This is a genomic window from Chelatococcus sp. GCM10030263, from assembly GCF_042666455.1.
Classification (GTDB): Bacteria; Pseudomonadota; Alphaproteobacteria; order Rhizobiales; family Beijerinckiaceae; genus Chelatococcus.
In genome coordinates this window covers 167,866-224,985 of the sequence record NZ_JBHTDB010000004.1, presented here as the reverse complement: position 1 = coordinate 224,985, position 57,120 = coordinate 167,866, and the positions used below count along the sequence as shown (strand labels likewise).

Genomic DNA, 57,120 nt, shown 5'->3' with positions numbered 1-57,120 from the left:
GAGTCCCCGATCATGTTGAAGAAGATGATCGTGAAGAAGATGGCGGCACTGGGCGCCAGCGCCATCCAGGGGGCGATCGGCAGGTAATCGAGACCCGCCTTGATCATGTTGCCCCAGGTCGCCGTCGGGGGCGGCACCCCGATGCCGATGAAGGACAAGCTCGCCTCGATCTGGATGATCGTACCGATCCATAGGATCGCCACGACCAAGATCTCGCTGAAGATGTTCGGGACGATGTGGACGAGCAATATTCGGCGGAACGGCGCGCTGACGGCTTCGGCTGCTTCGATATATTCCTTGACGCGCACGGCCATGGTCGAGCCATAGGCGATACGCGTGAAACGCGGCGCCATCACCACGCTCATGCAGAAAATGACCTTGTCCATGCCCGAGCCGAGGATCGCCATGATAGCGACGCCGAGAATGAGGGCAGGGAAGGCCATCAGGGAATCGGCCACGCGCATGATCACCATCTCGGTGATGCCGCGGTAGTAGCCGGCGAGCACACCGAAGAAGGTCCCGACGACGAGCGCCATGCCGATCGAGACGACCGCCACGGCAAGCGACGTGCGCGCACCGAAGATGACACGCGACAGCACGTCCCGGCCCTGGTTGTCCGTGCCGAGCCAGTGGGCGAGCGAGGGCGCCGCCAAGGTGTCATAGGGCTGATGCGCCAGGGGATCGGCGAGCGGAAGAAGGGGTGCCAGCACCGCGAGCCCGGTGATCACGGCAAGCCCGATCAGGCCGATGCTGCCGACCGGATTGCCGCGCAGCCGCGAGGGCAGAAGAAGACTGGTCACGGGCTTCTGATCCTCACTTGCCTCTGATCCGCGGATTGACGACGCCGTAGAGGATGTCGGCCGTCATGTTCACCACGATGACGAGGCCGGCATAGACGACGAGAACCGATTGCAGGCTCACATAGTCACGCTGGCGCATGGCCGAGACGAGGAGCCGCCCCAGCCCCGGCCGCGAGAAGATGATCTCCACCATCACCGAGGAGCTGATCAGCACGATGATGTTGATGGCGCAGAGCGAAACGAGCGGCACCAGGCAGTTGGGGAAGGCATGGGCCAGGATCACGCGCAGCTCGCTGATGCCCTTGGCGCGACCGGTGCGCACGTAATCTTCCTGGAGCACATTGAGCATGCTCGTGCGCGTCACGCGGGTCACATAGGCCATCATGATCAGGCCGAGCGTCAACGCCGGCAGGGCGAGATGGCTGAGAAGGCTCGCGATATCGCCGCGCCGGCCGCCGCCCACGGTGGGGAACAGGGGCATATAGACCGAGAACAGCAGCATCAGGAGAATACCGAGCACGAAGCTCGGAATCGACAAGCCCGAGAGCGAGAAGATGCGTCCGAAATGATCGAGCAAGCCGTCCCGGCGGACGGCGGCGAGAATGCCGAGCGGCACGCCGAGCACGAGGCCGATCAGTAGCGAGGCCGCCGCGAGCTCCAGCGTATAGGGCAGGGCGGAGGTGATCTGCGCGGCGACCGGGGCACCCGAAGAGAGCGAGCGGCCGAGATCGCCCCGCAGCAGCCCCGTGAGCGATTCCACATATTGCTGCCACAGCGATTTATCGAGACCCATCTGCGTCCTGAGCGCCTCCACCGCCTCCTTGCTCGCGTAATCGCCGAGCATGGCGACCGCCGGGTCCCCCGGCGCCACGCGCATCAAGAAGAAAACGATCGTGAAGACGATCAGACAGATTGGAACGACATTGGCCGCCCGTCTGAGGATGAGCTCGATCATCGATAGTCAGATCCGAATGAACGCGGGCGATGACTGCCACCCGCGTGTCGCAGGCCTTTACTCGGTGACATCGACCGTCTCGGTGATGGGAATGAAGAAGGCGAGATTGCCCTTGAGCTCATAGCCGAGGTGCACCGAGGACCGGCGCCCCATCGCGACCCGTCCCTGGAAGACGGATACCGACGGCAGATCCTTCAGGATGCGCTCCGAAGCCTCTTTCCACAACGCGTCTTGCTTTGCCGGGTCTGCGGTCTGGCGCGCCTCGGCAATCAAGCCGTCGATCGCTGCGTAATGCGAGAAGTTGGTGTCGGGCTTCGAACCAGTCGTGATGTCGGCCGAGGAATCATAGAAGCGGGACAGGAAGACATCGGCATTCGGGCGCCAGGCCATATAATGGACGATCGGGCTCGCGTCCTTGCGGATCATCGCGTGATAGGTCGGGTGATCGACGACCTTGAGATTGAGGTTGATACCGGCCTTGCGCAGCTGCGCCTGGATATTCTCCATGGGGCGCAGCATGACCGCAAGCTGGGTGTGGATCACATTCAGCGTGATTCCGTCCGGGTGGCCGGCTTCGGCGAGGAGCTGCTTGGCCTTCTCGATATTGGTCGGATAATCGAGCTGCTTGGCCCGCACCTCCTCCGTGGTCAGACCTCCCGGCAGATATTCGCCGGGAAAGGGCGCATAGAGCGGCGTCGCGGTCTCCGCGCCGATAGTGGCGACGACCTCGTCGCGCGACAGCGCATAGGCAATCGCCTGGCGCACGCGCAAATCGTCCAGCGGCTTCATCTTGGTGTTGAGGAAAAGGACGGAGGCCGAGCCCGGACCGAAGACGTCGACCTCGATGCCCGGGAAGCGGCGCATCAGCTGAACCCAGCTCGCCTCGCTGTTGCCTTCGACGATATCGAGCTCGCCGGTGCGCAGGCCGATGCCGCGCGCCGAAACGTCGGGCATGAAAAGAAGCTCGACGCCGGGCAGTTTCGGCCGGCCGCGAAAATACTTCTCGTTGGCACTAAAGGAAACTTTCTCCTTCGGCACATAGCCCGTGAAGATGAACGGGCCGGTGCCGACCGGATGAAGGCGGAAGCCGTCGGGGCCGAGGGCCTCGAAGGCCTTCTTCGAGACGATATAGCCGCCGGCGTAGTTCATGACCTTGGCGAGCATGAGCGTTTCCGACAACGGCTCCGGCGTGCGGATGCGGACGGTGTAATCGTCCACAGCGTCCACTTCAAAGCCGCTATATTCGCTGGCATAGGATGACAGCTTCGAATCCATGGCCTTCTTCAGCGAAAAGACCACGTCTTCGGCCGTCATTTCGTAGCCGGGCTTGTCCGCCCAGGGGTGAAACATGACGCCGCGCCGGAGCTTGAAGGTCCAGGTCCGGCCGTCCGGATCGACACTCCAGCTTTCGGCCAGGTCCGGCTCCACAGTGGCGATATTGGCCTCACCTGGCGGAACGCGGACGAGGGCGTTGAACACCATGGCGGAAATCGCCCGATCGACGTGCGAGGACGCCCGATGGGGATCGAGCGTGCTGACGTCACCGACGTCGTAAGCCATACGCAGCGGACGATCCGCCGCCTGCACGACCGATGTGCTCAATGCCGCCAACAGCGCGGCGAAGACGACGAGTAGCCTTTTCATCTCGGTTCCCCATTATGTTCCGAATATCGGACTATTATTTCGCATTTACATCATCAGAGAATGTCGGTCAGGTTTTGTCAAGCCGGGCGTGGAACAGACTGAGTTTATGACCTAACAGCTGGAGCGAAGTGGCTTGACTTGAGACGCGCCTTCGCGGCAAATCGATATTGCGGAACTAAAATATCCGCATATCGGAATGAGGTATTGGCGATGGCGAGACTGGATTTCCTGTTTCTCGGGCAGGAGGAGGTGGTGGCCTGCGGAGGAGCGGATGTTGCCGCGACAGTCGCGGATGTCGACCGGGCGACCTCGCTGCTCTATCGGGAGCTCGCCATCGAGGCGACCACGGCGACCCTGTTCTGGGATCTGCCTCACGAGAATCTCAAGAAGAAGGTCGGCTATGCCGGCACGAAGCGCGTCAATATTCACGCCGCCTTCCTGGACGACGACGGCGTCAAGAAGGTCGGCGTCAAGAATATCCCGAGCAATCCGGACAACCCGAAAAACGGCCATGGTCCGCGCGCTTCGGGCCTCCTCACAATGCTCGATCCGGAGAGCGGCTATCCTATCGCACTGATGGATGCGGCGGTGATCAGCTGCACGCGCACCGGTGCGCTCGGTGCGCTCGGTGCCAAATATCTCCGCCGTTCCGGACAAAATCGCATCGGGCTGATCGGCGTGGGGCCGATCAATCAGGCGGCGCTCGCGGCCACCATCCACGTCTGCCGGGATGGCGCGGATGTGAGCGAGGTCGTTATCTTCGACCTCAACGGCGCGAGGGCGCGCGACTATGCGGGCGAGATCACGAGGACTTACCGCCTGCCGGCCCGCGCCGTGGAGAGCGCCGAGGCCGCCGTGCGCGACTGCGACATCGTGATGCCCGCGACGACCCTGACCGATCCGGCCCAGGCCTATATTCCCCATGAATGGCTGAAGCGCGGGGCTCTCTTCATCGACCTTTCGATCTGGGATGCCCGCTATGATGTCTTCCAGAAAGCCGACAAGCTTTTCGCCAATTCCGCCGATGCGCTCGACCGCAAGAATCTGACACCGGGTTGCCTGGTGGAGGAGGGCGTGATCACCGCCGATCGACTGCTCGATCTCGGCGCAGTCATCGAGGGAGAGGCACGGGGACGCGAATCGGACGACGAGACCATCGTCTATTTTGCGCGCGGCATGGCCATCTACGATGCGATCAGCGGCTATCGCGTCTACCAGAACGCGCTGGCAAAGCGCGAAGGCCAGTCGCTCACCCTTTGGAAAGAGCCGGCTCTGGCGTAAGCCTCGTGGGCCGACGGTATCTGAGGATTGCGGCGGAGCGAAAGCAGTGCTGAAGATGCCGGTGAAGCTGGCGACGGCGGAAAACGGAACGCCCATGAACGAGGAAGGCAAGCGGCAGACGACCATCGGCAAGGGGGTGGAGATCCTCCACATCCTCGCCGAGGGAGAGAGTCGCTTCTCCAAGATCCAGAAGGCCCTCGGCTACGGCAACGGCACGACGCACCGGCTTCTCAAGAACCTGCTCGATGCGGGTCTCATCGTGCAGGATCCACTGTCGAAGGATTACCTCCTGAGCAACGAGATCCTCAGGCTCGCCGCCAAGATCGAGGACGGTTTCGCCCATCTCAGCTTGATTGCGACGCGCGAGATGAAGCGCCTGCGCGACAGCTCGGAAGAAACCGTGTGCCTGTGCAAGCGGGTCGGGTTGAAAAAGATCATCGTCGAGGAGGTCACGAGCCACCACGGCATCAAGTTCGAATATGGCAAGGGCTATTCCTCCTCCTTCCACTCGGGCGCGACCGGCATCGCGCTGCTCTCGCATCTCACAGAGGCCGATCTCGAAAGGCTCGTCGAGAAGGTCGATCTGGTGCAGGAGACCCCCGATACGGTGGTCAACAAGAACCAGCTTCGCGCCCGGGTCGGCGAGGCCCGGCAGAACGGCTTTGCCATCAGTTTCGGCGAGGTGACGCCGGGGACCGCCTCGCTGTCGGTGCCGCTGCAGGATGGCACCAGCTCCTTCGCGCTCACCGTCGTCGGCCCGGCAAGCCGCTTCTTCCCCAAGACCATGCTCGCGGAGACGCAGGCGGCTGCCCGGCGAATCGAGGCCGCAGTCGGCGTCCGGCGTTGACCGCGCAGCACTCGCCCGGCTTGAGCTATGGCAAAGGATCGCCCCATGCCTTCTTCCCGTGCGGTCATCACCATCGCCGATGACGATCCCGTCCTGCGGCTCGTCCGCTTCGCCCTCACCGGCGACCGCGCGACAGACGAAGCCTGGCTGCACGACTATTTTTCGCCCGAGCCCTTCGATCCCGAGACGCTCATTGCCGTCGCCGCCAAGCGCGGGCTGCATGGCACGACCGAGGTGCGCTACCTGCACCGCGCCGACGAGAGCCGGCTTCTGGACATCAGCGCGGGCTCCAATGCCATCGTCTGCCGGCGCGCCGCCATCGACCGGCAGGCGATCGCCGCCTCACCGGCTCTTCGCGTGATCAACAGGCTCGGCGAGCTCCCGACCGGCATCGATCTCGAGGCGGCCGCGCAGGCCGGCGTGACCGTCAATTGCATCGAGCGGCCGAGCCTCGCCGTCACGGCCGAACATGCGATCCTCCTGATGCTCGCCGCCGGCAAGCAGCTGTTGCAAGCCGATGCCGCCACGCGGAAAGGCAACTTCGACGCCGCGAAAGTAAAGCCCATCAACGACGTTGCCTATAATTGGCCGGGCTTGGCCAATCTCAGCGGGCTCTACGGCAAGACGCTCGGCATCGTCGGCCTCGGGCAGGTCGGGGCTCTCGTCGCCAAACGGGCGGCCGCCTTCGGCATGGCGGTCATCTACACCAAGCCGACCCGCCTGCCGGCGGCGGAGGAAGCCCGGCTTGGGCTCACCTACGTCAGCTTCGAGGATCTGCTGGAGCGCGCCGACTTCGTCTCGGTGCACGCCCGCGAGATCCCGCAAACGCGCCATCTCTTCGACGCGGCCGCCTTCCGCCGCATGAAACCCACGGCCATCTTCGTCAATACGAGCCGGGGATCCCTCGTCGACGAGGCGGCACTGGCGGAGGCGCTCGAAAGCGGCCGCATTGCAGGAGCCGCGATCGACACGCACGAAGTCGAACCACGCGCCGCCGGCGATCGCCTGTCGAAGCTCGACACCATCATCATGACGCCGCATATCGCCGGAGGCTCCCGTCTGTCGCTGCTCGACGAGGTCGACCGCCTGCTCACGGGCATCGATGGGTGATCGGCCGTCGGCAGGCGCTCTTCCATGGGCGATCTCAGCGTCGCAATCTCGATGCCTCCGTAAGCCCCGGCGGCCGGCAGGGCCGTCCGCTTCATAGTGATTTCCGGTGTCTATAGCTTCGACTTCTCAGCGAGCATGCCGGAGAGCACCGCCACCGCACCCTCGATGTCGTTGCGGACCGCCCGGCGCATCGCTTCGTCGTCACCCTTGCGGATTGCATCCAGCATGGCGAGGTGCTCCGCATTGGCGGCGGTGTAGTTGCCGGAGCCGTGCAGCAGGTGGAAGAAGGGGCTGATCTGCAGCCAAAGGCTTTCGATGATGCCGAGGAGAACGTCCGAGCCACAGGCACGGTAGATGGTGAAGTGAAACTCCCGGTTGGCGCGGAGATAGAGCTTCACCTCGCCATTGCTTGTCGCCTGCGTCATTGCCTCCACGAGCGCCTCCAGCCGCTCGATGTTCGTCCCGCCGATCCGGCCGATCGCCCACACGGCCGCCAAGCTCTCGATTTCCAGACGAACGCGGCGCAGGTCGTGAAGACGTTCGAGGGTCAGCGGCGGCACGCCGATGGAGCGGCCCGACACCACCGTGAGGGCCTTGGCCGCCGTGAGCCGCTGCAAAGCCTCGCGCACTGGCATGGCGCTCACGCCGAAGGCATTCGACAAGCCCTGGATGGTGACGAACTCGCCGGGCGCAATCTCGCCATTGAGAATGAGGTCTGAGAGCTGGCGGTAGACCTGGTCCTGCAGCGTGTCTCTAGGCACGCGCAGCACGGGCAAGGCCGCAGCTCTCGCAGTCGATTCAGCCATGTCGCCCTCCCGAGCCCACTGTCGGATAAGCCCGGCCGTCGCCGAGATCAATCCGTCAAAGATCGCTCGAACCATCTTGCCACCATTTCGATCTTTGATCTATGATCACAAGAAATCGGCACCCGTTGCCGGAGAGATGAGCGAGACACCTCGACGTGCTCGCGAAGGGAGGAAGCGATGACGGTTCTGAAATGGGCTTTGGGCTGTGCCATTGCTGGCGCCTTGGGCTTGGCGACAGCGGCGCCCAGCCAGGCGGAAGCCGCCGAGAAGAAGTTCAAGATCTTCTTGAGCATGAGCTACATCGGCAACGACTGGCAGGCCGAGGCGGCGAACATGATCAAGGCCATGGCCGCTCATAAGGACATGGCTGACAAGATCGACCTGCAGGTGCAGGTGGCGGGGCCTAACGCTCAGCGGCAGATCCAGCAGATCAATGCGATGGTTCAGGCCGGAGCGCAGGCCATCGTGGTCTATCCGATCTCGCCGACGGCGCTCAATGCCGCGGTCAAGAACGCCTGCAGCAAGGGCGTCATGGTGATCGCCTATGACGCGGAGATCACCGAGCCCTGCGCCTACAATGTCCATATCGACCAGGAAGAGGCCGGCCGCACGACGGCCGAATGGCTCGCCAAGCAGCTCGGCGGCAAGGGCAATGTCGTGCTCGTCACGGGCGTTCCCGGCACCTCCGTCGATACCCTGCGCACCCAGGGGGCGAAGGACGTCTTCGCCAAATATCCGGACATCAAGATCGTAGCCGAAGCAGTCGGCATGTGGAGCCAGGCTGTCGCCCGCACCGAGCTGTCCAAGATTCTCGCGACTCGCAACTGGGACCAGATCGACGGGCTGTGGATGCAGGTGGGTTGCTACACGGCCAATGCCATGCAGCTCGAAGCGGGAAAGAAAGCTGGCGACGTCAAGCCATGCGCAGGCGAAGGATCGAACGGCGGCCGCATTCAAATGCTGCCCGCAGATGCGGAAGCAGAGGGCGCCGCTTCGCCCTATGCGCCGCTGGGCGCGCCACGCATCTCCTATGCTTCGCCCCCCTATTCCGGAGCGCTGGCCCTTAAGCTCGCCGTGGCGAAGCTCGAGGGCAAGGAGGTTGCGAAACGGACAACTTTGCCGCTGCCGCTCGTCACCAATGAGACGGTGAAGCTCTGCGAAGAGGGCAGCTGGGTGGAGATGAAAGCCGGCTGCAACGCCTTCAAACCCTCGATCGTTCCGAACCCCGGCTGGTTCGCGTCGATCTTCTCGGCCGATACGCCGGAGGTCGGCCTCCAGGCCGCTCTGGTCGGCCAACCCGAGCCGTAGTCAGCGTTCCCCAGACCTGAAGGAGCGGGCAATGTCCCGGAGCGACGGACCAGCGGCGCTTGCGGTCGAAGCCATGCGCAAGGCCTATGGCGCGACGGTTGCGGTGGACGATGTGTCCTTCTCCGTCGCCGCCGGCACCGTTCACGCGCTGCTCGGCGAGAACGGCGCGGGCAAGTCGACCATCGTCAAGCTCCTGTCCGGCCTCGTTACCCCGGATAGCGGTCGCTTCCGCATCTTCGGGCGGGAGACGCGGCTCACGAGCCCCCGCGTTGCCCACCGGCACGGCATTCAAACGGCCTTCCAGGAGATGACGCTCGTCCGGGATCTCACGGTCCTCGACAATATGCTCATTCCCTATGGTCCGGTGAATCCGCTCGGGATCCTGCGACGACGCGAGGCCGAGCGACGGGTCGAAGCCCATTTCGTGGCACTCGACCTCAGCGGCATCGTGCTCGGCGCGGAGGTCCGCGAACTCGATCTGGCCGATCAGCAGAAGATTGAGATTGCCCGGGCGCTCTTTCGCGAACCGCGTATTCTCCTTCTGGACGAGCCCACCTCGACCCTGACGGGGCGCGACATCGACTGGCTCGGCGGCATCATCGCTCGGCTGAAAGCCGAAGGCACCACCGTTGTCTTCATCTCGCATCGCCTGCGCGAGGTGCGCGACTTCTGCGATACGCTGACCGTCCTGCGCAACGGCCGGCATGTCGCGACCGGCCCGGTCGGTGATCACGACGATGCGGCTGTTATCCAGATGATCGCCGGTCGGGCGCTCGCCCATTCCTTTCCGCCCCGACGCGCCTCGGTCCAGGGCGGTGCCGAGGTGCTGCGGGTGGAGGGTATCGGCACCGCAGGCAAACTGAGGGAAGCTTCCTTCACACTGCACCAGGGCGAGATCCTGGGCGTCGCCGGCCTGCAGGGGATGGGCCAGCTCGATCTTTTCCTCGCCTCATTCGGCATGGCCGAGGTGACTCGCGGCCGCTTTATCGTCGACGGACAGCCCGTCGCGATCACCTCCCCGGCGGATGCCTTGCATGCGCGCCTCGGCATCAGCCTTGTGCCCGAGGACCGCAAGACCGAGGCGCTCTTCCTGAAGCTCGACGGCCGGCACAATGCATCGCTACCCATAATCGAGCGGTTCACACGTCACGGCCTGATCGACGAGCAGGCGGAGCGTGAGGCGGTGGCAGGCGTCTTCGATCGGCTCAACATCGACCGGCGGGCGCTCTGGACCCGCGTCGGTGCGTTTTCCGGCGGCAACCAGCAGAAGATCGCCATCGCCAAATGGCTCCTTGCCGAAAGCCGCGTTCTGCTCCTCTACGATCCGACCCGCGGCATCGACGTCGGCACCAAGAACGAGCTCTATCAGCTCATCCGCGCCTATGCGGAGGCTGGCGGCGCCGTGCTGTTCTATTCCACGGAGATACCCGAACTCGTCCATCTCGCCGACCGCGTTATGGTGTTCTACGGCGGCCGGGTCGCCGCTGAACTGAACGGCGACGCCATTAGCGAAGAGGCCATCCTGCGCGGCGCGCTGGGGGCCGACGGGATGCGGGAGAGGGCGGCATGATGTCGGACATCGCCGACAGGGCCGTGCCACCGCATCGCCGAACGCGCGGCCGCAGCCTGCGCCTCGACCGTCATCGCGGGCTTATCCTGGCGGCGATCGTTTTCGTCGTGCTGTTCTCGACCATCGCCGTGATCAGCAACGGCCCGCTCACCTATTTCGATGTCGCTTCGCTCTCCGCCGGCGGCGCGACGCTCGCCATCGCGGCGATCGGACAGACCGTCGTCATCCTGGCCGGAGGCTTCGATCTCTCGGCGGGTGCGGTGGTGTCTCTCGTCAATGTGTCGCTGGCAGCGCTTGGCCAGTCGCCCGATGCTTCCGTCCTGCTTTCCGTCGCCCTCGGTCTCGGCATCGGAATGGCCTCGGGCGCGGTCAACGGCTTCTTCATCGCGGTTCTGCGGCTCCAGCCCATCGTTGTGACGCTTTCCACAATGTTCATCCTGCAGGGGGTGACCCTCCTCGTAATGGACAAGCCCGGCGGCATGGTCGTCGCGGATCTCGGCACATTTCTCACCGGCGACATGGTACCCGGCATTCTGCCCATGCCGCTCGCGCTCGTTCTCGGCCTGCTCGTCCTCTGGTCATGGCTGAAGCGAACGCCCCTCGGCACGGCGATCTACGCGCTCGGCAGCGACTTTGACGCGGCGCGCGCCGCCGGCGTGCGCACAACGCTGGTCGAGTTCCTGGTCTATGTCATCGCCGGTGGCTGCTACGGGCTCGCCGGCATCTTCATCAGCGCGCAGACCGGCTCGGGGGATCCACTCGTCGGCAATCCCATGCTGCTGCAGATCTTCGCCGCGGTGGTGGTCGGCGGTACGGCGCTCGGTGGCGGGCGCGGCGGGGCGGTCGGCTCGGCCGTCGGCGCCTATATCCTCACGATGGTCGTCAACATCCTCTTAGTGTTGAACGTCTCGGCCTATTACTCGACCATCGCCGAGGGCATGATCCTGATTCTCGCCGTCCTCGGTGCCTCCTTCAGCCGCAACTCCACGCTCGCTCGGCGCCTTCGCTATTGGCTTAATCGGCTTGCCGCCCGGCGTGCCGGTCTGCTCCCGGCTCAAAGTCGGGGGGAGGGGCGACGCGTCGTGCTTCCCGCCGACACGATCCTCCGCAAGGGACTTGCGGTGCCTGCGTTTCACCTGCGGCACCGCGAGACGCTGCGCTTTGCCTTGCCGGCCTATGCCTGCTTCGTCGTCGTCCTGATGGCGACGCAATTCGTGCTCGGCGGTGCCATCGGCAATTGGGGCTACTACAATTCGCTGTTGGTGCTTTCGTCCTTCCTGGCCGTTCTCGCGCTCGGGCAGGGCACTGTCATCCTGACGGGCGGGCTCGACCTCTCGCTGCCCTGGACCATCGGCCTCTGCGGCATTCTGCTCGCCGGCATGGTGAAGGGGTCGGACGCCGCGCTCGTCTATGCGCTGCCGCTCGTCCTCGCAGTCGGCTGCCTGATCGGCCTCCTCAACGGCCTCGGCATCGTCGTTCTCGGCCTGTCGCCCATCGTCATGACGCTCGCTATGAACGGCATCCTTCAGGGCGTCGCGCTCATCTATTCCGGCGGCACGCCGTCCGGCTTCTCCTCACCGCTGTTACGCGCCTTCATGACGAGCCATGACTGGCCGGTGACGCCCGTCGTCCTGTTCGTCGCCCTCTTCGTAATTGGCGCAGTGCTGCTGCTCGGCCGTACGCCGTTCGGCCGGCGGGTTTACGGCATTGGCAACGGCGAGCGCGTGGCGGCCCTATCCGGGGTCGCCGTGGGGCCCACGCTCGTCAGGGCCTATGTCCTGTCGGGGCTCTGCTCGGCCATCGTCGGGGCCATGCTCACGGGCTTTTCAGGCCAGGCGAGTCTCGGCATGGGCGACGACTATCTTCTGCCCTCGATTGCCGTCGTGGTGGTCGGCGGGACGCTCATCACCGGTGGACGCGGGCATTATCTGGGCATGCTCGGCGGTGTCCTCCTGCTCACCGCGCTGCAGACGCTGCTCGCCGGCACCATGCTTCCCTATGCGACGCGGATCATCATCTTCGGCGTGGTCGTTCTCGCCGCCGTGATGACCTTGCGCGAACACAAAGCCTGACAAGGAGACGAAGAGCCCATGGCGGCACCCCTCATCAATGGTCTTCCGGCCGGCACCCGCGCACTGGTCACAGCCGGCGCTTCAGGTATCGGACGCGCCGTCGCCGACCTGCTCATCGCCCATGGTGCGCGTGTGCATATCTGCGACGTGTCGGAGGCGTTCCTGGACGACTTCCGCAAAGCGCATCCGGACGCGGGGGCAACCCGCGCGGACGTCTCGAGCGAAGAGGATGTGGCGCGTCTGTTCGAGGAGGTGCGGCGCCATCTGGGCGGTCTCGACATTCTCATCAATAACGCCGGTATCGCAGGTCCGACCGGGGGCGTCGAGGAGATTGCGCCGGCCGACTGGCGTCGCACCCTCGACATCTGCCTCACCGGGCAGTTTCTGTGTACCCATCACGCGGTGCCGATGCTGAAGGCGGCGGGCGGCGGCGCCATCGTCAATATGTCCTCGGCGGCCGGGCGCTTCGGTTACGCCTTTCGCACCCCTTATTCCGCCGCCAAATGGGGCGTCATCGGCTTCACCCAGAGTCTCGCCAAGGAGCTCGGCCCGGCCAATATCCGCGTCAATGCGATCCTGCCGGGCATCGTGAAGGGGCCGCGCATGGAAGGCGTCATCCGTGACCGCGCCACGCAGGTCGGGGTGAGCTACGAAGAGATGGAGGCCACCTACCTCGAGCGCATCTCACTGCGCCGCATGGTCACGGCCGAGGACGTCGCCGCGACCGTGCTGTTCCTCGTGACGCTGGCCGGGGCCAACATCTCCGGCCAGTCGCTCGGGGTGTGCGGCAACGTCGAAAGCCTGTGAGGAGAGAAGGATGCCGAGCGCAGCCATCATCGGAGCGGGCCTCATCGGCCGATCGTGGGCCATCGTCTTCGCGCGGGCCGGCTGGCAGGTCCGCCTGACGGATCCGAGCGCCGAGGCGCGGGCGGCGGCGCCCGGGCTGATCCGCCGGGGGCTGGACGAGCTCGCGCTCCATGGTCTCGCCGCCGATCCCGCAGCGGCCGCGGGCCGTGTCAGCGTCGTAGAAACCGTCGCCGAGGCGGTGGCCGGCGTCGAGCTCGTTCAGGAGAACTCGCCGGAAGTGGTCGAGCTCAAGCGCGAGGTCTTCGCAGAGCTCGATCGGCACGCGCCCGCCGAGGCGATCCTCGCCTCCTCGACCTCTGCCATCGTCGCCTCGCGCTTCACGGAGGGCCTTGCAGGCCGCGACCGCTGCCTGGTCGCGCATCCCGTCAATCCGCCGCATCTCGTGCCGGTGGTCGAGCTCTGCGGCGCGCCGTGGACCTCGCCCGAGGTGATCGCCCGGGCGCGGTCCATCTACGAGGCCGTCGGACAGGTGCCGATCACCGTCAACTTTGAGCTCGAAGGCTTCATCCTCAACCGCCTGCAGGGCGCCCTGCTGGCGGAGGCTTTCCGCCTAGCCGGGGAGGGGGCCGTGAGCCCCGAGGACCTCGACAAGACGGTCCGCGACGGCCTCGGCCTGCGCTGGTCCTTCCTCGGCCCCTTTGGGACGATTGAGCTCAACGCGCCGGGCGGTATTGCCGATTACTGCGCCCGCTACGCCGGCTTCTACCGCCGGCTCACGGCCGAGCCGGCCAAGCCCGAGGTCTGGGACGCCGAGAACGTCGCCCGCGTGGTCGCGGCTTGGCCGCAGGAGCCTTCTCCCGAACGACAGGCCGCGCTGAGCGCCCGTCGCGACCGGCGGCTCGCGGCGCTCAGGGCTCACAAGGCCAGCCAGGCCGACGACTGATCGGCCGCAGATAAAGGATCCCTCCATGGCTTCATCCCGCAAAGTCATCATCACCTGCGCCGTCACCGGCGCCATTCACACGCCGTCCATGTCGCCGCACCTGCCGGTCCGCGCGCAGGACATCGCGGAGGCCGCGCTCGGCGCGGCCGAGGCGGGCGCCGCCATCGTCCATCTCCATGCGCGCGATCCCGAGACCGGCAAGCCCGACCAGCGGCCCGAGGCCTTTGCCCCGTTCCTCAAGGTCATCAAGCAGCGCTCGAACGTCGTCATCAACCTGACCACGGGCGGCGCGCCCTGGATGCGGGTGGAAGAGCGGGTCAAACCGGCGGAGGTCTTCAAGCCGGAGGTGGCCTCGCTCAACATGGGCTCGATGAACTTCGGCCTGTTCCCGATGCTGGGCCGTTTCCAGGATTTCGCCCATGATTGGGAGCGGGAGCATCTCGAAGGATCGCGCGATCTCATCTTCCGCAATACCTTCAAAGACATCGAATTTGTCCTCAAGACGCTCGGCGAGGCCGGCACGCGCTTCGAGTTCGAGTGCTACGACGTAGGCCATCTCTACAATCTCGCTCATTTCCTGGAGCGCGGCCTGGTGAAGCCGCCGCTCTTCGTGCAGACGGTGTTCGGCATCCTGGGCGGCATCAGCGCCCATCCCGAAGACGTCATGCACATGAAGCGCACGGCGGACAGGCTTTTCGGCGACCAGTACCGCTGGTCCGTGCTCGGCGCCGGGCGTGCCCAGCTCCCGACCGCCGCCATGGCGGCGGCTATGGGCGCGAATGTCCGCGTCGGGCTGGAGGACTCGTTGTGGGCGGGGCCCGGACGTCTCGCCCGATCGAGCGCCGAACAAGTCCAGCTTGCGCGCCAGATCATCGAAGGGTTGGGCCTCGAGATCGCAAGCCCCGATGAAGCGCGGGAGATCCTGGCGCTGAAAGGTGGCGACAAGGTCGCGTTCTGACCATGCAAGCGAACGTGCATCCCGGCCGGCCGGGATGCCACGTGCCGGCTGAGACGAGGGAGAAGAACATGCGCATCGAAGTGCTGGTCGACGTGAAAACCGTGCTCGGCGAGGGGCCGCTGTGGGATGTCGAGGAGGAGCGCCTCTATTGGGTGGACAGCCTGGGCTGCAACGTCTTCCGGGCCGCCGCCGACGGGCGGGAGGTGCGCGCCTGGGACGTGCCGGCGCCGATCGGCTCCATGGCGCTGCGCCGCAAGGGCGGGGCGGTGGTCTCGCTGCAGAGCGGCTTCCACCTCCTCGACTTCAAGACCGGCGATTGCGAATTGATCGTCGACCCTGAGCCGGACACCCCCAAGACACGGCTGAACGACGGCAAGGTGGACAAGCGCGGCCGCTTCGCCTGCGGCTCCATGGACACCATGGAGGAGGGGCCGAACGGTGCCCTCTACCGGCTCGACCCGGACCTCAAGCTCACCAAGCTCGACGACGGCATCATCGTCTCGAACGGGCCGTGCTGGAGCCCGGACGGACGCATCTTCTACTTCGCCGACACCTGGACCGGCGAGATATGGGCCTATGACTACGATCTCGACACGGGCAGCGTGTCCAACAGGCGCACCTTCACCAAGGTGGATACCTCGCGCGGCGGCGCGGCGGACGGCGCGACGGTGGACGCCGAGGGCTTTCTATGGAACGCGCTCGTTTATGACGGCAGGCTCGTGCGCTACGCGCCGGACGGGTCGGTCGACCGTATCATCGAGATGCCGGTGAAGAAGGTGACGAGCGTCATGTTCGGCGGACCGAACCTCGACATTCTCTATGTCACGTCCATGGCGAAGCCGCCCCTGCCGCGTTTTCCCGGCGACGGCGTCCAGCGCGGCAGCCTATTCGCCATCTATGACCTCGGCATCCGCGGCGTGCCGGAGCCGCGTTTCGCGGGCTGATCTGCCCAGTGGCAGCTGGCGACGAGCTCGTCCATGGTGATCTCGGCACGGCCGCGCCGTCGCTCGCGGCCGGGCGCGACATGGCGGGATCGACAGCTTCGCGCCGATATTTGGCCAACTGCGCATTCACGCGCGCAACCGGCCGGACTGCGTGGCGCGCTGCACACGCTCCGTCTTGATTGCCACTTCTTCCGACGCTATATAGCGTCAGTCAGACCGTCGTCAGAAACAGGAGGTTGCGATGGGCTTGGTCCAATATGCGGACAGCGGCTTCTTTGCACCCCGCAAGATTGCCGAGGTGCTGCGCACCACGAGCGAGGAAGTGGCCCGCACAGCGGGGCTGGGGCGGGATGCCGTGCAGCGCAAAGAACGCGTCCGTTCCGATAAGACCCAGCGGAAGCTTCGCGAGATGGTCGAGATCATCAACAAGGTGGAGCCCCGCTTCGGCTCTGCACTGATGGCCTATGCCTGGTATCGTTCCGAACCCTTGCCCGGCTTTTCAGGCCAGACCGCAATGCAATTGGTGCGCGGCGGCCGTGCCGACGAGGTGCTGGACTATATCGATGCGGTCGATGCGGGCGTCCACGCCTGACATCGCCCATGCTCTATCGTGGCCCGCTCTATCGCGCCCTCAACCCCATCTATGCGCGTGAGCCCTTGTCCGGCCGCGGTGCGGCGCTCTACGGAGGCCGTTTCAATCCGAAGGGCATGATGGCGCTCTATGCGTCGCTTTCGGTGATGACCGCCCTGCGGGAGGCCAACCAGGTCGGCAGCTTCCAGCCGACGACGCTCGTGTCCTACGATGCGGAGATCGACGGCGTCTTCGACAGCCGCGACGAAGCTATGCTTCAGGCCGAGGGATTGGACTCGGACGTGCTCGCCGATGCCACCTGGCGCGACCAGATGAAGGCCGAGGGTGAGGCGAGGACGCAGGCCCTTGCCCGCCGTCTGATCGCCAAAGGCTATCGTGCGATGCTGGTGCGGAGCTTCGCGCCGGGCTCGGCCAACACCGACTTCAACTTGGTGCTGTGGCAGTGGGGTGACGCGGCCCCCGCGAGGCTCACACTCATCGACGATGAAAACCGGCTGTCGCGATAGATCCTGCTGCGGGTCGTTACCGATCGTCGCTACCGGATGGCCTCTGTCGTGGCGAGCACGAGAGTTGCCATCCCGCGCAATCGGGCAGATGGATGCCCCCAAAAGACGGTTGTTAACCATTCGGCTGGTGAAGGCGTCGGATCGCGTAAGACATCTTATGGAACTAAGATAGGCGGCAATCTGACCTCGAGAGGATAGCACGCTCAATCCATAAGGTCGTTCTAATTTCATCGGCTTTTGAAGCTGCATCGCGGCTCACTGCCTTTACAGGAGCATGGAGCTTGGCGTGTTCGGCCAGCGCCCGCTCGGGGCATCAAGCACTTGCGCGGCTTCGTCGCGCCAATCAGCGCGAACACTCACCGTGTCTGTCCAAAAGAAGGCGGCGCTTCGCCCATTGAGGGAGGCAAGGGCGTATTTGCAAGGACGTGCGGGCCAGCGATCCTCAATGCGTGTAATCCGTGCCGGAGAGCGGCCCCATGAACGCCATCCACTTCCCCGATCAGCGCCTGCCCGTCACCGTGCTGTCGGGCTTTCTGGGCTCGGGCAAGACGACGCTTCTCAATCATGTCCTCCTCAATCGTCAGGGGCTCAGGGTCGCCGTCATCGTGAACGACATGAGCGAGATCAATATCGATGCCGCCCTCGTTCGCGACGGCGGCGTCGATCTCTCGCGCACCAACGAGACGCTGGTCGAGATGACGAACGGGTGCATCTGCTGCACGCTACGCGACGATCTGCTCAATGAGGTGCGGAAGCTCGCCCGCGAGCGGCGTTTCGACTACCTCCTCATCGAGGCCACCGGCATCGCCGAGCCCCTGCCGATCGCCGCGACATTCTCGTTCCGTGACGCGACCGGAGCCGCGCTGGCGGACGTTGCGCGCCTGGATACCATGGTGACCATCGTCGATGCCATGAACATTGCGCGCGACTTCGGCAGTCGCGACACCCTGCGCGACCGTGGGCAGGATGCGGGCGACCAGGACGAGCGCACGCTCACCGATCTTCTCACCGAGCAGATCGAATTCGCCGATGTCATTGTCGTGAATAAGACTTCTGAAGTATCGGCAGAAGAACAGGAAGACGTCCGTCACATCATTCGCGCGCTCAATGTGGACGCACGCCTCATCGAAACGGATTTCAGCCGTGTGCCGCTGAGGGCGGTTCTCGGCACCCGGCTTTTCGACGAGGCCAAAGCCTCGAGCCACCGGCTCTGGTTCAAGGAGCTCTATGGGGGCGGCCATGTGCCGGAGACGGAGGAATACGGCATCAAGAGCTTCGTCTACCGGGCACGCCCGCCGTTCGATCCGGAGGCTTTCAACGCTTTCCTGGCCCGGGATTGGCCCGGCCTGATCCGCGCCAAGGGGCATTTCTGGCTCGCCACTCGCCCGCAATGGGCCGGGCAGTTGTCGATCGCCGGCCGCCAGTGCCGCGCGGACGGCCGCGGTCTCTGGTGGGCGGCCGTGCCGCCAGCCCGTTGGCCCCGCCATCCAGAGTTCCGCAACCGGCTCGCACAGAGTTGGCGCCCGCCTTGGGGTGACAGGCGACAGGAGATCGTCTTCATCGGCGCAGGGCTCGATGAGCGGGCGATCCGGGAAAGCCTCGACGCATGCCTCGTTATCGGCCCGTCCGAGCCGGCCGTCCCTGGCGGGCTCCGCGACCCCTTCCCGGCCTGGGTCCTTCCGGGCTCCGCGTGAGCAGCCAGTGGTAATCCGTTCTTCCTTCGGGCATCGACCGTCCGGAGTAGTCACCTACCACCAAGGAGCCGCGCCCTCTCCGAAGAAGGTTGCCGTGGGTGAATAGCCGAAGCGGTGCAATCGCGCGATCCTGCTCATCGCGATTTCAAGACAGGCTGGACGGCCAGGGGCTGCGATGGACGCCAGGATCAACAAACGTCGCGACATCTTCGACGGGTTCGAGACAACGGGCACACTGACCGGCTTTGCCCTGGGGGTAGGCCTTTGGGCCCTCACCACCGCTAAGTCGGACGCGCGCGGTAGCGACGCTCACGAGCGGCTGGAAGGGCCTGCGGATCCACTCCCCGGCGGCGGCGCGTTGGCGGGCGTCAGCCTCGCCGGCCCGACCGCCCCTGCCCCGACCGTCGAGGACGTTGCGCCGGCGGCGCCCGCGACCGGAGACGGAACCGCCGACATCGGAGCGGAGCCGTTCCAGACTGCGGCAGCGGAGGTCAGCTCGGGAGCGACCACGACCTCGTCGCCGAGCGAAGCCGTTTATCTGCAGCGCGCCGTGCAAGCGAGGGGATCATCGTCCGCGCCGGGCTCTCCCACGGTCACCTCCTTCGTCATCGAGCAGATCCACCCCGTCTTGCCGGTGCCGAAGATCATCTCCTCCGCGACGCAGCACTTGCCGCTGCCTTCGATCGCGCCGATGGCGATGACATCCACCTCGACCGGCATCATGTCCACCGCCGGGGCCGGCACCGCCCAGATGGCGGCCCCCTCCTCCGCCGGGCCCGCCCCGGTCTCTACCCAGTCCACCTCGACCAGCGGGCTTGCGGCCGCCTCCGACCCGACGACCCAGGCCCTGGAGGCGAACGAGCTCAACCCGATCGTCCTCGAAAACATGAAGGCGGGGAACCCGAAGAGCGAATGGGGCCTCCCCAATGGTGTCGGCGATGCCAATATTCAGGGCTTCGCGACCGAGACCAGCGTCAATCATGGACAGACGATCGACTTCAAGATCGCAACGGATTCCACGAATTACCGCATCGACATTTATCGCCTCGGCTATTACGGCGGCGACGGCGCGCGTAAGGTCGACACCATCGAAATGGACCTCACGTCGGCGCAGGTGCAGCCGCATCCGATTGTCGACTATTCACTGGGCCTCATCGATTGCGGCAACTGGTCGGTGTCGGCGAGCTGGGAGGTCCCGCCGGACGCGGTGTCGGGGGTCTATTTCGCCAAGCTCGTGCGGGAGGATGGCACTTCCGGGGAGAACATCATCCCCTTCGTCGTGCGCAACGACCAGGCGCCGAGCGACATCACCTTCCAGACCTCGGATACAACTTGGCAGGCCTATAACGCCTGGGGCGGCGCGAGCCTCTATTACGGCGAGGTGCCTACCAATCCCGAGGACATGATCGCCTATATGCCGCCGAACTGCAGCTGCGGCCTCACCGCGATCGGGCGCGCCTATGCGGTGAGCTACAATCGTCCGTATATCACGACTTCAAGCCCGATCGGCGGTCCGCAGGACTTCATCTTCGGCGTCGAATCGGCCGCGATCAGCTGGCTCGAGCAGAACGGCTACGACGTCAACTATATCTCCGGCATCGATGCCACCCGCGATGGGTCGCAGCTCCTCAACAGCAAGATCTTCCTTTCTGTCGGGCATGACGAATACTGGTCCGCGGAACAGCGCGCCAATGTCGAGGCGGCGCGTGACGCAGGCGTCAACCTCGCCTTCTGGAGCGGCAACGAGGTCTATTGGAAGGTGCGTTGGGAGACGAGCATCGACGGCAGCGGCACGCCCTACCGCACGATGGTCTGCTACAAGGAAACCTGGGCGGGCACGAGTATCGACCCGAGCTCGATCGGCACCGGCACGTGGCGCGACCCGCGCTTTGCCGACCCCGGACAGGAACCGGAGAATTCGCTGACCGGAACCATGTTCACGGTCGATTCCTACCGGCTCGATACGATCACTATTCCTTACGATTACTCGAACCTGCGCTTCTGGCGGAATACCGACATCGCCGAACTGGACCCCGGGCAAACAGGCTCGCTCGTCCAGAATCTCCTCGGCTATGAATGGGACTCGGATGTCGACAACGGCTTCCGCCCCGCCGGGCTGATCAATCTGTCGCTGTCGAACGTCTCGGTGAACACCTATCTGCGCGACTACGGCACGACGGTCGGTCCGGCCGATGTCAGCCACAGCCTCACCATGTACCGCGCCGAAAGCGGCGCCCTGGTCTTCGGGGCCGGCACGGTCTACTGGTCGTGGGGGCTGTCCGACAATCACGATTTGGAGCCGACCCCGACCGACCCGAATGTCCAGCAGGCGATGGTCAATCTCTTCGCCGACATGGGCGTTCAGCCGCAGTCGCTGATGGCGAGCCTCGTGCTCGCGACGCAATCGACGGATTTCACGGCGCCCGTCTCGACGATCACATCGCCCACCATCGGCGCCTCGCTCGTCGAAGGTCAGCGCGTGACGATCACCGGAACGGCGAGCGATGGTGGCGGCGGACTGGTCGCCGGCATCGAGGTGTCGACGGACGGCGGCGAGACCTGGCACAAGGCGAATGGCCGCGAGACCTGGAGCTACAGCTGGATCGCCCAGGCGAGCGCCAGCTACACGATCATGTCGCGGGCCGCCGACGACAGCCTCAACCTCGAAACGCCGGGTGCCGGCCGCACAATCACGGTGACACCCGACCCGACCGACAGCATCTGGAGCCTCGCCGACGCGCCGGCGAACGAGATCGCGGCGATCGACCGGAACCCGGTCGAGCTCGGCGTCAGCTTCACGGCCGCAACCGCCGGCACGATCACCGGCATTCGTTTCTATAAAGGCTTCTACAACCAGGGCGCGCATTCCGCCCATCTATGGACGGCTTCCGGCACGCTTCTCGCGACCGCCACCTTCACCAACGAGACGCTGAGCGGCTGGCAGATCGTGACCTTCGACACGCCCGTGGCGATCACGGCCGGCACGACCTATCTCGCGTCCTACCACTCCACCGGCTTCTATTCCTCGGACGTGGGCTATTTCACGACCCCACATACGAGCGGCCTTTTGACGGCGACCAGCGGCGTCTTCGGCTACGGGCCGTCGGGCACCTTCCCCGGCTCCAGCTACGAAGCGAATTACTGGGTCGACGTCATGTTCATGCCGGAGGCGAACGGGGTGCCGGTCGCGACGGACGACGACGGCTTCACGACGGCGCGCAACGCCCCGCTCGCCATCGAGGCCGCGACCCTGCTCGCCAACGACACCGACCCGAACGGCGAGCCGCTCGCCATCACCGGCGTCGGCAATGCCGTGAACGGCAGCGTCAGCTTCGATGCGCAGACGAAGCGGGTGATCTTCACGCCGACGAGCAACTACAGCGGCGCCGCCAGCTTCACCTATACGGTGTCCGACGGGCGCGGCGGCACCGCTTCCGCCACGGTCGACCTCACCGTCAACCCGGCGGGCGTGGGGCTGAGCCTGTTCTCATCGACCGATTTGCCCGCCGCGATCACCGTCGCCGATACCAACCCCGTCGAGCTCGGTGTCAAATTCGTCGCTGCGAACAACGGCACCATAACCGGCATCCGCTTCTACAAGGGGCCTGACAACACAGGCCCGCATACCGCCAATCTCTGGACGTCGACGGGGACCCTGCTCGCCACGGCGAGTTTCACTGACGAGACGCCGAGCGGCTGGCAGACGGTGACCTTCGCCAATCCCGTCGCCGTCACGGCGGGACTGACCTATGTGGCGTCCTACCACACGAACGGCTTCTATTCGGTCGATTCCGGCTACTTCAACACACCCCACAGCAACGGGCCTTTGACGGCGCCGGCGAGCGGGAGTTCCGGCGGCAACGGCGTCTTCGCCTATGGCAGCACGAGCCAGTTCCCGACGGAGAGCTACAACGGCTCGAACTACTGGGTGGACGTGCTCTACAACCAGGGGAGCGGCGCCAACCAGCAACCCGTCGCCAATAACGACAGCGGCTTTACGACGAACCAGAACACGCCGATCGTCATCTCGGCCGCGACGCTCGTCGCCAACGACAGCGATCCCGACGGCGATCTCCTGACGGTCACGGGCGTGAGCAATGCGACGAACGGCACCGTGAGCTTCGACGCCCAGGCGAACACCGTCACCTTTACGCCGACGAATGGTTATGCCGGGCCGGCGACATTCAACTATTCCGTCTCCGACGGGCGCCAGGGCAACGCGACAGCTCAGGTGGCGCTCAATGTCACTGCCCCACCCGCCGGCGAGAGCCTCTTCTCAGCCGGGACGCCGCCGGGCGTCATCGTGGCGAACGACCCCAATTCGGTCGAGCTCGGCATGAAGTTCCAGTCCGACGTCGCGGGCACGATCACCGGCATTCGATACTACAAGAGCGCGGACGACACCGGCCCGCATGTCGCCAATCTCTGGACAGCGACGGGCACGCTTATCACGAGCGCAACCTTCCAGAACGAAACCGCAAGCGGCTGGCAAACCGTCTCGCTCGCCGAGCCCGTCGCGATCGAGGCCAATACGACCTACATCGTCTCCTATCACAGCAACGGCTACTACGCGGCGACGGACAATTTCTTCACGAACGCAGTCACCAACGGCAGCCATCTGACGGCGCCCGCGAGTGGCGCTTCCGGCGGCAACGGCGTCTACGCCTATGGCTCCGGCAGCAGCTTCCCGACCGACACCTTCAACGCCAGCAACTACTGGGTCGACGTCATCTTCAACGGCCAGCTCGCGGCCTAAGGGGGCACCATGCAACAGGACATCTACGCCGATGGTATCGGCGAAATCACCGTCACCGGAACGATCGTGCGCATCGATTTCGTGAGCCTGTCGGCGACCGAACGCGACGCCAACAACAATCCGAAGAGCATCTTCCGCCAGCGGGTCGTGATGCCGGTCGACTCCTTCGCCAATGCGGCCGAGCTCATGCAGAAGGTGCTCGCCGGTCTCGTCGAGGCGGGCGCGGTGCGCCGCAACGGGCCGCTGCCGGCGGACCCGGCCCTTGAGCCTGCTCCGCCTGCCCGGGCCGAGCACCGCTCCAACGGCTCACCTAATTTCGGTTAGCGGCCTGCGATGATGCGGCCCCGCCTCGATCCGTTCCGCGCAGCAAGACGGCAGCCTGTGGTCCGAGCTACGAGATTGCGAACGGCACCATGAGCCCCCAACCGCAGACCGGTCTCGAATGCCTCGCCGTGGTGGCGCGCCATCACGGCTTCGATCTTTCGGCCGGCACCCTCGCCCAGACCCATGCCATCGGCAACGAAGCCGTGACGGTGGCGCTGATGGTGCGCATGGCGCGTGAGGCCGGCCTCAAGGCCCGCCCCACGCGCCTCGACTGGGCGGGCCTTGCCCATCTCGGCGAGGCCTTTCCGGCGCTCGCCCGTCTCGACAACGGCAATTGGGTGGTGGTGGTCGGCCTCGCCCAGGCCGGTGACGCCGAGGGGGTCCGGGTGATGGATCCGCTCGCCGCCCCCGGCGAGCCGATCGTCGTCACGCGGGAACGGTTCGAGGCCCGATGGCGCGGCGAACTCGTCCTCGCCAAGCGCAGCTACCGGGTCAGCGACCCCGACCAGCCTTTCGGGCTACGCTGGTTCGTCCCGGAGATCATGCGCCAGCGCCGGTTCTTCGTGGATGTGGCGATTGCGGCCGTGCTCCTCTATGCGCTCGGCCTGGCCACCCCGATCTTCTTCCAGCTCGTCATCGACAAGGTGCTGGTGCACCAGAGCTCGGCGACGCTCGCCGTTCTCACGGTCGGCATCGGGATCGCGCTCCTGTTCGATGCGATCTTCGTCTTCCTGCGGCGCTATCTCCTGCTTTACGCCACCAACAAGATCGACATCCGGATCTCGACCCGCACCTTCGGCCATCTTCTGAGCCTGCCGATCACCTTCTTCGAGCAGGCCTCGGCCGGAACGCTCGTCAAGCATATGCAGCAGGGCGGGCGTATCCGCGAGTTCCTGACGGGGCGCCTCTTCCTGACGCTCATCGACGGCCTGTCGCTCTTCGTCTTCCTGCCGATTCTCTTCCTCTACAGCGTTCCGCTGACGCTCGTGGTCGTCGGCTTCAGCGCCCTCGTGGCGCTCGTCGTCGCCTGTCTCATCCGCCCCTTCCGGAGCCGTCTCGCCGCGCTCTACGAGGCGGAGGCGGCGCGCCAGGCCCTCCTCGTCGAAACCGTGCATGGCATGCGCACGGTCAAGGCGCTCGCCATGGAACCGCTGCAGCGCCGCATCTGGGACGACCGCTCGGCGCAGAGCGTGACGACCCGCTTCGAAGTCGAGACGATCTCGACCAGCGCGCAATCGGTGATCGGCCTTCTGGAAAAGCTCATGAGCGTCGCCGTCATCGGTCTCGGGGCGATCAGCGTGTTCGACGGCCACATGACGGTCGGCGCCCTCGTCGCCTTCAACATGCTCGCCGGTCGCGTCAGTGGGCCGCTCGTGCAGATGGTCAACATGGTCCAGGACTACCAGGAGGTAGCGTTGTCGGTGCGCATGCTCGGCAATGTCATGGGCCGGCGTGCCGAGCGCGACGGACGGCTCTCCGGGTTGCGGCCGCCGATCAGGGGCGAGATCGCCTTCGAGAATGTCTCGTTTCGCTATGGGCCGGATGGCGCGCCGGCGCTCGACGATGTGTCCTTCGTCGTCCCGGCCGGCAGCATCTTCGGCATCGTCGGGCGCAGCGGCTCGGGCAAGACGACCGTCACGCGCCTTCTTCAAGGCCTCTATCCCATCCAGCAGGGTCTGGTGCGCATCGACGGCGTCGACGCCCGCGAACTCGACCTGCTGCACCTTCGCAAGAGCATCGGCGTCGTGCTGCAGGACAGCTTCCTGTTCCGCGGCACGATCCGCGACAATATCGCCGCAGCCAAGCCGGAGGCGAGCCTCGACGATATCGCGCGGGCGGCGCGCCAGGCAGGCGCCGACGAGTTCATCGAGCGCCTGCCGCGCGGCTTCGACACCATGCTCGAAGAGAATGCCGAGAACCTCTCCGGCGGCCAGCGGCAGCGGCTCGCCATCGCCCGCGCACTCGTCTCCGATCCGCGGCTTCTCATCCTCGATGAGGCGACCAGCGCGCTCGATCCGGAAAGCGAAGCCATCATTCGCCGAAGCCTGCATACCATCGCCGCCGGGCGCACCGTCATCATCGTCTCGCATCGCCTGTCCACGCTGGTGGACGCGAACGCGATTATGGTCATCGACCGCGGGCGGATCTGCGATCTCGACAGGCACGACCAGCTCCTGTCGCGCTGCACGACCTACCGGCAGCTCTGGAACCAGCAGATGAGGCTGACGGCATGAGGACAGGCCGCAAGCCCCAAGCGGAAAGCGCGCCGACCCGCCGGCCTTCGGCGGAGGTCGTCGCGCTGCCCACGGCACGGCGAGCCGTCGTCAGCGAGTTTCAGTCCGACGCCGTCGAGATCGAGGAGCGGCCGCCGCCGCGGCTCGCGCGGCTGATGCTCTATGCCATCGCCGGTCTGATTGCTGCGGCCGTTACCTGGGCGTCGCTGTCGCGGGTCGATGAAGTCGCCGTCGCGACCGGCAAGCTGGTCACCACCCAGCCTAACCTCGTGGTACAGCCGCTTGAAACGTCGGTGATCCGCACGATCGATGTGGCGATCGGGGATACGGTGCATGCCGGCGACGTGCTCGCCACGCTCGATACCACCTTCACGCAATCGGATGTCGAACAGCTCCGGAGCAAGGTCGCGACCATCGATGCCGAGATCGCGCGGCTCGAAGCCGAACTTGCCGGGAAGGACTTTGAACTTCTGGCGGATGCAGCCTCCCCCTCCGCCGCCACGCAGGCGCGGCTCTTTGCGCAGCGCAAGGCTTTTCGCGACGCCAAGCTCAAGGACTTCGCTACGCGCATTGCCCAGGCCGAGGCGACGCTCGCCACATCGCAGGCCGAGGAGGCGGTTCTCGTGAAGCGGCTCGCTACGGTGCGCGAGATCGAGGCGATGCGCAACACGCTGATGCAGAACCAGAACGGTTCGAAGTTGAACTATCTCCAGTCGCTCGACGTGCGCCTCGAGATCGACGCCGCCTTGAGCCGGCTGCGCGGCTCCCAGGTGGAGCTGCAGCACGCCATCGAGAAAGGCGCGACGGAGCGCCAGGCTTTCCTCGAGGAGCTCCGGCGGACCGCCATCGAGGATCTCGTCAAGGCGCGCGACCAGCACAACGGCGCGGCGGAAGAGCTGAAGAAGGCGGAGCTGCGGCGCAGTCTCGTGGTGCTCACCGCCCCCGCAGAAGCCGTCGTCCTCGACATCGCGCAGCGTTCGATCGGCTCTGTCGTGCGCGAGGCGGAACCCTTGTTCACGCTCGTGCCGCTCCACGTCCCGATCGAGGCCGAGATGTCCATCGAAGCCAAGGACATCGGCCATGTCACCGTGGGCGATTCCGTCAGGATCAAGCTCGACGCCTTCCCCTTCCAGAAACACGGCACCATAAGCGGGACGCTGCGCACGATCAGCCGGGATGCCTTCTCCACGCCCCACGGCGCCGACAAGCAAGAGGCCGGTCCGCTCATCTACAGGGCTCGCGTCGCCCTGACGAATACGCAGCTGCGGTCCGCCCCGTCCTCGTTCCGCATCATCCCCGGCATGAACCTGACCGGCGAGATCAAGGTCGGCCAGCGCAGCGTGATCTCCTATTTCCTTTATCCTCTGCTGCGCGGCCTGGACGAGAGCATCCGCGAGCCGTAGAGCGTCTCTGAAAGACCGTGCTACGAAGGCTGAGCGTGCTTGCGGCGCAGATCTCTTACGGCAAGCCACACCGCGGAAACCAGGAAGTAGAAGGCGCCCACGGCGGCATAGCCGGCCACGCTCGTGATCGATGGAGGCGTTAGCATCCGGGACTGCACGATGAAGAAGGCGCCCGCCAGCGCGGATTGAGCGCCGCTCAAGACCATCGCCCATTGCGCGCCGTAGCTTTTCCAGCGGCGCAGGGCGGTGCCGAGCTGAAGCAGCCCCGAGAGAATGGCCCAGGCGCCGAACACTGCGAGCACCCAGTTCATGCTCATCTGCAGCGCTACGATCACGGCAAGTGTCGTCGCGACACTGACCACGACATTGATGCTCTGCGTGCGGTTCTGCGCCAGCCCACCGCTGCGCGACCCATCAAGATAGTTCGCCGCAGCGTCCCACGCGGGATAGGCGACGAGCAAGATGGCCGCGAGCGTCGGGAAGTGCTGACCCACCGTGAAGGCAGCAGCCACCCAGACGACTGAAACAGCCGCACGGAGGAAGTAGTAGATCTTCAGCCATTGTTCTTGGCCGGAAAGCACAAAATCGATGTTGTTCTTCGTCATGATCGTGCCTTTCAAATTGTTGGCAGCACAGGAGGGCAGCCGCATCCGGTCGCGGGGCCGCTGGACTCACGCGGACCAGACAGGAGGAAAGTCATACCGCGGTATTCGGTGATTCTGTTCCTTACGCGTCGCTCTTCAAATTAATTCTCGGAAGAACAGCTCTGATGGAAGGGGCCGTGGTTACTCCGCAGACTGCTAGATCCCTGCGTACCATTCGTATCCACGGTCTTCCCAGAAGCCGCCTTTGCCGCCGGCGATCCGGGAAAAGCTGTCCACCAGCTCGATTCGCATGATGTACTTCGCTTGCTTGTACCCGAGCTGCCGTTCCACCCTCAGGCGCAGCGGCGCCCCGTGCCCGACCCTTAGGTCCGCGCCGTTCATCGCATAGGCGAGGATCGTCTGGGGATGGAATGCATCGACCAGGTCGACGCTTTCGTAATAGCGGCCGCTGCCGTCGAGCGTCACCTCGAGCTCATCGGCGCAATGGAACACCGCGAAGCGAGCCGCAGGCTTCAGGCCGACGGAACCAAGAAGAGATCCGAGCGGCACGCCGGTCCATTTGCCGATGGCGCTCCAGCCTTCTACGCAATCGTGGCGGGTGATCTGCGTCCGGGCCGGAAGCCCCTTGAGCTCGGCGAGCGAAAACTCCCGTGGCCGCTCCACTAGCCCGTCGATCTTCAGCGTCCAGGAGGCAAACTTGCCCTCCAGGAGAGCGGCATAGTCGTCGCTGCTCGGCCTGCTCGTGCCATTCACCCGGAAGGAGGGCGAGATATAGGCTTCCGTGAATTCACGTGCGAGCGCGCCGCGCCCGAGCAAGAGGCGCTGGGCCTTCATCGTCAGCGTCTCGGCAGATCGCAGCACGCCGGACACATCTGGGTTCTGCTCGATGGCGTCGCAACCACCGAGCGCGAGCGTGCCCGCACCGACCGTGCCACCGATGATGAAGCGGCGGCGTGTCAACAGTTCTCGGGTCATTCCGCGGACGTCCTTTCCCGGATGGCGTAGCGTCCGGTGATCATCGAGCGCATGTTGTTCCAGGGGCCCGACAGAACGACCATGGCCACGTGGACCAGCACGAAGGCCACCAGCAGAGACGCGGCGATGAAGTGGATCGTCCGCGCGGACTGACGCCCGCCGAACAGGTCGAGAAGCACGGGCACCGCCGCGTCCACACCCGGCGACATCGTCAGCCCGGTGAGAACCATCAGCGGCAGCAGGACACCGATGACGAGGAGATAAGTCAGCTTCTGCAGCGCATTGTAGGTGCGGGCCGCGTCGCCTTCCGGAAAGCGCAGGCGAGCGTGATCGACGATCTCGTGCCAGAGGTGCCGTGCCGACAGCTGGGCGCGTTTCGGCGCGAGGTCTCGGCGAAAGTGTCCGCTCAAAAAACCGTAGACGACATAGGCCAGGCCATTGATCACGAAGAGCCAGGCGAAGAAGAAGTGCCAGCGCCGGCCTTGAGCCAGGTCCTGGAAGGACGGCATCGTGGCCCAGGCCGGGAAGGCGCGCGGCGTCAGCGCGCCATCGACCTTGGAGGCGCCCAGCACGCCGGTCGTGGAGAATGTCGCTGAGCCGAGCCGCAGGAAGCCCCGCAGGCCGCCTTCTCCCTCGGCAGAACCGATGGTGAGAAAGGTGGGATCGCCATCGGCCCCGTACTGGCCCCAGTAGAGCGCGGGATGGGCGTTGAAGATTTGCAGCCCGCTCAAAAGGAGCAAGCTGAGGCACAGGACGTTCAGCCAGTGCATAAGGCGCGTGACGAGCGAATGTCGACGGATCACGACCGCTCGCGTTGCGCGTTGATTATCTCGGCTCGGCTGCTGCTCGGTCATCCTTGGTCCTGTGACGTTGTCTTGCTATTTGGCTGGACCGGCTGAACCATTCGCGAAATTTGCCGCCAGCCGGCACCTGCAGCCCCGCGCTGAAGGAACTTGCCGGTGCGGCTGGCGATGTCGCGGCTTACATCGGCGGAACGACACCGTTGGTGCCGACAACGACCTGATGCGATGCGAAACCTCCGCTCGCAGTCTTCGCCGCGACGATGAAGACGATCGCTCCCGGCTTCAGATCGGCCGTCGTCGCCGATGCGAGCGTGACGATCGGCGTGCCATCGGGGATGGCGATCTTCTTCTCCTGGCCGTGATAGGTGACCGTCACGGTGCGTCCGTCGACCCCCTTCACGGCATTCGCCACCGTCGCATTGGTCATGGTGCTGTTGGGCTTGAGGTCCCAACCGTAGCTGCCCTCCCCCGCGCCTTTGAGAGCCGGTGGGAAGATCAGAACTTCCAGAGCGCCATCGCCGCCGTCTGCCTTCGGCAGCGAGGCGATGCCGACATAGTCGCCCGGCTTGATGTCGTTCACCGAAGCCCGGGCCACGCCGGACACCCGGGCACCTTCCGCCAGCGTGACGTCGACAGTGCGGCCCTCACGGGTCTTCACCTTGAGCGCCGCATTGCTGGCCTGAATGATGCTGCCGCGCAGGCGGACCTGTTCGGCGCTCTGCGCGGACGCCGAAGAGGTGAGACCTGCCGTCAGCGACACACCGAGTGATGCGGCAATGATGAGGGAGTGAAAGCGGTTCAGACGCATGTGATCCTCATTTACCTACTAGTTGGTAGCCGTTAAGCGCAGCCTATGGGCCGATCGTGAACAGCGCGCCTATCCTGTTCGAAGACCGCTAGGGCAGCGCGGGACGTCGCCCTAGGAAAGTGATCAGCCTGTCCGGGATTTACTGCCGGATGGAAAGTCGATCGACCAACGGATCCGTGATCGCCCCGAAGATCTCCGGATCACCATATGCGCGCGCCGACAGCATCGCCCCATGGACCGTCGCCATGAAGGTTTCCGCTTCGATGCGAGGCGAATGTGTCAGCGCGAGCCTCCCGTCTTGCTGGCCACGCTCCAGCACCGAGGTCAGCCACTCCGAGAATGCACGGAAATAGGCTCTTACCTCGAGCGCGACTTCCGCCGGAAGGACAGGAAGCTCGCATGCCAGGAGAGCGCAGACGCAGAACGGTACGCTGTCGTCTTTGATGCAGGCTTTCCAGTAACCGGAATAAGCCCGAAGCTGCTCGAGCGGATCGGGAACCTGTCGTTCGATATGCGCGAGAGCTGTCTGCGTGTCCTCCCGATGGCGGGAGACCAGCGTGCGCACGAGGTCGGCCTTGGTTGGGAAGTGATGGTGAATGCTCGGCTTGCGGATGCCGACGACATCCGCGATGTCGGCATAGCTGAAGCCATTGTAGCCCCCGGCTATGACCAGGTTGCGTGCGCAAGCAAGGATGTCGTCTGCAGTGGCGGATAGATTACCCATGTCGACGACGCTACCTTCTAGTTGGTAGAGTGTCAAGCCGACCACCAAGGAAACGCGACAAGCTCCATTCGATTCCGCGATCGCGATCCCGGCCGGTTAGCTCCGGCCAGGATGTGTGATCAGCGAAACGCCCGCGGAACGGTGGTTTCGAACAACACGGGCCCTAGCGGTTCCTCGCCCGCGCAGCGGCCCGCCAGCGGTCGGCAAGGCTCTGCGGCGATGCGGCGGGCGTCCACGTCAGCGTCGCGACCCAGTTGGCCCAGACGATATTGAAGCTTCCCGACTCGAAATAAAAATTTTCCGGAGCCCAGTAAAAGTAGCCGGCATTGGCCGCGTAGGTGAATAGCGTCCAGCTATGGGAACTCTTCCAAAAGGCGTCGCCGCCGTCCGGATCCGCACCGAGCGCGTCGAAGTCGAGGAAGACCGAAAGATAGGCGTTGTCGCCGCCAACGCTGGTGTCAGGCGAATTGAATTGTAGCGCGTTCCAGTAGACACCAGGCTCGGATCCCGGATCGGAATCGTCGACCAGCTTCTGCAGACGCCAGTAAAAGCCCGAAGTGCCGGCGATGGTGGTCTTGCCTGTAAATGTGATCAGCCCCGCCTCAGGACCCGACTGGATGATGCCGCCGATGGAGGTCGCGCCGCTGATCGTTCCGCTTCCCTGCAGAATGCCGCCGGGAGCGGGCGAATCGGTGCTGGTCGCCGCAATCGTGACAGGGCCCGAGACCGTCCCTCCGTTCATGAACAACGTGCCCGACTGGCCGACGACGACCCCGCCGGTGACCGTGCCTGTGACCTCCAGGGTCGCTGCGCTGAACACCTGCACCTCGCCGGCCCCGATGGCCGATCCGCCGCTGCCGCCGGCAATCAGGGTGCCGGAATTGAGCCGGATTGGGCCCGACAATGTGGCGCTGCTGTCGCCGCTCAGGGTCAGCGTGCCCGGCCCGAAGAGGGTCAGGCCCGTCGATCCCGCGATGGCGGCCGCAATCTGCGAGCCCGCGTTGGCAGAATTGCTATAGATCAGGCCTTCGGCCGCCCCGAAAGAGAGGCTCGCGGTGGCGATGCTGCCGCCGTTCATGATGAGACCCGCGATGTCGCCGCTCGCCTGGCTTCCTACGAGAACGCTCGCATCGGCACCGGTAATGGCGCCGCCGTTCACTTCCAGCGCCGCCACCTGCGGCACCCCACCGCTCTCGACCGCCTGGCTGTTGACGACTTCATAGACCGCATCCGCCGAAACGCCGTTGATGCCGACATCGGCCGACGACACGGTCGCCGCGCATGCGAAGCCCTCGGAGGCCGAATAGGTCAGGAACTTGCCGGAGCTCGCCGTATCGTCGTCCTCACCGATGATATAGGGCGCTACGATCCCGTTCGTGACGACGGGAAGGTTCGCTCCCGTGCCGGCAACGAGCAGCTGCTGCGTCTGCCCGAGCTCGGCCGCCCCTGCGCCGGGAACGATGACGAGAGTTCCTCCGGAGTTCCGGACGACATTCGCGAGGGTGCCGTCGTCGTTCCCTCCGATCACAACCTGATAGCTGCCGTTTCCGGAAAGCTCGAGGGCGCCGCCACCGGCGCCGAGAACGAGCGTCCCGTGCGTGCCCGAAGCGATTTCCACATTCACGGACTGGCCTGTCGAGCCATCGGGAACAAGCGCGAGAGTCCCACCGCTGACGAGCGTGATGTGGTAATTGCCGAATGGCGTGCCGGAGGTGCGCGTGCTCGCCAGTGTTCCGCCGCCGACCGTGTTGAGGCCCATCAGCTGGTTGGTATTGGTGAGGAGAAGTGTGCCCTCGCCATATTTTTCCAGGCCGCCGAGCCCCATGATCGGGGCGACCACGGTCAGCGTGCCACCGTTCGTGTTGATCGTCTTCGGCTGGTCGATCGTCCAGGTGCTCGGTTCATATCCGGATGTCGAAGGCAGCGCCGATGCCGAGATGGCCCAGGCCTGCCCCTGCCAGAGAATGGGGTAGACGCCCCGCTCGGTGAGCGTGTCGGTGACCACATGGCTGTAGTCGTTGGACGGCAGGGTCAATCCTTCCAGCGTCCAACCGCTCGGCATCTGCGCGATCTGAACGGTCTGCGGATTGCTGGATGGCAGATTGGGAACCTGCTCGAAGGAGTCCGGGAAAGCGTTGTTGATGGTGATGGTGCCGCCGGTCAGCTCTACCGTGAGCGGCGCCAGCACATGGCCGCCTTCGTTCTCCATGTAATTTGTCTTCGTCTTGGAGATCGAGAACCAGCCGACCGCGAAATTGGCCAAGACGATCGTCTGTGAGGATTCGGAGACATTCGGGGCCAACTGCCCGCCGAGCCAGGCGAGATCCGGATTGGGAACGCCCGTGAAGGTGTAAAGGTCGGGCCCTATCCCGCAGGCCGACAAATAATCGGCCATTCCGTTGGTCATGCCGAGGGTGAAGCTGCCGCCCTCGCTCGACGTCTGCATCAGGCCGGCGACCACCCTTTCCAGATTGATCGCCGCAGGGTCGTCCTCGCCATTGTAGACGGCCGGGGCGACCTGGGTGAAGCCGTTGCTAGACAGCCAATAGAGGCCCATGACCATCGAGGTCGGACCGCAATAGGCTTCTCCGTCCCCCGGCAGACTTTCCCCGAAGGGTCCGAAATCGGTCTGGATGATCGAGGGCGTGCTTTTGACAGGGTCATTCCACATGGAGGCTGCTCCACTTTGTCGGGCGAGGCCACAGGTCCGCTTGAACGCCTGTTTACTATAAAGGACGCAGGCCGCAGAGAATTCCCTGCGTATTGAAGCCGATCAATACCTGCCGCGAGTGTAAAGCGAATTTTTGAGACAATGCAAGCAGTCTTGGGCTTTGCCGTTGCGAAAGAGCTGTTCCCGGACACACGCGCGGAGCGATCATCCGCCCGATGATGGCGCACGCCATCGGTGCCAGCGCTTTAAGCGCCCTCCCCAGCTAACACGAGACGAGATACGGACTATTTTTGGAGGTTGTAGACGATTGCGGCGGTATCGCCCATCAGCCGGCGCTTTTCTTCGAGGCTGCAGCCCTCGATGATCTCCAGATAAGCCGAATAGAGCTGCTCAAACGTGCAGGCGAGCTTGCAGATCGGCATGTGGCTCGCAAACATTGAGCGGCCGGGGCCGAAGACTTCGATGACGTCCAGGATCCACGGGCGAACCTGGGCAATCGTCCAGTGGATGCCGAAGATACATTCCAGTCCGAAAATCTTGACCGCAACATTCGGATGCTCGGCAAGTACGGCGAGGTCGCGCTTCCAGGTCGCCCGGCCGGCCGCCGTGAGGTCGAGCGGCCAGCCCATGACGGGCAGGACGAAGGGGATGTCGGGATAGGCAGCGACCACGGCGGCGAGCTCGGGCAGCTGAGGACCGAAGACTTCGATCTCGCAGACCAGGCCGCCGCCGCGGAGCAAGGCCAGCCCGCGCCGCCAGGCGGCATCGGCGAGGAGATCAGGCCGCGTTGCATAGCGAAGCAGCGGATTGGTCGGATGCCACGCCAAATGCTGCCGCACGCAACGAAGAGGTCCCGCCGACCTATAGTCCTCCAGGCGGCGCTCCAGATCCGGGCTTGCGAAGTCGACGAGCCCGATCATTCCGTTCGGCCGGCCGGTTGCTTGCGCCAAGGCCCCGGCCCATCGCATCTCGCCGACCGGATCGTCCGACATGAACTCGGCCCATACTGTCTTGACGACGTTGAAGCCGGCGGTGTCTCGCGCATAGTCTTCCGGAAGATAGACCCGTGGCAACGTGCTGTAGTCGCCGACGAGCACCTCGAAGCCCTCGCTGCGCTGCGCGAAGACCGGGTAATTCAGGCGCCGCGCGTCGAAGAAATGCTGGTGACAATCGATGATCGGGAGTTTTCCATCGTCCATGGACGAAACCCTCGCATGGCACGCGGTCGGGGCGCGCGGCGGCTAGCATGGGGCTTCCGGACGAGACGATCCACCGAAATCGACGGCAGCACTCATGGGTGCATGCACACCGATCGCCTAGAGGCTGTTAGGGACTTGGAATGGAGGCTGCGTTGAACGGCGAAGCGGCGGATGACAGGAGAAAAGCGAAGCCGATAGCAGGGACTATCGGCAAGCTTTTCGACGCATCAGGCGACCTTCGCCGCTCAACCCTCCGGGCCGGGCCGCTTTTGGCCGCCCGGTTCGTCGCCGATCTCGACCGTACATCCCGGTACGCCCATCGATCGGCTCCTGCCGGATCGGCCAAAATCGGCTCCGGCGCAGTCCCATCCCAAGTCCCTAACAGCCTCTAGGCCGCCTGCCTATCCATGCGGGACCGCAGCAGCCGCTTGGTATAGTCATGCCGCGTGGGCGCTTCCAACTCGCTGCAGGCGAAGCGATCGACGATGCGGCCCTGATGCATGACGATGATCGTGTCGGAAATCCAGCGCACGACTTCGATGTCGTGACCGATGAACAGCATGCCGAAGCCGTGCGCCTCCTGCAGCCGCTTGAGGAGCGCCAGGATCTGCACCTGCACGGTCATGTCGAGCGCCGAGACCACCTCGTCGCAGACGAGGAGCCGGGGCTGGCAGAGCAGCGCCCGTGCGATCGAGACGCGCTGGCGCTGGCCGCCGGAGAGCTGATGCGGATAGCGCCCCCTATGCCGCAGTTCGAGACCGACCTCTATCAGTGCGGCCACGATCTGCGCGTCGCGCTGGCCAGCCGGCACGCCCATCAGCATCAGCGGCTCGGCCATCAACTGCCCGATGGTCAGCCGCGGGTTGAGCGCGCCATAGGGATTCTGGAAGATGAGCTGGCATTCGCGCCTCGTCGCGCCGCGCAAAGCATCGGGCCGAGGCGTTCTCTCTTGGCCGAGAACCGTCATCCGCCCCTCCGCCACGCCGAGGAGCCCGGCGACCGCCGCGCCAAGCGTGCTCTTGCCCGAACCGGATTCGCCGAGGATGCCGAGCGTTCGTCCGGCCTCGAGCGTGAGCGATGCATCGTGGACGGCGCGAAACGGCCGGCCGAACAACCGGCGCGGCGCATAGTCCACGCAAGCCCGCTCGGCAGACAGGATGACGCTGCGGGGCTGGGCGGAGACTGCCCGCAGGCGCGGCGCGCCGAGTGTCCTGCGGGCGCCGATGAGGCGGGCCGAATAGGGATGCCGCGGCGCTGCCATGACCTCCTGCGCTGCGCCGATTTCCACGATCTCACCGCGCTGCATCACGGCGATGTCGTGGGCAAGCCTTGCCGCCACGGCGAGATCATGGGTGATGAACAGCATCGCCATGCCGTGGCGCGCCTGCAGTGCCGCGAGCAGCCGCACGATCTCGTCGGCGATGCTGGCATCGAGCGCACTCGTCGGCTCGTCCGCAATGAGAAGGTCCGGCTCGCCGGCGATCGCCATGGCGATCATGACGCGCTGCTGCTGGCCCCCCGACAGTTCATGCGGATAGCGGCCGGCGATCGCCGGTGGGTCGGGCAGACCGACCTCCGCCATCAAACGCTGCAGTCGTTTTCGCCGCTCCTCGCGGCTTTTGACGCCGAGCCGTTGCAGCGTCTCGTCGATCTGCGCGCCGATCGCCATGAAGGGATTGAGGCAGGCCATCGGATCCTGAAAGACGATCGCCATGCGGGCGCCGCGCAACGCGCGCATGCGATGTTCCTCGGCAAGTGGCAGAGGCAGGCCCGTAAAGGCGATGGCGCTTTCGGGCGCGCATGTCACGCCCGCCGGCAGCAGGCCCATGATGGCAAGCGCGGTCATGGATTTGCCGGAGCCGGATTCGCCGATCAGCGCCAGCGTGCGGCCGCGCTCCAGCGTAAAGCTCACGCCCTTGACGAGAGGCCCGGACGATGCCGCGACCGACAGGTTTCGCACCTCGAGAAGCGGAGCTGTCATCTATCGAGCCTCGGATCGATCAAGCGATGGAGAATATCCGTGACGGCGTTGATGGCGACGACGCCGAGCGCGATGACCGCGATCGCGCCCTGTACCACCGGATAGTCACGGCCGTGGATGGCCTGCAGCGTCAGGCTGCCGATGCCCTGCAGGCCGAAGAGCACTTCCATGGTGAGCGTGCCGGCGACGAGCCCGGCGAGCACGAGCCCGGAGAGGGCGAGCGCCACGGGGATCGCGGTCGGCAGGAGATAAGTGAGGGCGATGCGCAGGGGATGCAGACCCTTGGCGCGGGCCGTCCTGACATGGGCCGAGCTCGCGGCCTCGCGCAGTTCCTCGAACAAAGGTTTCGCAATCTGGCCGGCATTGTCGATGCCGATGACGATGGCGGGCAGGAGCATGGCGCCGAACACCGGCAGCCAGCCGAGCCAGATCGAAAAGACCAGGATCGCGACCACGCCGACACAGAAGGTCGGCAATGCGATCGACCAGATATTGAGGAGGTTGACAAGAAAGGCGAAGAACCTGTTGCCCGTCATCACGGCGGCAAGCGCCGTGCCGAAGGCGAGCACGAGGCCGATGGCGAAGCTGAGTGCCGCGAAGGCGAGCGTCGTCGGCAGGGCCGTTGCCACCATCTCGGCGACCGGCCGCTTGAAGCGCAGCGACTCGCCGAGATCGCCGGTGAGCGCCTTTTCCAGCCAATCAACGAACTCGGCCGTCACCGGCCGGTCGAGCCCGAGCTCGGCGCGCATCGCCGCCTGCTGCGCGGCATTGAGATCGCCCTGCAGCGCGAACATGTCGACCACGTCGCCGGGAACGACGCGCACGAGCAGGAAGACGATGATGATGATGGCGAGGGCTTGGGCCAGCGCCTTCGCGAGCTGGAATGCGATGCCGCGGAGCCGCGTGATCATGACGCTCCTCCACGCTCGCCCTGTCCGCGCAAGGGATCGAGGCGTGCCCTGAGATAGTCGCCGGTGATCGACAGGCTGACGGTGAGCACGATGAGGGCGAGCACCGGCGGGATGATGACGTGCGGCGCCCGCTCGATAAACCGGCTCGCGTCGGAAATCATCCGCCCCCAGGTCGGCGCATCGGGCGAGGAGCCGAGGCCGAGGAAGCTCAAGACCGATTCTGTCACGATGCAGCGCGGCAGGATGATCGCCGCCTGGGTGATGAGCCCGCCGACGATATTCGGCAGAACGTGGTGAAAGAGCACATGCAGCCGGCCGCCGCCGAAGATGCGCGCCGCCCGCACGTAATCCTGCGCCATCTCGCGCTTGTAGGCAGCGCGCGCCACATAGGCGAAGAGCGGCGCAAAGGAGATGCCGAGCGCGATCGCGACCGGCACCGCGCCCGAGCCCAAGGCGACGATCAGGAGGAGCGCGAGCAGGATGCCGGGCATGGCACGCGCGAGATCCATTGCGCCGAAGACGAGGGTCTCGCTGACCCGCCCCAGCGCCAGGCCCGCGAGCGCCAGGCAGCCGCCGATGAGAAAGGCGATCACGACGCCGCCGAAGCCGATGGCGAGCGTCGTGCGGGCACCCATCATGAGCCGGGACAGCACGTCCCGGCCGAGATGGTCGACGCCGAGCCAATGCTCCGGGCTCGGGCCGGCATTGATCGCGAGAAGGTCCTGGTCGAGCGGATCATAGGGCACCACCCAGGGCGCGATCAGCGCCGCGACGATGATCGCACCGACCAGGATCGCACCGACGAGAGCCCCTGCCGGCAGGGGAAGGGAGAGCCGGGGCCCCGCCGGTGCGGTTTCGACCGTTGAGCTCACGAGGCGCTCGCGAGCCAGGCATGGGCGACGCCGCCGCTCGCCCAATGCGGCGACCAGGTGAAGCCCGTGTCGTAGCCTTTGACCTCCTTGCGCGCCGCGATGAGGTCGAAGCCATGGCCGAGGACGACGGTGTAATAGTTGTCGAGCACGCGCCGCCAGGCGGCGAGATAGATTCCCTTGCGCGCGGCGAGCTCCGGCTCGGCGACGGCGGCATTGACCAGCTTGTCGAAGGCGGGATCCTGCACGCCGCCCCACAGCACCGGGTTCGGGCCGTCGCTCATCAGCCGGACATAGCGCAGGAAGACGTCGGCGCGCGGCCCGGAGGCCATGCAGTTCATGTCCCAGTCGTATTGGGCGAGCCTGTTCTGCGCGCCGAGGTCGTCGAGCGCCACATGGTTCACCTTGAAGCCGAGCTTGCGCACCATCTGCACGACGATCTGCGGGTAGCTCTCCTGCCAGGACACGAATTCGATCGTGATCGTGGACGGATCGACGCCGGCCTCCTTCAGCAGGGCCTTGGCTTTGTCGAGATCGGGCTTGGCGTGGATGTCGGCGTCGTGCATCGCCTGGTCGAAGTAGATATTGCCCGGCTTCACCATCTGGTTGGTGACGATGCCGTAGTCGCCGGCGGCAAAGCGGATGAAGGCGGCCTTGTCGACGGCATAGGCGATCGCCCTGCGCACCCGCACGTCGTTGAAGGGCGCGCGCGGCTTGCGGTTGTTGAAGGACACGAAATACCAGTTCGAGTCCTTGAGCGGCTTCACGGCGATCGCTGGATCAGAGGCGAGCTGCTCGGCGCTGGCGCGGTCGACGCTGCCGATATGCAGGTCGCCGGCCCGCAGCGCCAGCGCATTGTCGGGCTCGCCGCGCAGGTCGAACTCGATCGAGTCGACATGCGGCAGGCCGGGCTGCCAATAGGCGGCATGGCGCGGCGAGGCCAGCTTCACATTGGGCTGCCAGGTGCCGAACAGGAAGGGGCCCGTGCCGATCGGCAGCTTGATGGTCTCGTCCCAGCCTTCCGACTTCGGCGAGAGGATCCAGAGCTCGGACATGAGCGCTAGCAGCGGCGCATAGGAGCGCTGCATGGAAAGGACGACCGTCGCTTCGTCCGGGGCCTCGACCTTGTCGACGAGCTTCATCGCCGAGGCGAGCCAGCCGCCCGTGACCTTGCTGCGCACGCGCTCGATATTGGCGGCGACGTCGGCGCCGGTCATCACGTCGCCGTTGTGGAAGCGAACGTTCTTGCGCAGGTGGAAGGTGTAGGTCTTGCCGTCCTCGGAGACGGTGAAGCGCTCGGCGAGGAAGGGCTCGATGCCGCCGTCCGCGCCGATCGAGGTGAGCGCCTCGACATAGATCTGCTGCACGCCGATGCTGCCGGTATGGCGGTGCGGATCGGAAGTGTCGAGGCCGAGCGTCGCGTAGCGCAGCACCCCGCCCTGGCTCGCCTCCTCGGCGCGCGCGGTGCGGACGAAGGCGGTGAGATTGGCGGCGAAAAGGCCCGTCGCGGCGGTGCCGGCGAGAAGCCCGCGCCGGGTGAAGGACAGACGGTCGATGGTCATCGGAAGAGCTCCGTTGATGGCGGAATTTGCAAGGGGCGCCCGTCCATGCCGTCCATGGGCAGGCCGAGATGCCGGAGAATGGTGGGAGCGAGATCGGTGAGCGCGGTCGGCTCATCGGCGACGATACCGGGCGCAAAGCCCGGTCCGTCGATCATCAGGACAGGGGATTGCTCGTAGCGGCCGAGGCCGCCGTGTTGGCCACAGCCGAGACGGTCGGCTTTGCCTGCAAGCGGCTTCGCCGCGAAGCTGCGGCCGGGCACGCCGAAGGCATTCGGTTCTTCGTCAGCGGCCATGGACAGGAAAAGAGCGAGCCCGCGGCTTTCCGTCTGACCGATGGCGGCAAGCGCCGCGCCGGAGAAGACATCACCCGCCCAGGGCTGCGTGGCCAGTCGCTCGGCGAGCTCTGGAACGAGATCGCGCCCCGCCTTGCCCGCATAGACGAGGACGGCGGTGCCGTTCGGCACGATGACGAGATCACCGGCGGCGATCGCCTCGGCGAAGCCGAGCTTCGCCACCTCCGCCTCGACGTCGACGACCGTATGGACGGTCTGGTGGCCATGGTCGGAGCCGACGATGAGGAGGACGTCGTCGCCGGCGGCGCGAAGCCGCTCGACGGCGTCCGCGACGAGCGCGACATGGGCGTCCGCCGCCTGCAGCGCTGCCAGGTGCTCCGGCGCGCCGAGCGGCACCGCATGCTGTGTGGTGTCGGGATGGCCGAGCCACATGAGGGCGAAAGCGGGCCGGCGCTCGGTCAGTGCCTCAGCGACGAAGCGTTCCGCCATCGCCCGGTCGCCGAGGATGTCGGGGCCGACCTCGAGAGCACGCGCCAGCGGCACCGGCTCGCCCCCCGGCCCGAAGGAGCCGGCGCGGTGATAGACATGGCCGTGGCCGTCCGGATCATGGGCATAGGCCGCGCCCGGCGAGACATTGGAGAAGATGACCGTGCCGCCGCAATCGCGCGTGCGCTCGGCGAGCGTGGAGGCGGCAAGCGAGCGGCCGGTCACGCGCCGCTTATGGGCGAAGAAGCCGGGCTGGCCGACGTCGTGCACGGCAAAGCGGCCGTCCTCCACGAGCGCCATGGTATTGCCTTCGAGCTCGTGGCGCGCGGGCCGGCAGCCGGTTGCCAGATTCGACGAGCAGACCCGCGTGACCGACGGCACGGCGCTCCGGTGCGCGGCAAACCATTGCGACCGCTCCCGGAAGCGCATCAGGGTCGGGGTCGTGTCGGGGCGGACGAAGTCACGTCTCAGCCCATCGAGGATGACGGCCACCGCGCGCCGCATTCAGCCCTCCACCCCGTTCAGGACGAAATCGAAGATGTCGATATTGCGCAGCGGCGCCGTTTTTGCGCGCTGCACATAGGCCTCGCTCAGCCGATGCGAGACAATGAAGGGGACGGGCTGTTCGGCGAGGCTGCCGTGGGAGCGCAGGCGCTCCCCGGCGAGCTGCGAAAGGTCGTGGTCGATTGCCCGTGCGCCGAGCGCCACCCCTGCCCGGCCGACGACGGCGATGTCGCCTTCCCGATCCTCCGGCAGGTCGAAGCGCGCACAAGCCTCCTCGCGCGGCAGCGCGAGATCGATGCCGGGCAGACCGCGCAGGAAGGTCAGGACCTCGTCGCGACCGATCGTGTTACGGCGGAGATGCACCCGCACGAAGCCGCCCAACGCACCGTGGTGGCGCACGAAGGGATCGGTGATCGGACAGATCACGCGCGTCGCGCCGGGCCCGAACTCCGCATCCAGCTGGTCGCCGAGATAGACGACATTCGCCCCGCCCTCGGGCGTCGCCATGTCGGTCATGCCGTGATCGGCGACGATGCCGACGACGGCGCCGAGATCGAGAAGTGCTGCGAGCCGCATATCGACCGCCTGCATGAAGGCATTGGCCTCCGGCGTTCCCGGCGCGTGCTTGTGCTGCACATAATCCGACAGGGAGAGATAGATGATATCGGGCCGGCGCTCGGCGATCAGCCGGATCCCGGCATCGAGCACGAAGAGCGAGAGATCCGGGGAATAAGGATCGGGCGTCTCGCGACCGACGAGCTGCGGCACATCGGCGATGCCGTGCTCCGCCAGCGTGCAGAGCGCCGCCTTTTCCGCCGAGAAGGCGACGCCGGCGAGATCGCGGGCAAGTGCCTTGCGCAACTTGTCCTTGGCGGTGACGGCAATGACCTGGCCGCCTGCCTGCGAGAAGCGCGCCAGGATCGTATCGGCTCGCATCGGCGCCGCATCGACCATCATGATCTCGCGGCCGGTGGCACGGTCGAGATAGTAATTGCCGGACACGCCGTGTACCGAAGGCGGGGCGCCGCAGACGATCGAGACGTTGTTCGGATTGGTGAAGGTCGGCATGGCGGCGAGCGCCTCGGCTGCGAACCCCTGCCCCATCATCCGGTCGAGCGCCGGCACGACGCCCGCCTCCCGCGCCGCGGCGATATAGTCCGGGTCGCATCCGTCGAAACAGATGACGACGGTCGGCCGGCTCGGCCAATGGTAGGTTCGGCCGTTCACCTCCAGCGAAACCGGCATGTCGTCACGCGAAGCAGCAATCGTCGGCAAAACCGGCTCCTTGTAATACAAATGTCATGATAGGTCGCTAACCTCAGAGGTTTCGAGTAGATCAGCGACTATATTTCTGTTGTCTGCTGGATTACTGCATATTAGAGTCGGATGGTAAATCGAGTTTACTTCCGTCGCTGTGTGAGAAAGTGGAACACATGCAGCAACGCCTGCCGCCTTTGAAGGCGCTCATCGCTTTCGAGAGTGTCGTTCGCACCGGGAGCGTCACCGCGGCGGCCGACGAGTTGTTCGTCACGCATAGCGCGGTCAGCAAGCAGATCGCTGCGCTCGAGGCCTGGATCGGCGAGCCGCTCTTTGCCGAGAACCGGCGCGCGATGATGCCGACTCCGGCGGCGCTGCGCCTCGCCGACAGTGTCGGCATGGCGCTGAAGCTGATCAGCCAATCCCTCGATGCCTTCTCGGACCATGCCGAGAGTGTCCTGCTACGGGTGATCGCTCCGGCGACTTTCGCCATGCGCTGGCTTTTGCCGCGGCTGCCCGATTTCCAGCTCCTGCACGAGACGGTCCGCGTACGCGTGCGGCAGACGCATACGCCGGAGAGCTGGCTCGACATTCCCTTCGATCTGGCGATCCGGCGCGGCGGGCCGGTGCCGCCGCATTTCAAGGCGATCGCCTTCTTTCGGGAGGAACTCGGTCTCGTCTGCCGTCCCGATATTCTGCGCGGCGATGGGCGGCCAGTCGCCGAGATTGTCGCGACGCTACCGCTTCTCAAGGCGGAGACGCGGCCGGGCGAGCTCGAGAGCTGGCTTCTCACCGCGGAGGCATCCGTGCGGCTCGCCTCGCGCGCCGTTTCCTTCCCGCATTTCTACACCGCGCTGGAGGCAGCGATCGCCGGGGCCGGCGCGGTCGTCGCACCCGTCAAGGTGCTGGAGGATCTGCTCCACCGCGGGGATCTCGTGGAAATCGACCCGAGCGTGCGCCTGCAGGGCCCCGATTATGTCGCTCTCTATGATGAGGGCGCTGCGGACACATCGGCTCAAGCGCTGTTTGCCAACTGGCTCGCCTCCATCCCCAGCCATGTTCTGCAACACGCACCGGGCGCGAGGCGCCAGGGCAGCCTGGTCGCGATCTGAACGCGACAGACCCGCAGGTCGCGGTTTCTCAAGTCAGCGCGAAGGCCTCGTGCACGGCCGACTGTAACGCGCCGCCGAGGACGGCACCGCCACCCGCCACATAGATGCGGTCGCCGAGCACGGTCGCGCCGACGGCATGGCGCGGGGTCGGCATGGGAGCGTGCTGCTGCCATGCATCCGTCGCCGGATCGTAGCTCTCCGTCTGTCCGAACACTTTGGCCTGGCGTGGCACGCCTTGGCTCAGGATGCCGGCCTCGCCGCCCATCGCAAAAAGGCGGTCGCGATAGACCACGAGCCCGTGGCCGGACCGCGCCGTCGGCATGACCGCGCGTTCCTCCCAGGTGTCGCGCTCGGGCAGATAGACGTGGTGGAGATCGGTATTGTATTCGAAGGTGTTGAAGCGCCCGCCGATGATGTGGATCACCCCGTTGTGGGCGACGCAGCCGACATGGTCGCGTGCGCCGGGCAGCGGCTTCCTCGCCGTCCATTGGTCGCTCTGCGGGTCGTAGACCTCGTGCCAGCCGACGCTCGCCCGCTCGGCGACGGGTGCGCCGGCTCCGCCGACGAGGTGGATCTTGCCACCGAGCGCGACAGCCGCCGCGGCGCCCCGGGCACGCGGCAGAGGGGCGATGGCGCTCCACCGGTCCGCTGCGACATCATAGGCATATACATTGGTGTCGGGATTGCGGTTCTGCTCGATGAAACCGCCGAAAGCATAGATCCGCCCGGCATCGGCCGCGACAGCCACGTGGTTGGCGCCGCGCGGCAGCGGTGCCGCATCGAACCAGCGATCCGCGCCGGGGTCATAGACATGGTGGTAGGCGCGGTCGACGCGACCCTCGCCATAGCCGCCGACGATATGCATGCGGCCGGCCCAGGCCGTCGCCCAGGCCATTTCGCTACGCGGGAGCGGCAGAGGCGCCCGCGCGATCCACTGACCCTGCGGTCCTTTCGGGGCGGGGCTGTCGACGACGCGTTGCGCCTCTTGCTCCGGCTCGAGATGGTGCACGAAGCCCCCGCCCTGCAGGCGGGAATAGGGCGCGGGCGAAGGCGGTGCTTCCTTCAGCGGCGGCAGGTGATCGGAATGCTGCGCGAGCGCCTCGGCTCCGAATGCGGCCGATGCGAGCCCTGTCGCGAGAAAGGTTCGGCGGTCCATCGGGTACCTCGTGGAAGGACTATGAAGCGTCGACGATAAGGCACGGGAGCAGCCTCGGCCAGAACGGCCGAAGCCCTGCCGAAGGCGGGCCGTTCACAGCCTTGCGAGTGGCCGGTGCGGCTCATCGGATGCGCGGCATCGCCCCGCGTTGCGCCATTCGACTATGATGTCATTGTAATCAAAAAAATACATCTGTATCATCATGACACCTTGTCGATCGGGACGTCCTTCATGAGCCGCGCCCTCTTCATTCACGGCCCCCACGATGCGCGCCTCGCGCCGTTTAATCTGCGGGAGGGCGGCCCGGACACGGTGCTCCTGGATGTCGTCGCCGTCGGCCTCTGCGGCTCGGATCTGCACTATTACAAGGACGGCGGCATCGGCTCCGCCCTCATTCAGGCGCCCTTCGTGCCGGGGCACGAATTCGCGGGCTATCTCTGCGAGGATGTCGAGCCGCTCGGCTTGAAGCGCGGCGGCCTTGTTGCAGTCGATCCCAACAAGGCCTGCGGCCATTGCGAATTTTGCGAGCGCGGCCACCCCAATCTCTGCCCGAATGTCGTCTTCATCGGCGCCCCGCCCTATGATGGGGCCATGACCGAGCAGATCTTCGTGCCGGTTTCGCAGGTCGTGCCGGTGCCGCAGAGCTTCTCCCCGCTCGAGGCGGTGATGCTCGAGCCCTTGGGGGTGGCGATCCATGCGGTCGATCTCGCCAAGCCCCGGCTGCTCGAGCGGGTAGCGCTCGTCGGCTGCGGGCCGATCGGCCTGCTCATCCTGCAGGTGCTGAAGGCCGCAGGCGCCGGCGAAATTCTGGCGGTCGATCCCCAGGAGCATCGCCGCGCCATGGCAGCGCGCCTCGGCGCCGACCGGGTCGGCGTCTCCGTGCAGGACATTCGCGCCTGGACCGAGCGGGAGGGTTGCCCGCTGGTGATCGAGGCGACCAATTCGCCGGACGGCTTCCGCGATGCGGTTCTCGCCGCCAAGATCGGCGGGCGCATCGTGCTCGTCGGCATCCCCGACGGCGACACCTATACGCTGCCTGCTGCCGAGGCGCGGCGGCGCGGCCTGAAGATCAAATTCGCCCGCCGGATGGGGGAGGTTTATCCGCGCGCCATCGAACTCGTGGCCGAAGCCAAGGTCGACGTCACCACCCTGGTGACGGACGAAGTCGGCCTGGACGAGGCGCCCGACGCCTTCCGGCGCCATGCCGAGAACGCGCCGGGCGTGATCAAGACGCTGATCTATCCACAAGGCAAACCAGCAAAGGGAGGACAAGAATGAAACGGTTATTGCTGGCGACATTGAGCGCCGCCGCACTCATCACCGGTGCCGGCACGCTGACCGCCAAGGCCGACTGGCTGGAGACGGCGGCCGAGCCGCTCAAGGGCACGGAGATCCGGGCGGTCTTCCTCGACCGGCCGGGCTATCGCGCGATCATCAAGCTCCTGCCGGAATTCGAGAAGAAGACCGGCATCAAGGTCAATTACGAGATCGTGCCCTATGAGAACACGCGCGAGAAGGAGGTCTTGAACTTCACCTCCGGCGGCGATCTCACGCTCGCCCTCGTCGACCTCGTCTGGATCGGCGAATTTGCGGAAAACGGCTGGATCGAGCCGATCGACAATTTCGCCAAGGACCCGTCGATCACCGACCCCAATCTCAATCTCAAGGGCTTCTTCCCGCTCCTGCTCGACGCCTTCGGCTCCTGGGGCGGCACCGTCTATGGCCTGCCCTTCGACAATTACTCGGGCCTCCTCTTCTATAATTCCTGCAAGCTCAAGGAGGCCGGCTTCGACAAGCCCCCCGAGACTTGGGACGAGCTTCTGAAAACCTATGCGCCGAAGCTCACCAATGCCGACAAGAAGGAATATGGCTTCGCGCTGCAATCGCGGCGCGGCGAGACGCAGTCCGCCGACAGCTTCATGCGCGTGCTCTGGCCTTTCGGCGGCTCGCTGCTGACGAAGGAGTTCAAGTCCAATCTCATGAGCACGGAAAGCCAGGCGGGCCTCAATTTCCGCCAGGAGCTGATGAAATACATGCCGCCCGGCATCGTGAGCTACGATCACGCCGAGGCGGTCAACGCCCTGGCGCAGGGCCAGGTGGCGATGATCACCGAGTGGTCGGCCTTCTACGGCACGCTGACCGATCCGGCGACCTCGAAGCTCGGCGACTGCCTCGGCGTTGCGCCGGAGCCCGCCGGTCCCGCCGGCCGCTTGCCGGCGCTCGGCGGCTTCTCGCTCGCCGTCGCCTCCCAGGCCTCGGACGAGGAGAAGAAGGCGGCCTGGCTCTTCATCCAATGGGCAACTTCGGAAGAGATCGCCAAACCCTATGTGGAGGCGGGCGGCGTCTCCGGTCGCATGGCCGTCTATAACGACCCCGAGATCAAGGCGAAGTACAAGTTCGTCGAGCCGATGGTCGCCTCCTGGCAGAAGGGCGTGCCGGAGTTCCGTCCGCGCTTCCCCGCCTGGCCGGCGATTTCCGAGATCATCGCCGAATGGGGCACCAAGATGATGCTCGGCGAAGTCTCGGTCGCCGACGGCTCGAAGGAGATCGGCACGCGCATGGAAGCCGTCCTGCAAAAGGAAGGCTATTACGACGGCAAGAAGAAGCTGTTGCAGTAAGCTGAGCGCGACCGCCCACCTCTCCCTTGAGGAAGGCAATCGCATATGCGGACTGTCGTCCCCTCTCCCCGTGTGCGGGGAGAGGGACAGGGTGAGGGGCCCGATGCCGTGTCGGAGAAATCCCCCTCACCCGGCCGCTTTCGCGGCCGACCTCTCCCCGCAAGCGGGGCGAGGTAACGACGTCCGCCACCACATGCTATGACCCTCCCGCTCAAGGGGAGGATGAGCTGCCGTTGCAACCGCCGATCAGGTGAACGTCGATTGACCCTAAGAGCCGTCAGGGAGGTGCCCATGTCCGATATCTACCAGCGCGCCCTGGCCGACCTCGGCCGGGTGTTCGAGCGCATGGACGAGGCGGCCGTCGACGCGGCCGTCGACGTCATCGCCCGGGCAAATCGCATCGCGCTTTACGGCGTCGGCCGAGAAGGCCTGCAGATGAAGGGCTTCGCCATGCGCCTTTTCCATCTCGGCCTCAAGGCCGCGGTGGTCGGCGACATGACGACCCCGCCCATCGGCCGCGGCGACCTCCTCGTCGTCTCGGCCGGACCCGGCGCCTTCTCCACCGTGCTCGGCCTCATGGGCGTCGCCCGCCAAGCCGGGGCCGAGACGCTCGTCGTCACCGCCCAGCCGGATGGCGAGGCGGCAGCGCGCGCCGAGCACGTGCTCGTTCTCCCGGCGCAGACCATGGCTGACGACAGCGGCCCGGCGACCTCGGTTCTGCCCATGGGCTCCCTCTACGAGGGCGCGCAGTTCGTGCTCTTCGAGGTGATGATCCTCAAGCTGCGTGACAAGCTCGGCGTGAGCGCCGAGGCCATGCGCGCCAATCACACCAATCTGGAATAGGCCGCCAGGTGAACATCACCCGGAGATCATGGTGAGCGCCAAGATCGCAAGACCGAACCGAGGCTATGGCCGCTGGACGCCGTTCTGGTTTCTGGCGCCGTCCGTCTTCGCGCTTCTCGCCATCGGCATCTATCCGACGCTCTTTGCGCTCATCACCTCGTTCCGGCGCTACAATATCGCCCGACCGCGCGAGGGCTTTCCCTTCATCGGCTTCGACAACTACGTCAATGTCCTGGGCGACACGACCTTCTGGGATTCGCTCCTGCTCACCGGCCGCTTCTTTCTGACGGTTCTACCCTTCCAGCTCGTCTTCGGCATCGCCATCGCGCTCTTGCTGCACCGGCCGGGGCTCGGCTTTCTACGGGCGCTCGCGCGCGTGTCGCTGGTCGTGCCGCTCGCCACGACCTATGCGGTCGTCGGTCTCATCGGACGGCTGATCTTCAACACGAATTTCGGCGTCGCCAACCAGTTCCTCAACACCCTCGGGATCGGCGGCTTCGATTGGCTGGGCTCGCCGACCGGCGCCTTCATCGCGATCGCCGTGATGGACATCTGGCAATGGACGCCGTTCTGCGCGCTCATCTTTCTCGCCGGCCTTTCGATGGTGCCTGTCGAGATCGAGGAAGCGGCGCGGCTCGAAACACCGTCCAAGCTCGCACTGCTGCGCCACGTGCAGCTGCCCTATCTGCTGCCCGGCCTCACCGCCATCCTGATCCTGCGCTCGGCCGACGTGCTCAAGCTCTTCGACATGGTCTTCGTGATGACGCGCGGCGGCCCAGGCTCGGCGACGGACCTCATCTCCGTTTATGTGCAGCGCGTCGGCTTCCGCGTCTTCGACATGGGCACCGCCTCCGCCCAGGCGATCCTCATGCTCATCCTGGCGATCCTGCTGAGCCGCCTCTACATCCGCATCTTCTACAAGGAGATCGAGTGATGACGACGCCGCTCGCCCGGGTCCTGCACGCGCTCGGCCTTCTGCTCGTGCTCGCCTTCACGCTCTTTCCCTTCTACTGGATGGTATCGTCCAGCCTGAAGGATCAGAGCGATCTGCTCGCCTCGCCGCCGGTCTGGTTCTTCCGCCCGACGCTCGATCACTATGTGGCGGTTCTGGGCGACAACAGCATCCCCAATGCCATTCTGAATTCACTGATCGTGGCGACGGCCACCACCGCGCTCGCCGTCCTCCTCGGCGTGCCCGCCGCCTATGCGCTCGCGCGCTTCGAATTCCGCGGCAAGTCGGATCTCTGGTTCTGGTTCATCTCGAACCGCATGATCAGCCCGATCGTGCTCGCACTGCCCATCTATCTGCTCGCCCGCAATCTCGACCTGCTCGACACGCATCTCGTTCTCATCCTGATCTATCTCACCTTCAACCTGCCGATCGTCGTGTGGATCACGACGGATCAGTTCCGCTCGATCCCCGCCGACCTCGAACAGGCCGCCCGGCTCGAAGGCGCGAACCAGTTCATCATCTTCCGCAAGATCTATGTGCCGCTCGGGGTGCCCGGCATCGCCGTGTCGGCGATCTTCTCCTTCATCTTCTCCTGGAACGAGTTGCTCTATGCCCTCGTCCTGACGCGCCGGGCGGCGCAGACCGCCCCGGTGGTGGCGACGAGCTTCATGTCGGGCTACGAGCTGCCCTGGGGCAAGATCATGGCCACCGGCACGGTGATTGTGCTGCCGGTGATCATCTTCGCCCTGGTCGTCTCGCGCCACATGGTGCGCGGGCTGACCATGGGCGCCACGAAATAGCCATGACGGAGGGACGGAACGGGATGGCCATACCCCTCGGGATCAATCTCTCGTTCTGCGTCAAGCGCTGGGTGACGCCCGATGCCTGGGCGCGCATCGTGCGCGAGGAGCTCGGCCTCGGCCTCGTGCAGCTCTCCTTCGATCTCGTCGATCCGACCTGGCCGGACGACCTCCTGGCGGAGATCGCCTCGGATACCAAAGCGGCCGCCGCGCGCTACGATCTGACCATCCACAGCGCCTTCATCGGGCTTGCGCATTACACCTTCAACCAGCTGCTGCATCCCGATCCGCGGGTGCGCGACTTGGGCGAGGCATGGCTCTTGCGCGCCTACCGCTTTGCCGCGCTTGCCGGCATTCCGGCGGTCGGCGGGCCGCTCGGCGCGATCGCGGCGCGGCCGGATGGCAGCGCGGCCGATGCGATCCCGGATGCGGACTACCGCGATCTCATCGCCCGCATGCACCGCCTGGCGGCGGCGGCGAAGGCCGAAGGGCTCACGGAACTCTATGTGGAGCCGACACCGCTCACCCGCGAATGGCCCTGGACCGTCGATCAGGCCAAACGCATGGCCGTCGACGTGGCGGGCGCGGCGCTGCCCTGGAAATATTGCCTCGACTGGGGCCATGGCACCTTCGAGCCGCTCTATGGGCGCGGGCGGGCGAGCATGGAACCCTGGTTCACGGCGCTTCGCGCCGAGACCGGCATGATCCATCTGCAGCAGACGGACTATCAATACGACCGGCATTGGGACTTCACCGAGCGCGGCGCGGTCGATCCCGGCGCGGCGGCGGAGCTCATCGCGAGAAGTGGGCTCGGCGACAGGCCCGTCTTCCTCGAGGTCTTCTATCCCTTCGAGCGCGACGACGCCTCGGTGCTTGCGGCCGTGCGCGCCTCGGTGCAGCGCATCGCGCCGGCCTTTGCGTGAGGCGCGAAATGGCGCGGCGCCTGGCTGACGAGAATGGCGAGGAGGTGGCGGTCGAGGCCGACCACGAGCGGGCGCGCGTCGCCTGGTACTACTATATCGGCGGTCTCACCCAGCAGGAGATCGCTGAAAAGCTGTCGATCACCCGGCTGCGCGTCAACCGCATCATCGGCCAGGTGCGCACCGACGGGTCGGTGCGCGTTGAGATCCTGATGCCGCTCGCCCGCTGCGTCGCATTGGAGGAAGACCTCAAGACGCGCTTCGGGCTCGCCGGTGCCCGCGTGGTACCTTCGGTCGACGATCCCGCCGAGCAGCAGCGCCTTATCGGCGAGGCGGCGGGGGCCATGCTCGATACCCTCCTCACCGACGGCGAAGCCTTCGGCGTGGGCTGGGGCACGACGCTCTCGGCCGCCACGCGCCGCGTGACGCCGCGTCGCCTTTCCAACGGCTGGGTGGCGACACTGATGGGCGGCCTCACCCGCGGCTCGGGCACCAATACATTCGAAGTCTCGACCGCCTTTGCGCGCGTGCTCGGCGCGGAATGCTATTATCTCGCCGCGCCCATCTATGTGCCGACCCCCGAGAGCCGCGAGGTGCTCCTGACCCATCACGGCCTGGCGGAGGCGCTGCGCCGTGCGCGGCTCGCACAGGTGGCGCTCGTTTCCTGCGGCGACCTTTCCAACCGCTCGCTTCTGGCCACCACGCATGTGGTCGCGGAGAGCCTCGACGATCTGCGGGCGGCGAATGCCGTCGGCGATATCCTCGGCGTCTTCCTCGATGCCGAAGGCCGGCCCGTGGATCATCCTCTCAACGAGCGCGTGATGGCGTTGCCGCTCGGCGATCTGAAGACGATCCCGAAGGCCATTCTTGCGTCCGGCGGGCTGCACAAGCGGGCGATCGTCAAGGCGATCCTGACGGCGGGCTATGTCAAATACCTCGTCACGGATGAAGCCTGCGCCGAGGCGATCCTGTGACGGGCCGGAAGGGAGCATGGATGTGACGACACATCTTCTGGCGATCGACGTCGGCACCCTGTCCGCCCGGGCCGGGCTGTTCGATGCCGCGGGCGCGCTTTTGGCGACCGCCGCCGCGCCGATCACGCTCATGCGCCCGGCCGAGCACCATGCCACCTATCGCATGGACGAGATCTGGGCGGCCGTGAGCCAGGCCGCGACCGCCTGTCTCGGCAAAGCGCCGCAGGCGCGCGCGAGCGTGGCCGCCATCGCTTTCGACGCGACCTCCTCGCTCTATCTTCAGGCGGAAGGTGAGCCGCCGCTCGACGGCGGCGGCGACGTCATCGCCTGGATGGATCATCGCGGCGAGGCCGAGGCGGCGGAGATCGACGCAACCGCTCACCACTTCCTGAGACATGTCGGCGGCGCCGTCTCGCCCGAGATGAACCTGCCGAAGCTGCTGTGGCTCAAACGGCATCGGCCCTCCGCCTTCGCGCGGCTCACCGGAGCGCGTGATCTCTGCGACGAGCTCGCCCGCCGCGCCACCGGCATCGACCGGCATTCGGTGTGCGGTCTCGCCTGCAAATGGCCCTATCTGCCGAATGCCGCCGAGCCCTGGTGCGAGGATCTTCTCGGCACGCTTGGTCTCGAGGGGCTCACCGCGCTCGGCCGCCTGCGGGAACGGCCGGGCCGCGTCGGCGAGGTGCACGGGCCAGTGTCGGAGGCCGGAGCCACGGCGCTCGGCGTGCCTGCGGGCATTCCCGTCGCCATCGGCCTGATCGACGCGGAAGCGGGCGCGCTCGGCGTGCTCGGCCGCAACTTCCAGGCCGAGATGAACCAGCGCCTGCCGATGATCGGCGGCACCTCCACCTGCTATATGCCCTTCGCTTCCGACGAGCGGCATATTCCCGGCATTTGGGGGCCGTTCAAGGATGCCGTCTTTGCCGGCTACTGGATGCACGAGGCAGGGCAGAGCGTTTCCGGCGCGGCGCTCGATGCGGTTTTGGCTCACCATCCGGCGAGCCCCGGCCCGCCCTCGGCCGAGCGTCACGCCGAAACCGCCACGGCCATTCTCGCCATCCTCGACCAGGAAGGGCCCGCCTTCGGCGCCCGCCGTCACGTCGTACCCGATTGGCTGGGCAATCGCGCGCCGCTCGGCGACGGGCGCGTGCGCGCGCTGCTCACCGGCATCGGCGAGGAGACGAGCCGCCGCTCCTTCCTCGAAGCTTATTATGCCGCCGCCCGCGCGCTCGCCCTGCAGACGCGCCACATCATCGAGCATTTCAACGGGCACGGCTTTGCCATCGACCGCCTCGCGCTCGCCGGCGGGCATCTGCACAATCCGCTCCTGCGCAGGCTCTATCGCGACGCCAGCGGCGTCGCCCTCGTCGTCAGCGATGCGCCCGAACCGGTGCTGCGCGGCACGGCGATGGTGGCCGCGGTTGCAGCCGGGCTCGAGCCAGATCTCTTCGCCGCGCTTGCCGCCATGGCACCCGACGAGCGGGTCGAGCACGCCGATCCCGCCTGGGCCCAGGCACATGACGACGCCTACCAGATTTATCGCAAGCTCTTTGCCATCCGTAACGAGATCGAAGCCATGCGGATCGCACGACTGGAAGAGGTTGGAGCCAACTGATGTCCTTTCTGCGTCTCGACAATGTCGTCAAGCGGTTCGGCGACGCGACCGTGATCAACGGCGTCAGCCTGTCCGCCGAGCGCGGCGAGTTCGTCGTCTTCGTGGGTCCCTCGGGCTGCGGAAAGTCGACGCTGCTGCGCATGATCGCCGGCCTCGAGGACATTTCCGACGGCGATGTGGCGATCGACGGCAAGGTGGTGACGCATGTGGAACCGGCCCACCGGCAGGTCGCCATGGTCTTCCAGTCCTACGCGCTCTACCCGCATATGAGCGTCTTCGAGAACATGGCCTTCGGCCTGAAGATGGTGAAGACGCCGGCCGCGGAGATCGACCGCCGCGTGCGCGAGGTCGCCCGCATCCTGCAGATCGAGCCGCTTCTCGCGAGGAAGCCGCGCCAGCTCTCCGGCGGGCAGCGCCAGCGCGTCGCGATCGGCCGGGCGCTCGTCCGCAACCCCCGGCTGTTCCTGTTCGACGAGCCCCTGTCGAATCTCGACGCGGAGCTGCGCACCCAGATGCGGGTCGAGATCGCCCGCCTGCATCGTGATCTCGGCGCGACCATGGTCTATGTCACCCACGACCAGATCGAGGCGATGACGCTTGCCGATCGCATCGTCGTGCTGCGGGCCGGCGAGGTCGAGCAGATCGGCGCGCCGACGGAACTCTACGACCGCCCCGCCAATATCTTCGTCGCCGGCTTCATCGGCTCGCCGAAGATGAATTTTCTGAAGGCGACCGTATCCTCGGTCGAAGACCGCCGCGTCACCCTCGCCCATTCCGCCTTCGCCGGCGGAACCCTCGTCGCGGAGATGCGCCACGAGGGCGGCGCGCGCACCGGCGAGCCGGTCACAGTGGGCTTGCGGCCAGAGCATCTCGAACTGCGACCGGCTACGCCTACTCTCACGCTCACGGCCGATTTCGCCGAAAATCTGGGCGGCGCCACGCAGATCTATGCCGTGGCGGACGACCGCGACGAGACGGTGACAGTCGTGACATCCGGCCGGCCCACGGTGACCCGCGGCGAGGCCCTGCCGCTCGGCATCGATCCCCGCCACATCTATCTCTTCGACGAGAAGGGCCAAGCCCTCTAGTGGCACCCGCGACGGGCATCTTTCGTCATCGGCCGAAACCCGAAATCTCTTGAGACGAGCGGCATCTCACTGAAACGCCCAAGGCCCGCCATGGACAGCTTTCTCGGCATCGACGTCGGCACCTCCTCCGTCAAGGCGATCCTCGTCGACCGCGACCAGCGCCTCGTCGCCGAGGGCTCCATGCCGGTTCCGGTCTCGCGGCCGCGCCCGCTCTGGTCGGAGCAGGATCCCGAGGACTGGTGGCGCGCTACCCTCTCTGCCGTCGAAACCGTGCGCGCCAAGGCGCCCGAGGCTTTCGCGGGGCTTTGCAGCATCGGCCTTTCCGGCCAGCAGCACAGCGCAACGCTCCTGGGCGCCGATGGGCGGGTGCTGAGGCCGGCCATTCTCTGGAACGATGGCCGCTGCGGCGCCGAATGCGCGGAGCTGACAGCGCGCGTGCCGGACTTCACGCGCCGCTCGTCCAATATCGCCATGACGGGTTTCACCGCCCCTAAGCTTCTCTGGGTGGCGCGCCACGAGTCGGAGGTTTTCGCGGCGACCGCCAAGGTGCTCCTGCCCAAGGACGTCGTGCGCTGGCGGCTCTCGGGTGCCTTCGTCTCGGACATGTCGGACTCGGCCGGCACGCTCTGGATGGACATCGGCCGCCGGATCTGGGACGACGATCTCCTCGCCGCCTGCGGGATGCGCCGCGCGCAGATGCCCGACCTCGTCGAAGGCTCGGACGTATCGGCGATGCTCGCAGCCGATCTCGCCACGTCCTGGGGGCTCGCCGGGCGGCGCATTCCGATCGCCGGCGGCGGCGGCGACAATGCCTCGTCGGCGGTCGGCATCGGCGCGGTGAATGCGGGCGAAGGCTTCCTGTCCCTCGGCACTTCCGGCGTGCTCTTTGCCACCACCGATCGGCTCGTCACGCTACCGGAGCGGACGCTGCACGCCTTCTGCCACGCCCTGCCCGAGCGCTGGCACGGCATGGCCGTCGTCCTCTCCGCGGCGGCCGCCCTGCAATGGCTCGCCGCTTTTGCCGGCCATGCGCATGACATCGGCGGCCTGATCGCCGAGGCGGAGGCTTTCGCCAGCGATGCCGCCCAGCGCGAGACGGCGCCCATCTTCCTGCCCTATCTCACCGGCGAGCGTACGCCGCACAACGACCCCGACGCGACCGCCACCTTCGCCAATCTACGCGCTGAGCACGGCCGGCCGGCGATGACCTATGCGGTGCTCGAAGGTGTCGCCTTCGCGCTCGCTGATTGTCTCGATGTGCTGGTCGATGCGGGTGCCGCGCCGAATGCGCTAACCCTCGTCGGCGGCGGTTCGCGCAGCGCCTTCTGGAACAGCCTCATCGCGGACGTGCTCGGCGTCACCCTCGATCTGCCGGACGGCGCGGAGGTGGGGGCCGCCTTCGGCGCGGCGCGGCTCGGCATGCTCGCGGCGGGCGTAGGCACCACGGCCGCGGTCTGCACGCGCCCGGCGCTGCGCCGCCGTTTCGTGCCGGACGAGACGAAGGCCGGAACGCTGCAAGCCCGCCGCGGCCGCTTTCGGGAGTTCTACCGGCCCTTGCGCCACGTCTAGACGAGCCTGTTCCAGGAAAGGATGCCCCGATGATCCGTTTCGGCATGCACGCCAGCCTATGGGCCCCGCACTGGAGCCGCGAGGCCGCGGAAAAGATCGTGCCCGATGCTGCCCGGCACGGCCTCAGCGTAATCGAAATCCCGCTGCTCGATCCGGACGGGGTGGACGCCGCCCATTCCGCGGCGCTCTTTGCCGCCCATGGGGTGAGCCCGACCTGCTCGCTCGGCCTGCCGCCGGACGTCGGCGCCCCTCTCCAGCCGAAGAAGGCCGA

The 57,120-nt window shown here is 65.8% G+C and carries 48 protein-coding genes (2 of these 48 cut by a window edge); 30 read left to right on the top strand and 18 right to left on the bottom strand.

Annotation, left to right across the window (positions count from 1 at the left end; translation table 11 throughout):
- The 3 genes in view from ACFQU1_RS10335 to ACFQU1_RS10325 are tightly spaced (at most 57 nt apart) and all read right to left on the bottom strand, a layout consistent with a single transcriptional unit that may run on beyond the window.
- Positions 1-800, bottom strand: the 5' portion of a protein-coding gene (locus tag ACFQU1_RS10335) for an ABC transporter permease (RefSeq protein ID WP_378132071.1). Its footprint begins 37 nt before the window's first position; the window shows 800 of its 837 coding nt (coding positions 1-800); its start codon is at positions 798-800; the stop codon falls past the left edge of the window.
- A gap of 13 nt (positions 801-813) precedes the next feature.
- Positions 814-1,755 carry an ABC transporter permease gene (locus ACFQU1_RS10330; protein ID WP_378132069.1) on the bottom strand — a complete coding sequence of 314 codons (942 nt, stop codon included), beginning with the start codon at positions 1,753-1,755 and terminating at the stop codon, positions 814-816.
- Positions 1,756-1,812: 57 nt separating this feature from the next.
- On the bottom strand, positions 1,813-3,399 hold the full coding sequence (locus ACFQU1_RS10325) for an ABC transporter substrate-binding protein (RefSeq protein WP_378132067.1): 1,587 nt from the start codon (positions 3,397-3,399) through the stop codon (positions 1,813-1,815).
- Between the two features lie 210 nt (positions 3,400-3,609).
- Here ACFQU1_RS10325 and ACFQU1_RS10320 point away from each other — a divergent pair, with 210 nt between their 5' ends.
- From ACFQU1_RS10320 to ACFQU1_RS10310, 3 genes are read left to right on the top strand one after another with little or no spacing between them, the layout of a single operon-like run.
- Positions 3,610-4,680: a hypothetical protein gene (locus ACFQU1_RS10320; protein WP_378132065.1), complete on the top strand. Its 1,071-nt coding sequence runs from the start codon at positions 3,610-3,612 to the stop codon at positions 4,678-4,680.
- 55 nt (positions 4,681-4,735) lie between these two features.
- On the top strand, positions 4,736-5,527 hold the full coding sequence (locus ACFQU1_RS10315; RefSeq protein ID WP_378132116.1) for an IclR family transcriptional regulator: 792 nt from the start codon (positions 4,736-4,738) through the stop codon (positions 5,525-5,527).
- Positions 5,528-5,572: 45 nt separating this feature from the next.
- On the top strand, positions 5,573-6,637 hold the full coding sequence (locus tag ACFQU1_RS10310; protein ID WP_378132063.1) for an NAD(P)-dependent oxidoreductase: 1,065 nt from the start codon (positions 5,573-5,575) through the stop codon (positions 6,635-6,637).
- Between the two features lie 110 nt (positions 6,638-6,747).
- On the opposite strand, the gene ACFQU1_RS10305 is transcribed toward ACFQU1_RS10310, so the two are convergent.
- The gene (locus ACFQU1_RS10305) at positions 6,748-7,443 is read right to left on the bottom strand and encodes a GntR family transcriptional regulator (RefSeq protein ID WP_378132061.1); all 696 of its coding nucleotides are present in this window, start codon (positions 7,441-7,443) and stop codon (positions 6,748-6,750) included.
- 177 nt (positions 7,444-7,620) lie between these two features.
- Between ACFQU1_RS10305 and ACFQU1_RS10300 the strand changes: the two genes are divergently transcribed.
- The 14 genes from ACFQU1_RS10300 (at position 7,621) to ACFQU1_RS10235 (ending at position 27,554) form a co-directional block, all read left to right on the top strand.
- Positions 7,621-8,751 (top strand): sugar ABC transporter substrate-binding protein, encoded by a 1,131-nt coding sequence (locus tag ACFQU1_RS10300; protein WP_378132059.1) that lies wholly within the window; start codon positions 7,621-7,623, stop codon positions 8,749-8,751.
- Between the two features lie 31 nt (positions 8,752-8,782).
- Complete coding sequence (locus ACFQU1_RS10295) at positions 8,783-10,321, top strand: sugar ABC transporter ATP-binding protein (RefSeq protein ID WP_378132057.1); 1,539 nt, start codon at positions 8,783-8,785, stop codon at positions 10,319-10,321.
- Positions 10,318-12,393, top strand: coding sequence for an ABC transporter permease (locus ACFQU1_RS10290; protein WP_378132055.1), 2,076 nt, complete (start codon positions 10,318-10,320; stop codon positions 12,391-12,393). Before ACFQU1_RS10295 ends, ACFQU1_RS10290 begins: the two co-directional genes overlap by 4 nt.
- An 18-nt stretch (positions 12,394-12,411) precedes the next feature.
- On the top strand, positions 12,412-13,200 hold the full coding sequence (locus tag ACFQU1_RS10285; RefSeq protein WP_378132053.1) for an SDR family oxidoreductase: 789 nt from the start codon (positions 12,412-12,414) through the stop codon (positions 13,198-13,200).
- A gap of 10 nt (positions 13,201-13,210) precedes the next feature.
- Entirely contained in the window at positions 13,211-14,143 is a 933-nt protein-coding gene (locus ACFQU1_RS10280; protein ID WP_378132051.1) for a 3-hydroxyacyl-CoA dehydrogenase, read from the top strand.
- 25 nt (positions 14,144-14,168) lie between these two features.
- A complete protein-coding gene (locus tag ACFQU1_RS10275; RefSeq protein WP_378132049.1) occupies positions 14,169-15,101 on the top strand; it encodes a 3-keto-5-aminohexanoate cleavage protein in 933 nt (310 codons plus the stop codon).
- Between the two features lie 68 nt (positions 15,102-15,169).
- Entirely contained in the window at positions 15,170-16,045 is an 876-nt protein-coding gene (locus tag ACFQU1_RS10270; RefSeq protein WP_378132047.1) for an SMP-30/gluconolactonase/LRE family protein, read from the top strand.
- A gap of 241 nt (positions 16,046-16,286) precedes the next feature.
- Positions 16,287-16,637, top strand: coding sequence for an MbcA/ParS/Xre antitoxin family protein (locus ACFQU1_RS10265; protein WP_378132045.1), 351 nt, complete (start codon positions 16,287-16,289; stop codon positions 16,635-16,637).
- An 8-nt stretch (positions 16,638-16,645) separates the two neighbouring features.
- On the top strand, positions 16,646-17,143 hold the full coding sequence (locus ACFQU1_RS10260) for an RES family NAD+ phosphorylase (RefSeq protein WP_378132043.1): 498 nt from the start codon (positions 16,646-16,648) through the stop codon (positions 17,141-17,143).
- Positions 17,144-17,619: 476 nt separating this feature from the next.
- Positions 17,620-18,837 carry a GTP-binding protein gene (locus ACFQU1_RS10255; protein WP_378132041.1) on the top strand — a complete coding sequence of 406 codons (1,218 nt, stop codon included), beginning with the start codon at positions 17,620-17,622 and terminating at the stop codon, positions 18,835-18,837.
- Between the two features lie 175 nt (positions 18,838-19,012).
- The gene (locus tag ACFQU1_RS10250; RefSeq protein WP_378132039.1) at positions 19,013-23,593 is read left to right on the top strand and encodes a DUF4082 domain-containing protein; all 4,581 of its coding nucleotides are present in this window, start codon (positions 19,013-19,015) and stop codon (positions 23,591-23,593) included.
- Positions 23,594-23,602: 9 nt separating this feature from the next.
- Positions 23,603-23,917, top strand: coding sequence for a hypothetical protein (locus ACFQU1_RS10245; protein ID WP_378132037.1), 315 nt, complete (start codon positions 23,603-23,605; stop codon positions 23,915-23,917).
- Between the two features lie 89 nt (positions 23,918-24,006).
- Positions 24,007-26,151 carry a peptidase domain-containing ABC transporter gene (locus ACFQU1_RS10240; protein WP_378132035.1) on the top strand — a complete coding sequence of 715 codons (2,145 nt, stop codon included), beginning with the start codon at positions 24,007-24,009 and terminating at the stop codon, positions 26,149-26,151.
- Complete coding sequence (locus tag ACFQU1_RS10235; protein WP_378132033.1) at positions 26,148-27,554, top strand: HlyD family type I secretion periplasmic adaptor subunit; 1,407 nt, start codon at positions 26,148-26,150, stop codon at positions 27,552-27,554. The genes ACFQU1_RS10240 and ACFQU1_RS10235 overlap by 4 nt, the downstream gene beginning before the upstream one ends.
- Positions 27,555-27,574: 20 nt before the next feature.
- Here the strand turns inward: ACFQU1_RS10235 and ACFQU1_RS10230 are convergent, their stop codons facing one another.
- Entirely contained in the window at positions 27,575-28,159 is a 585-nt protein-coding gene (locus ACFQU1_RS10230; protein ID WP_378132031.1) for a DUF308 domain-containing protein, read from the bottom strand.
- A 195-nt stretch (positions 28,160-28,354) separates the two neighbouring features.
- Positions 28,355-28,840 carry a molybdopterin-dependent oxidoreductase gene (locus tag ACFQU1_RS10225; RefSeq protein WP_378132114.1) on the bottom strand — a complete coding sequence of 162 codons (486 nt, stop codon included), beginning with the start codon at positions 28,838-28,840 and terminating at the stop codon, positions 28,355-28,357.
- On the opposite strand from ACFQU1_RS10225, the gene ACFQU1_RS10220 reads away from it, so the two are divergent.
- Positions 28,810-28,944 (top strand): CxxxxCH/CxxCH domain-containing protein, encoded by a 135-nt coding sequence (locus ACFQU1_RS10220; protein ID WP_378132112.1) that lies wholly within the window; start codon positions 28,810-28,812, stop codon positions 28,942-28,944. The two genes, ACFQU1_RS10225 and ACFQU1_RS10220, sit on opposite strands and share 31 nt — an antisense overlap.
- 186 nt (positions 28,945-29,130) lie before the next feature.
- Here ACFQU1_RS10220 and ACFQU1_RS10215 read toward each other — a convergent pair whose 3' ends face one another.
- The 11 genes from ACFQU1_RS10215 to phnA all read right to left on the bottom strand — a co-directional run bounded on the left by ACFQU1_RS10215 (position 29,131) and on the right by phnA (position 43,190).
- Positions 29,131-29,988 (bottom strand): cytochrome b/b6 domain-containing protein, encoded by an 858-nt coding sequence (locus tag ACFQU1_RS10215; protein WP_378132029.1) that lies wholly within the window; start codon positions 29,986-29,988, stop codon positions 29,131-29,133.
- A gap of 127 nt (positions 29,989-30,115) precedes the next feature.
- A complete protein-coding gene (locus tag ACFQU1_RS10210; protein WP_378132027.1) occupies positions 30,116-30,745 on the bottom strand; it encodes a hypothetical protein in 630 nt (209 codons plus the stop codon).
- A 139-nt stretch (positions 30,746-30,884) separates the two neighbouring features.
- Positions 30,885-31,469 (bottom strand): TetR/AcrR family transcriptional regulator, encoded by a 585-nt coding sequence (locus ACFQU1_RS10205; RefSeq protein ID WP_378132110.1) that lies wholly within the window; start codon positions 31,467-31,469, stop codon positions 30,885-30,887.
- A gap of 163 nt (positions 31,470-31,632) precedes the next feature.
- Entirely contained in the window at positions 31,633-34,140 is a 2,508-nt protein-coding gene (locus ACFQU1_RS10200) for a hypothetical protein (RefSeq protein WP_378132025.1), read from the bottom strand.
- Between the two features lie 284 nt (positions 34,141-34,424).
- Positions 34,425-35,339, bottom strand: a complete 915-nt coding sequence (locus tag ACFQU1_RS10195; RefSeq protein ID WP_378132023.1) for an amidohydrolase family protein — start codon at positions 35,337-35,339, stop codon at positions 34,425-34,427.
- Positions 35,340-35,727: 388 nt separating this feature from the next.
- Positions 35,728-37,320: a dipeptide ABC transporter ATP-binding protein gene (locus ACFQU1_RS10190; RefSeq protein ID WP_378132021.1), complete on the bottom strand. Its 1,593-nt coding sequence runs from the start codon at positions 37,318-37,320 to the stop codon at positions 35,728-35,730.
- Positions 37,317-38,231, bottom strand: coding sequence for an ABC transporter permease (locus ACFQU1_RS10185; protein WP_378132019.1), 915 nt, complete (start codon positions 38,229-38,231; stop codon positions 37,317-37,319). The genes ACFQU1_RS10190 and ACFQU1_RS10185 overlap by 4 nt, the downstream gene beginning before the upstream one ends.
- The gene (locus ACFQU1_RS10180) at positions 38,228-39,103 is read right to left on the bottom strand and encodes an ABC transporter permease (protein ID WP_378132017.1); all 876 of its coding nucleotides are present in this window, start codon (positions 39,101-39,103) and stop codon (positions 38,228-38,230) included. Before ACFQU1_RS10180 ends, ACFQU1_RS10185 begins: the two co-directional genes overlap by 4 nt.
- A complete protein-coding gene (locus ACFQU1_RS10175) occupies positions 39,100-40,662 on the bottom strand; it encodes an ABC transporter substrate-binding protein (RefSeq protein WP_378132015.1) in 1,563 nt (520 codons plus the stop codon). Before ACFQU1_RS10175 ends, ACFQU1_RS10180 begins: the two co-directional genes overlap by 4 nt.
- Positions 40,659-41,945 carry an alkaline phosphatase family protein gene (locus ACFQU1_RS10170; RefSeq protein ID WP_378132013.1) on the bottom strand — a complete coding sequence of 429 codons (1,287 nt, stop codon included), beginning with the start codon at positions 41,943-41,945 and terminating at the stop codon, positions 40,659-40,661. The genes ACFQU1_RS10175 and ACFQU1_RS10170 overlap by 4 nt, the downstream gene beginning before the upstream one ends.
- Positions 41,946-43,190, bottom strand: a complete 1,245-nt coding sequence (gene phnA / locus ACFQU1_RS10165; RefSeq protein WP_378132108.1) for a phosphonoacetate hydrolase — start codon at positions 43,188-43,190, stop codon at positions 41,946-41,948.
- A gap of 188 nt (positions 43,191-43,378) precedes the next feature.
- Here phnA and ACFQU1_RS10160 point away from each other — a divergent pair, with 188 nt between their 5' ends.
- The gene (locus ACFQU1_RS10160; protein WP_378132011.1) at positions 43,379-44,314 is read left to right on the top strand and encodes a LysR substrate-binding domain-containing protein; all 936 of its coding nucleotides are present in this window, start codon (positions 43,379-43,381) and stop codon (positions 44,312-44,314) included.
- A 28-nt stretch (positions 44,315-44,342) separates the two neighbouring features.
- On the opposite strand, the gene ACFQU1_RS10155 is transcribed toward ACFQU1_RS10160, so the two are convergent.
- Complete coding sequence (locus ACFQU1_RS10155) at positions 44,343-45,470, bottom strand: Kelch repeat-containing protein (RefSeq protein ID WP_378132009.1); 1,128 nt, start codon at positions 45,468-45,470, stop codon at positions 44,343-44,345.
- Positions 45,471-45,701: 231 nt separating this feature from the next.
- Here ACFQU1_RS10155 and ACFQU1_RS10150 point away from each other — a divergent pair, with 231 nt between their 5' ends.
- From ACFQU1_RS10150 to ACFQU1_RS10100, 11 genes are all read left to right on the top strand, one after another.
- A complete protein-coding gene (locus ACFQU1_RS10150) occupies positions 45,702-46,748 on the top strand; it encodes a zinc-binding dehydrogenase (protein WP_378132007.1) in 1,047 nt (348 codons plus the stop codon).
- Complete coding sequence (locus ACFQU1_RS10145; RefSeq protein WP_378132005.1) at positions 46,745-48,088, top strand: ABC transporter substrate-binding protein; 1,344 nt, start codon at positions 46,745-46,747, stop codon at positions 48,086-48,088. The genes ACFQU1_RS10150 and ACFQU1_RS10145 overlap by 4 nt, the downstream gene beginning before the upstream one ends.
- A gap of 291 nt (positions 48,089-48,379) precedes the next feature.
- The gene (locus ACFQU1_RS10140; protein ID WP_378132003.1) at positions 48,380-48,931 is read left to right on the top strand and encodes an SIS domain-containing protein; all 552 of its coding nucleotides are present in this window, start codon (positions 48,380-48,382) and stop codon (positions 48,929-48,931) included.
- Between the two features lie 31 nt (positions 48,932-48,962).
- Positions 48,963-49,865, top strand: coding sequence for a carbohydrate ABC transporter permease (locus ACFQU1_RS10135; protein WP_378132000.1), 903 nt, complete (start codon positions 48,963-48,965; stop codon positions 49,863-49,865).
- Positions 49,865-50,683, top strand: coding sequence for a carbohydrate ABC transporter permease (locus ACFQU1_RS10130; RefSeq protein ID WP_378131998.1), 819 nt, complete (start codon positions 49,865-49,867; stop codon positions 50,681-50,683). Before ACFQU1_RS10135 ends, ACFQU1_RS10130 begins: the two co-directional genes overlap by 1 nt.
- A gap of 23 nt (positions 50,684-50,706) precedes the next feature.
- Positions 50,707-51,606 (top strand): sugar phosphate isomerase/epimerase family protein, encoded by a 900-nt coding sequence (locus tag ACFQU1_RS10125; RefSeq protein WP_378131996.1) that lies wholly within the window; start codon positions 50,707-50,709, stop codon positions 51,604-51,606.
- 8 nt (positions 51,607-51,614) lie between these two features.
- Positions 51,615-52,577 (top strand): sugar-binding transcriptional regulator, encoded by a 963-nt coding sequence (locus ACFQU1_RS10120; RefSeq protein ID WP_378131994.1) that lies wholly within the window; start codon positions 51,615-51,617, stop codon positions 52,575-52,577.
- 22 nt (positions 52,578-52,599) lie between these two features.
- The gene (locus tag ACFQU1_RS10115; RefSeq protein ID WP_378131992.1) at positions 52,600-54,192 is read left to right on the top strand and encodes an FGGY-family carbohydrate kinase; all 1,593 of its coding nucleotides are present in this window, start codon (positions 52,600-52,602) and stop codon (positions 54,190-54,192) included.
- The gene (locus tag ACFQU1_RS10110; RefSeq protein ID WP_378131990.1) at positions 54,192-55,280 is read left to right on the top strand and encodes an ABC transporter ATP-binding protein; all 1,089 of its coding nucleotides are present in this window, start codon (positions 54,192-54,194) and stop codon (positions 55,278-55,280) included. Before ACFQU1_RS10115 ends, ACFQU1_RS10110 begins: the two co-directional genes overlap by 1 nt.
- Before the next feature lie 90 nt (positions 55,281-55,370).
- Positions 55,371-56,849 (top strand): xylulokinase, encoded by a 1,479-nt coding sequence (xylB, locus tag ACFQU1_RS10105; protein WP_378131988.1) that lies wholly within the window; start codon positions 55,371-55,373, stop codon positions 56,847-56,849.
- A gap of 29 nt (positions 56,850-56,878) precedes the next feature.
- A protein-coding gene (locus ACFQU1_RS10100) for a sugar phosphate isomerase/epimerase family protein (RefSeq protein ID WP_378131986.1) crosses the window boundary here: on the top strand, positions 56,879-57,120 show its beginning. Its footprint extends 610 nt past the window's final position; the window shows 242 of its 852 coding nt (coding positions 1-242); the start codon lies at positions 56,879-56,881; its stop codon lies off the right edge, out of view.

Excerpts from the sequence above, each read along its gene's own strand:
- ACFQU1_RS10330 (WP_378132069.1), bottom strand. The coding sequence starts at position 1,755 with ATGATCGAGCTCATCCTCAGACGGGCGGCCAATGTCGTTCCAATCTGT.
- ACFQU1_RS10325 (WP_378132067.1), bottom strand. The coding sequence starts at position 3,399 with ATGAAAAGGCTACTCGTCGTCTTCGCCGCGCTGTTGGCGGCATTGAGC.
- ACFQU1_RS10320 (WP_378132065.1), top strand. The coding sequence starts at position 3,610 with ATGGCGAGACTGGATTTCCTGTTTCTCGGGCAGGAGGAGGTGGTGGCC.
- ACFQU1_RS10315 (WP_378132116.1), top strand. The coding sequence starts at position 4,736 with ATGCCGGTGAAGCTGGCGACGGCGGAAAACGGAACGCCCATGAACGAG.
- ACFQU1_RS10310 (WP_378132063.1), top strand. The coding sequence starts at position 5,573 with ATGCCTTCTTCCCGTGCGGTCATCACCATCGCCGATGACGATCCCGTC.
- ACFQU1_RS10305 (WP_378132061.1), bottom strand. The coding sequence starts at position 7,443 with ATGGCTGAATCGACTGCGAGAGCTGCGGCCTTGCCCGTGCTGCGCGTG.
- ACFQU1_RS10300 (WP_378132059.1), top strand. The coding sequence starts at position 7,621 with ATGACGGTTCTGAAATGGGCTTTGGGCTGTGCCATTGCTGGCGCCTTG.
- ACFQU1_RS10295 (WP_378132057.1), top strand. The coding sequence starts at position 8,783 with ATGTCCCGGAGCGACGGACCAGCGGCGCTTGCGGTCGAAGCCATGCGC.
- ACFQU1_RS10290 (WP_378132055.1), top strand. The coding sequence starts at position 10,318 with ATGATGTCGGACATCGCCGACAGGGCCGTGCCACCGCATCGCCGAACG.
- ACFQU1_RS10285 (WP_378132053.1), top strand. The coding sequence starts at position 12,412 with ATGGCGGCACCCCTCATCAATGGTCTTCCGGCCGGCACCCGCGCACTG.
- ACFQU1_RS10280 (WP_378132051.1), top strand. The coding sequence starts at position 13,211 with ATGCCGAGCGCAGCCATCATCGGAGCGGGCCTCATCGGCCGATCGTGG.
- ACFQU1_RS10275 (WP_378132049.1), top strand. The coding sequence starts at position 14,169 with ATGGCTTCATCCCGCAAAGTCATCATCACCTGCGCCGTCACCGGCGCC.
- ACFQU1_RS10270 (WP_378132047.1), top strand. The coding sequence starts at position 15,170 with ATGCGCATCGAAGTGCTGGTCGACGTGAAAACCGTGCTCGGCGAGGGG.
- ACFQU1_RS10265 (WP_378132045.1), top strand. The coding sequence starts at position 16,287 with ATGGGCTTGGTCCAATATGCGGACAGCGGCTTCTTTGCACCCCGCAAG.
- ACFQU1_RS10260 (WP_378132043.1), top strand. The coding sequence starts at position 16,646 with ATGCTCTATCGTGGCCCGCTCTATCGCGCCCTCAACCCCATCTATGCG.
- ACFQU1_RS10255 (WP_378132041.1), top strand. The coding sequence starts at position 17,620 with ATGAACGCCATCCACTTCCCCGATCAGCGCCTGCCCGTCACCGTGCTG.
- ACFQU1_RS10250 (WP_378132039.1), top strand. The coding sequence starts at position 19,013 with ATGGACGCCAGGATCAACAAACGTCGCGACATCTTCGACGGGTTCGAG.
- ACFQU1_RS10245 (WP_378132037.1), top strand. The coding sequence starts at position 23,603 with ATGCAACAGGACATCTACGCCGATGGTATCGGCGAAATCACCGTCACC.
- ACFQU1_RS10240 (WP_378132035.1), top strand. The coding sequence starts at position 24,007 with ATGAGCCCCCAACCGCAGACCGGTCTCGAATGCCTCGCCGTGGTGGCG.
- ACFQU1_RS10235 (WP_378132033.1), top strand. The coding sequence starts at position 26,148 with ATGAGGACAGGCCGCAAGCCCCAAGCGGAAAGCGCGCCGACCCGCCGG.
- ACFQU1_RS10230 (WP_378132031.1), bottom strand. The coding sequence starts at position 28,159 with ATGACGAAGAACAACATCGATTTTGTGCTTTCCGGCCAAGAACAATGG.
- ACFQU1_RS10215 (WP_378132029.1), bottom strand. The coding sequence starts at position 29,988 with ATGACCGAGCAGCAGCCGAGCCGAGATAATCAACGCGCAACGCGAGCG.
- ACFQU1_RS10210 (WP_378132027.1), bottom strand. The coding sequence starts at position 30,745 with ATGCGTCTGAACCGCTTTCACTCCCTCATCATTGCCGCATCACTCGGT.
- ACFQU1_RS10205 (WP_378132110.1), bottom strand. The coding sequence starts at position 31,469 with ATGGGTAATCTATCCGCCACTGCAGACGACATCCTTGCTTGCGCACGC.
- ACFQU1_RS10200 (WP_378132025.1), bottom strand. The coding sequence starts at position 34,140 with ATGTGGAATGACCCTGTCAAAAGCACGCCCTCGATCATCCAGACCGAT.
- ACFQU1_RS10195 (WP_378132023.1), bottom strand. The coding sequence starts at position 35,339 with ATGGACGATGGAAAACTCCCGATCATCGATTGTCACCAGCATTTCTTC.
- ACFQU1_RS10190 (WP_378132021.1), bottom strand. The coding sequence starts at position 37,320 with ATGACAGCTCCGCTTCTCGAGGTGCGAAACCTGTCGGTCGCGGCATCG.
- ACFQU1_RS10185 (WP_378132019.1), bottom strand. The coding sequence starts at position 38,231 with ATGATCACGCGGCTCCGCGGCATCGCATTCCAGCTCGCGAAGGCGCTG.
- ACFQU1_RS10175 (WP_378132015.1), bottom strand. The coding sequence starts at position 40,662 with ATGACCATCGACCGTCTGTCCTTCACCCGGCGCGGGCTTCTCGCCGGC.
- ACFQU1_RS10170 (WP_378132013.1), bottom strand. The coding sequence starts at position 41,945 with ATGCGGCGCGCGGTGGCCGTCATCCTCGATGGGCTGAGACGTGACTTC.
- phnA (WP_378132108.1), bottom strand. The coding sequence starts at position 43,190 with ATGCCGGTTTCGCTGGAGGTGAACGGCCGAACCTACCATTGGCCGAGC.
- ACFQU1_RS10160 (WP_378132011.1), top strand. The coding sequence starts at position 43,379 with ATGCAGCAACGCCTGCCGCCTTTGAAGGCGCTCATCGCTTTCGAGAGT.
- ACFQU1_RS10155 (WP_378132009.1), bottom strand. The coding sequence starts at position 45,470 with ATGGACCGCCGAACCTTTCTCGCGACAGGGCTCGCATCGGCCGCATTC.
- ACFQU1_RS10150 (WP_378132007.1), top strand. The coding sequence starts at position 45,702 with ATGAGCCGCGCCCTCTTCATTCACGGCCCCCACGATGCGCGCCTCGCG.
- ACFQU1_RS10145 (WP_378132005.1), top strand. The coding sequence starts at position 46,745 with ATGAAACGGTTATTGCTGGCGACATTGAGCGCCGCCGCACTCATCACC.
- ACFQU1_RS10140 (WP_378132003.1), top strand. The coding sequence starts at position 48,380 with ATGTCCGATATCTACCAGCGCGCCCTGGCCGACCTCGGCCGGGTGTTC.
- ACFQU1_RS10130 (WP_378131998.1), top strand. The coding sequence starts at position 49,865 with ATGACGACGCCGCTCGCCCGGGTCCTGCACGCGCTCGGCCTTCTGCTC.
- ACFQU1_RS10125 (WP_378131996.1), top strand. The coding sequence starts at position 50,707 with ATGGCCATACCCCTCGGGATCAATCTCTCGTTCTGCGTCAAGCGCTGG.
- ACFQU1_RS10120 (WP_378131994.1), top strand. The coding sequence starts at position 51,615 with ATGGCGCGGCGCCTGGCTGACGAGAATGGCGAGGAGGTGGCGGTCGAG.
- ACFQU1_RS10110 (WP_378131990.1), top strand. The coding sequence starts at position 54,192 with ATGTCCTTTCTGCGTCTCGACAATGTCGTCAAGCGGTTCGGCGACGCG.
- xylB (WP_378131988.1), top strand. The coding sequence starts at position 55,371 with ATGGACAGCTTTCTCGGCATCGACGTCGGCACCTCCTCCGTCAAGGCG.